This is a genomic window from Scytonema millei VB511283 (assembly GCF_000817735.3).
Taxonomy (GTDB): domain Bacteria; phylum Cyanobacteriota; class Cyanobacteriia; order Cyanobacteriales; family Chroococcidiopsidaceae; genus Chroococcidiopsis; species Chroococcidiopsis millei_B.
On the sequence record NZ_JTJC03000001.1, the window covers coordinates 319710 to 376733 of the forward strand.

The window sequence follows — 57024 nt, forward strand, 5'->3', positions numbered from 1 at the left end:
CAAACCTCCGAGACTTTTATCTACCTTGCCATGATCCGTATCATGGTTAGGCGGCTGGCATAAAATCTCACCCTTCAAAACTTTTCAAACATCCTCTTACAGGTGTAACGCTCATTAGCGGTAGTTGGTTGTTACTAAAAACTTGGTGGCTGACGATTCTCGTTGCCATACCCGTACTCACCTGGATGACTTTTTTTCTCTTCATTTACCCTAGATTAGTCATACAAAATGGTATTTTGGACGCATTGCCACCTAACGACGAATAGATCTGCGATCGCGGTGGCAAGCGATCGAACAAAAACACTGACGCTGCGTCAAGTTAGCATGGGAGCAATCTTGCCATCCCTGGCAAACTGTATATGGAACAAACGCATCTGGATTGGTTAATCGAGCTGATCGAGCGGGAATTACTGCCTGGATTACAGATTGACAGCATCGAACCCCACAACCCTGTAGTCGTTGGCAAAGTTCCTTCCCCTTGGCAATTACTGGGAGCGGGGAATTATGCCGCAGTATTCTATCACCCCAACCAGCCAGATCGAGTCGTGAAAGTCTATGCGCCCAATCGTCCAGGTTGGACGGAGGAAGTCGAAGTTTACCAGCGTTTGGGTTCCCATCCTGCTTTTTCTGAATGTTTATATGCTGAGGAAGGCTGGCTAATCATGAAGCGGTTGTATGGTATGACTCTATACGACTGTATGCACCAGGGAATACCAATTCCAAAACAAGTCATTAGAGACATTGACGCAGCTTTAGATTACGCCCGCAAGCGCGAACTGCATCCTCACGATGTCCACGGTCGGAATATTATGATGTGGGAAGGCAGGGGATTTGTGGTAGATGTTTCTGATTTCTTGCACGAAGAGGCTTGCTCGGCATGGCAAGATTTGAAAAAAGCTTACTACTGGTTGTATCTCCCGATTCTTTACCCACTGCGGCTGCGAATGCCTTATTTTGTTTTAAATATTGTGCGCAAGTTCTATCGTTTTTATCGACGCTTGTGATTGGTTAATGGTTAATAGTCAATAGTCATAAACCACGCACTACTAACTGCTCGCTATCGTTAGTCATATAGTTTTGAATTATGTCAAATCCCCTCCGTCGTTTAAAATTCTTACCGTGGCGATCGCTATTCCTGCTTTCTTGCCTTGTAACTCTGATTGTTGTCGTTATAGATTTCTTTTTTATCGCTGGCTCTAACTTCTCGCCAGCGCTGGCACGGGCGATCGACCTTATGTATGGTGGTAGCCTGGGTGTATTGGTACAATTTGCTGGCGTTGTCGGGGTGGGAGCTTTAGCAGTTTACTTACTAGAAAAATTTTTCGCCAATATTACCGTTAATACTGGCGTGCTGTGGGCTTTGGTATTTTGTTTGACTCTGTGTTTGCTAGTGAGATCGTTCCTACCCATTCCCGAAAGACTAGTCAGCATATACAACAATGAAATGCAGCTCATCGCTATTGTCATTGGGGTATTTTGGAAAGGTCGTCCTTATTGGCGATAGAAATTCGCGACTGTAGGAGGGAAAGCAGTGAAGGTAGGATTTCTCGGGACTGGGTTGATGGGACTGCCGATGGCACAAAGGTTGTTAGCTGCCAACATAGAGCTAGTTGCCTACAATCGTACCCCAGAAAAATTAGCTCCGCTCAAATCGGCTGGCGTGGCGATCGCAACTCGTCCAGATGAGGTTTTAGTTACCTGCGAGTGTATCATTTTGATGCTGACTGACGCTAGTGCGATTCGAGATGTCCTGCTATCTCCAACAGCACAGCAACACTTGGCGGGACGCACCATCATTCAAATGGGAACTATTACCCCCACCGATAGCAAAGAAATTCAGCAACAAGTCACTGCTGCTGGAGGCGATTATCTCGAAGCACCTGTACTAGGAAGCATTCCCGAAGCACAAGCTGGAAAATTGATCGTGATGGTGGGGAGTTCGCCAGCACAGTTTCAGCAGTGGTTGAGTTTGCTACAAAACTTTGGTTTGGAACCGTTGCATATCGGTGATGTCGGGAGTGCGGCGGCTGTGAAACTAGCACTCAATCAACTCATAGCTTCTCTCACGAGTGCCTTTGCCTTAAGCTTAAGTTTAATTCAGCGTCAGGGGATCGAGCCGGAAGCTTTCATGCAAATCCTCCGCCAAAGCGCTCTTTACGCCCCGACATTTGATAAAAAACTACAGCGAATGCTCGATCGCAATTACGACAATCCCAATTTTCCCACCAAACATTTACTCAAAGATACCAATTTATTTCTTTCCGAAGCGCGATCGCAGGGACTCAATACAAATCATTTAGAAGGAGTCCGCCAAATTTTAGAAATTGCCATCGATCGAGGCTTAGCCGATACAGATTATTCCGCTTTATATGAGGCGATCGCATCATCAGATAATTCTTAATTAATCGCTCCATTAACGTGTTGTTGGGTACGGCGGCTACAGTTTTTCCAGAGCTTTTAGTAGAAGATCTGCTGGTGCATTTGCTAGCTCTCTTGGTTCTAGTTTATGCAGTCCATCTCCGTAAACCCGACCTTCATGGATTAAGTTTTGTATGGGAATTGAATTCAAGGCTTTCCAAACAGAATTTCTCAATTCAAAATTAGTTGATATTAAAGTTTCTAATTGCATTTTTGGATACATCATAAGATAAACATTAGGCGCAATTGCTTTAGAATGATTCAAAATAAATCGAAAAGGTCTGCTATTTCTAGATTTATGCCGTCCCATATACGGACACAAAAACATTGTAGGATGCCTGATTTCTTGCAAGTACCATAACGATCGATGCTTACATAAATAACGAGCTGATATTCCGATTTTTTCACCTTGTTGGAGATAATTCCAAACCAAAGGATATTTAACTTGAAAATATTCCATTGGCTGTTTACAATTTAGCACAAAAAGTTTGCGTTCAAGTCTCGGATTTCCTTGCTCATCTGAAAGTATTTCATCATCTAGCAAGTATCGAGGGCTAGGAAGAATAGGAGTTAAAAACTCAAATGGAATGCTAAGTTCGTTAACTCGATCGGGCGTGAGAATAAAGAAGTTATTAGCTCCAGTAGCGATTCCTCGCTTAATTTCAAACAACTCAGATAACTTAGCTCCAGAGTGAATGTTGTTCTTTTGAGTTGGTGAAATTGAAGTACGATTCCATTTCGATATTTCTTTCAGTACTCTCGATGAGATGGTTTCTGAACAACTTGGGCGACTGATACTTTCTCCATAAGTAAACTCCACAAAATAGTCATGATTTGGCTTTGTATTTCTAAACCAAATCACTGATGTAGAAACTAGAACATCAGTAAATTGTAAGTTCTCAGGAGCAAATCGATGCACTCGCAGCAGAGTCACGCGCTCTAGTAGATATTGCTTGAGCTTTTCTCCATAGTTTACGTCCATAAATTCAGAAGGAATTATCCAGCAGGCTAGACCATTCCGTGCCATCCACCCATGTGCTGCTAGTATGAAATAACAGTAAAGACCTGCTAAACCACTCAATTCAATACCAGTAGTTTTTATTCCTAGCCTTTTAAGAGAAATCTTCTTATCACTTGATAAATGGTGGTGGCGTACATAGGGCGGATTGCAGATCAGTAAGTTAGATCTAAACTTTTCATTTTGGGGTGGAACACTTTCTGTAAAATCTGCAATATTAAGCGTAAGAGAAGTCTTATCCCATAATTTGAGTGCTACCTCAGCATAGCCTCGATCGATTTCATAGCCAACGGTACTTTTGATTTGTTCAGATGGAAATGATTGTAGCAATGCCGAATAAAATGAACCATTACCGATTGCCGGATCTAAAAAATGAATTTCTTCACTAGCTGGAAGTAAAGTCTTAGAGTATTTGAGTACCTCAATCGCAAGCGAGTTTGGTGTAGCAAATTGCCCTAACCGATTACGTTCTACAGAATTTTTAGAAGCATCTAGTTGAATTTGCTCGACAACCCTTTTAGCTTCTGTTAAATCAATACTGTTAGATTGCTCACAATCCAAATTCTGCAAAGTCATCTATACGGTGCTCCCAAACCCAATCTATACCTTCGGCAGCTTCATAACCTAAGTATCCAATGTCAAAGTAGCCACATAAGAATAAGATAAACTCAATTGTATTGCCATACGTTGCATTTAGCTGCTGAACTTTTCGGGCTTCTTCTTTCCTACGTTTGTTGACATTTGTAAAGTCACCCGCTGATTTTGCTTCTACCAATAGAGGGAGATCGCCTAGTTGAGCAGTTTTACGCATAATAACCGCATCAATCGGGATATTAACCGTCTTTCTACCCTCTTCTACCAAATTGACAGGGATGTTTAGCCGAAAACTGTATGTTCCTGGCAACATTTCATTAAACTTTACCCGTTGAGCAGTGGGCAATAAACGATACCCACGTTCATCAAGCCATACTGCGATCTCCCTTAACTGCCTTGCTTCTTGAGCATTGCGAACAATAGGATCTGCTGACGAACCACATAAACGATCTGCAACAATGGTTGCTGCACGGTAGATTTCCCTTTGCATAGGTGTTTGATTGGTATCTAGCCAAGGGAAAATATCTCGATCCGCAAGTCTTGTAATAATATCTGTAATTTTTCTTAGTTATTCATTAAGACGATTCCCTGTCAGCCGAACAGGTAATTTTTCCGCGACTTCCATACGATCCACAACGCCTTTAGCTACGCTTGCTAATCCAATCAGTCGATCTCTAGCAATTGGTGGACAGGTGCACATTCTGAGAGTCGGTAGTATACCTAGATTCTGCCGAAGAATCTCTGGCTGCAACGATTTGAGATTGTTGGTAGCCTTCAAGGTCGATGCTACAACTTCAGTAACTTTAATACGGGTATCACGAAACGCCTGTGGTGCGAAATCTAAAAACCAAGAATTATACATATCCACAGACTGTTCTATGTCTGCTTTCCAACGATCTGGTTTGTCACGATTTACAGCCATTCGAGGTTTGGGAAATTGTGCGTTTCTACTTTACTTCCTAATTACCCCACAAATGAAAATGTTGTTTACGTCATTACCGAAAACTGAATACCTAACTTGTGATTCAGTTGCAAATTGCAAACTGGAGCTGACACATCCACGTCATATTTGTTGGTCATACTAGACCCTAATACGATCGCAAAATTATCCGCCAGTACCTTACGCTTGTCGGAAGCTAAAAAAATGCTGAGAACGAAAATGATGCGGATGATAGTCACGGCTTGTTGTGTAGCAATCGTCATGGTTACTTGGACAAGCACGGCAATGGCACACCACGGATGGAGCGAATACGACAACAGCAAAACACTCAATCTATCAGGCAAAATTCAAGCCATTGGCTACGATAACCCGCACGTTATCTTACAACTGCAAACCAAAGAGCAGCTATGGGAAGCCGTCCTTGCGCCACCCTCGCGGCTGCAAAACCGAGGACTATTACCAAAGCAATTGCAAGTTGGAGAAACGGTTAACGTTGTAGGTTATCCTCACCGTAGCGAAAAGAACGAGATGCGGGCAGAGCAGATTATAGTCGGCGAAAAAACTATACCGCTGCGCTAAGCGGTATGTTTGAGCTTCAAAGCTGGTTGACTTGGCTGCAAGAGAGTGCTTTGTCTGCGGCAATGCGGCAGTGGGCGTGGCTCTATCCAGCGATCGAAACTTGGCACATTATCAGTTTTGCCATTCTAGTTGGATCGATCGCCATGTTTGACCTGCGGTTGCTCGGCTTCTCCCGCCATCTGCTAGTAACTGACATCGCAGGGCATCTTTTACCCTGGACTTATATTAGTTTTGCGTTTGCCCTCTTGACAGGTTTCCTCTTATTTGCTTCTGATGCTGAAGCGATCGCGGCTAATCCTGCCTTTCGTCTAAAGTTAGGAGCGATCGCCCTTGCTGGGATGAATGCAGCTGCGTTTCACCTTTATTATTCCAAGTCAATTCAACGGTGGAATCGACGTGTTCGAGCGCCAGTTGGAGTGAGAGCGATCGCGATCTTCTCCCTCTTGCTCTGGGCTGTGGCGATCGTTTGCGGTCGCCTGATTGCTTATATTTAATTTGTCGATGGTCGATGGTCAATGGTTAATGGTCATTTGTTGTTGGTTGACAGTTGACCGTTGACAGTAATTATTCTTCCTTGTCCCCTTGTCCCCTTGTCCCCCTTCTTTCCCTTTGCTCCCCTGCCCCTCTGCTCCCCTGCTTCCTCTGCTCTCTTATCCCAACTCTCGACTTCCGACTCCCGACTCCCGACTATTAGGCAACCAAACGGTAAAAATAGAACCCGTACCTAAAGTCGATTCGACTTCAATCCGACCTTGGTGGAGATCGACGAGTTGCTTAGTCAAGGCTAAACCCAATCCCGTCCCATCATAATGACGCTGGTAAGGAGAATCGAGTTGTTGGAATTTTTCAAAAATCAGAGGTAAATGTTCTTCAGCAATGCCAATTCCCGTATCTTCTACCTGAATTACGGCAAAGTCATTCTCGCTCCAAACTCTTAAAATCACCTCTCCGCCTTCGGGAGTGAATTTAATCGCGTTACTGAGTAGATTCCATAAGATTTGACTGACTCGTTGGGGATCGGCAAACAGCCGATAGTCAAGCGGGATTTTGAGATCGAGCATGACATTAACTGCTTGGCGCGTTGCTCGATCGCTCAGCGATCGCAAGCTAGCTTCTGCTAGTTGTGCTAGAGCAAATTCGTTTAAATTTAAAACTGCCTTGCCTGACTCGAACTGCGTCAATTCTAAAATGTCGTTGATGAGTGCTAGAAGATGTTCGCCACTATCGTGAATTGTTTGTAAGTACTGACGTTGACGCTGACTCAATTCTCCTAAAGGCCAGCGTAGTAAGGTAGATGACATCCCAATGACGCTAGTGAGGGGAGTGCGTAATTCGTGGCTCATCGTCGCGAGAAATTCACTTTTAGCGCGGCTAGCTGCTTGAGCTGCAAGTAGAGCATCATGTAATGCTTGAGTCCGCTCGATCACTCTTTGTTCTAGGGTTTGTTTTTCCAACTTCAGCGATCGCATTAACTCTTCTTGATAGATTGCGAGCGCCAGTTGTTCCGCTATTCGCCGCAGTAAATTTTTCTCATTTTCCTGCCAAGAGCGCGGTTCGTAGCATTGGTGGGCGATGAGTAAACCCCAAAGTTGTTGCTGAAATACAATTGGAGCGATTAGTTTGGCTCGTACCTGAATTTTCTGCAAAAAAGCTAGCAAGCAAGACGATAAAACATAAGCTTTGTTAACATCTGCGATCGCTAGCGTAAAACCTTGGCGATATTTCTCCCAACACCCAGAAGAAGGAATAAAGCAGTTCTCTTCTCGATAATTGAGTACGGAATCAATTGACTTGCTAGCACGGGCTTCGTAGATGACACAGCCTTGAGTGGAGAGTCGAGAGTCGGGAGTCGGGAGTTGGGAGTCGGGAGTTGGGAGTCGGGAGTTGGTGGTAACTGATAACTGGTCACTGATAACTGGTAACTGCTCCCTGCTCCCTGATTCTTGTTGCTCGAATTGATAGACTACTAGGCGATCGACTTGCAAAAACTCTCGGACTCGTTCTACGACATTGGAGATGATGATGGGTAATTCCAAGCTTTGACGAATTTGAGTCGTCACTTGGTTGAGCAAACGCTCGTGGGCAATTTGTTGGTGCAAAGCTTGTTCTACAGGTTGGCAGACCGAAACAAAAGGGTAAATCGTTTCTGGCTCGTCATTTTGGTACGAGCTTGGGGCTAGCACGGACAGCAACATTAACGTAAACTTCCCTTGTAGAGTGGCGTTGTTGGGTTGAATGACTTGGCTGTATCGAGCTAAAGTAGCGCGGGCAAGAGAATTGTCTTCTAAGCAGCCGTTTAGGTGTTGCAAAAATTGGGCGATCGCTTCTGGCTCAAATGTTAATTTGGCGTTGAGTAATTCCGAGTTTCGCTCGTGCAGTGTAACGTAAGCTTCTGTATCAAATTCTGAATTGACTGAGTTTAAAACTATTGACTCTTTTAGTGTAAGTTCTTCTCTCTGTCGCCTGGCTCCTGTCTCCTGTCTTCTTTCTGCTACTAGCAAAGCGCTAAATTGTTTTGACACGACTAATGTAAACTTATCTGTCGCTTCAGGTGGTGTCGGAATTGAAACCAGTGCTTCTTCCGTAACTATCAAAGCTTCATTTCCCAATTCTTGAGCCATCTGTTGAAGAAGTTGCCCTAATTGCTGAAAAATTGTCAGGGGCAAAAGTTGATGGAAGCTCAAGTCCTGAGAACTAGACATTTTCGCAGATTGAGATAGATAAGATTTGGATGATAGGCTAAGAAAGTTTTCCCATGCAGCTTAACCACTAGTCTAAGCCGAACAGAGAGTTATATGCATCGTATCAGTACCACTCCTGGAGATTGGAATCCTCAAGCTAATGGTGTCGCTTTATTTGCACAAACTCCAGCTCCTTTGGTGTTTCTTACTGCTACCGATACCGATATTCAAACTTTGGCAGCAGCAGTGACTCAGTTACCGATAGACTTTCCCACTTTTCGAGTTGCTAATTTGCTGCAATTACAGCAACAGATAGTTATAGATACTTATGCAGAAGACGTTTTAGAAAAAGCTCAAGTTATTATACTACGGCTTTTGGGGGGACGATCGTATTGGTCTTATGGTTTAGAAGTGGTGCGGGAAACAGCACGGCGGACTGGTGCAGCACTGATAGTTATCCCAGGAGATGACGCGATCGACCCCGATTTAATCGCACATTCGACTGTTCCGTTAGCAGTGGGAAATCGACTGTGGCGATATTTTCTAGAAGGTGGAGTAGAAAATGCCGTCAATGCTCTGCTATTCGCTGCCGATTGCTGCCTTCATACTTCATACAATCCTCAACCTCCACAGGTGGTTCCGCGCGTGGGGTTATATGGGTGGAAGGGAGTCGGAGAGAAGAGAGCTGAGGAAGCTGAGGAAGCTGAGGAAGCTGAGGGAGAAAAACAACCGTCAACCAACTACCAATTACCAACTACCAACTACCAACTACCCAAAATTGGCATTCTGTTCTACCGCGCTCACTATTTGGCAGGTAATACGGGTGTAATTGACGATTTGTGTCAAGCATTGGTAGCCAGAAATCTATTACCAGTACCAGTTTTCGTTTCTTCGCTACGCGATCCAGAAGTGCAAGCAGAAATTCTATCTTACTTCCAGCCTCAAGACGAGGCAGAAATTCAAGTCTTATTAAATACAACCAGTTTTTCTCTGACACGCATTTTTCCGACTCCCGACTCCCTAGTACGGGCGCACTGTTGTGCGCCCGTACCGGCTCCCGCTAACTTATGGCAACAACTAGATATACCAATACTGCAAGTTATTTTTAGTAGCAGTTCAATTTCAACCTGGGAGACAAGTTCTCAAGGACTATCGCCACGGGATATTGGCATGAATGTGGCTCTACCAGAAGTGGATGGGCGCATTATTAGCCGTGCTGTGTCGTTTAAAGCAGTACAGAGCTGGAATGCAGCTCTAGAGACGAATGTAGTCGTTTACGAGTCGGTGCGCGATCGCCTGGAATGTGTTGCTGAACTAACTCAGCGTTGGGTGCAGCTGCGTTCTCGTCCGCCAGCAGCACGCAAAATCGCTCTGATTTTGGCAAACTATCCCAATCGTGACGGACGTTTGGCAAATGGAGTTGGATTAGATACTCCTGCTAGTTGTATAGAAATTCTCAAATCGCTCCAGCAAGCAGGATATCAAGTAGAAAATCTACCGCGAACTGGAGACGAACTGATCCAACGCCTGACATCTGGAGTGACAAACGATCCTGATAGTCAGTGGCGATCGCTCCCACAGCAATTAAGCTGGCAAGAGTATCAACAATATTTTGCCACCCTTCCTGAAGCAGTGCAGCAGGGGATTGTTAGTCGGTGGGAGCAGAAGAGAGCTGAGGGAGCTGAAGGAGCTGAGGGAGCTGAGGGAGCTGAGGGAGTGAATAGACTTACTACTCACTACTCACCGCTCACCACTTATTCCCGACTCCCGACTCCCGACTCCCGACTCCCCATTCCTGGTATTCAACTCGGTAATGTTTTCGTAGGGATTCAACCAGCACGGGGGTACGATCGCGATCCGGCGTTAAATTACCACGCGCCTGACTTGGAACCACCGCATACTTATTTGGCTTTTTATTATTGGCTGCGAGAGCATTTTGGTGCTGATGCGATCGTCCACATAGGCAAGCACGGTAATTTGGAATGGCTTCCAGGTAAAAGCGTGGCACTCTCAAGTCAGTGTTATCCCGAAATTGCTTTAGGTGCTATGCCCCATTTCTATCCGTTTATCGTCAACGATCCTGGGGAAGGTTCGCAAGCAAAACGCCGCGCCCAAGCAGTGATTATCGACCATTTAACGCCTCCCATGACGCGGGCAGAACTCTATGGAGCGCTACACCAATTAGAAAGTTTAGTTGACGAGTATTACGAAGCTCAAAGTCTAGATCCGACTCGATTGCCAGCCATTAGCGATCGCATTTGGCAATTAATTAAACAAGAAAATTTACACTTAGACTTGGGGATGGAGCGGGAGTCGGGAGTCGTAGGGGCGGGTTTTTTTGCAGAGCCTTATGAAAAACAAACAGTTCTGCAATTAAACCCGCCCGTACAGGAGTTGGAGAACAGAGCTAGGGGAGCTGAGGAAGAAAAAATCCAATTACCAATTACCCATTACCAACTACCAACTACCAACTACCAACTACCAATTAACCAACTCGACGGTTATTTATGCGAACTCAAAGAAGCTCAAATTCGCGATGGTTTGCATATATTTGGGCAATGCCCGCAAGGAGAACAATTACGAGATTTAATTGTAGCGATCGCTCGTCAACCTAATTCCTACCAACCAGGAATCACCCGCGCAATTGCTCAAGCCTGGGAATTAGATTTCGATCCCCTCACGGCAGATTTCAGCACTCAACTTTCAGAGACAAGCGCTCGAATTTTATCAGCAAAAACTCAAACACCCTGTCATACAATCGGCGATGCGATCGAGGTGTTAGAACAATATGCGGCTGAGTTGGTGGAAGTATTGATTGGGGAATCGGGAGTCGGGAGTCGGGAGTCGGGAGTTGGAGATAAACGAGCAGAGGGGCAGAGGGGCAGAGGGGCAGAGGAAGCAGAGCTAAGGAAGCAGAGGAGCAGAGCTGAGGAGCAACTACCAACTACCAACTACCAATTTTCTACACCCCCTTCCCGGCTCCCAAGTACGGACGCACAGCAGTGCGCCCCTACCGACTCCCGACTCACTTCATTAAATTGGATTCGCGATCGCCTCTTACCCGCTTTAGCACAAACTCAACAGGAAATTACCAATTTACTACATGGTTTGGATGGGTGCTACGTTCCTAGTGGGGCATCGGGTGCGCCGACGAGAGGTCGTCCAGAAGTATTACCAACAGGAAAAAATTTCTACTCGGTGGATATCCGTGCCATTCCGACAGAAACGGCTTGGGATATCGGACGTAAAGCAGCTGAAGCTTTAATCGAACGCTACACGCAAGAAAATGGGGAATATCCCAAAACTCTGGGTTTGTCGATTTGGGGAACTTCTACCATGCGGACTGGGGGAGATGACATTGCTGAGGCGTTGGCTTTGTTGGGAGTGCGTCCGGTATGGGATGGGGTTTCTCGGCGGGTGGTGGATTTTGAAATTTTGCCTCTATCGGTGTTGGCGCGTCCCCGCGTGGATGTAACTTTAAGAATTTCTGGTTTTTTCCGCGATGCTTTTCCTAATTTAATCGATCTGTTTGACAGTGCCGTTGTTGCCGTGTCGCAGTTGGACGAACCGCTAGCCCAAAATCCCCTAGCTGCCAAGGTGAAACAAGAAACTCAGTTTTGGCACTCGGCAGGATTGACACCAGAAGAGGCAAAAGAGCGATCGCTTTACCGTGTTTTTGGTTCTAAACCAGGGGCTTATGGAGCTGGGTTACAAGGATTAATTGAAGCGCAAAATTGGACGGGCGATCGCGATTTAGCCCGTGCTTATATTAATTGGAGTTGCTACGCTTATTCCCGCAACTCAGAAGGACGAGCCGCCCCAGAAGCGTTCGAGCAACGTTTAGGCGAAATGCAAATTGTCTTGCACAACCAAGACAATCGCGAACACGATCTGCTCGATTCTGACGATTACTATCAATTTCAAGGTGGTTTAACTGTTGCCGTGCGTGCCGTTCGCGGTAAAAATCCTCAAACATATTTTGGTGACAATTCTATTCCGGCAAACCCTCGCGTTCGTCATTTAAAGGAAGAAATTGCCAAGGTATATCGTTCTCGCGTCGTTAATCCGAAATGGATTGCGGGGGTGATGCGTCACGGTTATAAAGGGGCTTTTGAAATGGCAGCGACAGTAGATTATTTATTTGCCTACGATGCTACAGCTGATTGCGTGGAAGATTATATGTATCAAGGCATTGCCGAAGCTTATTTATTCGATCCAGCCGTCCAAGACTTCGTGCAACAAAAAAATCCTTGGGCATTACGAGATATGGCAGAAAGGTTAATTGAAGCCAAGCAGCGAGGATTGTGGCAAGTGACACCAGAGATTATAGATAAGTTACGAGCGATCGCCCACCAAGCAGAAGGAGCGATCGAAGAAAAATAGCGAGATTTCATGTCTAGCTTGGGGCGACTGCAAGTCGCGACTACACAGACAAAACTTGCCTGCGCAGGTTAAACTCTCAGTCCGTGCAGGCGGAAAGAGTTTGTCTAGTTTCGCAAATTCTATTCCCCCCGACTCGATAAGCTGTCACACATTTAATACCATTTTACTAAAACTATGCTACAGAAGATCCCCCCAACCCCCCTTATCAAGGGGGGCTAGGGGGGATCTCTTTTGTCGTAGTCAAAGAGTAAATTGGTATAACTTGCATTATCAGTGCCATCAAATCGCTTGCCACGAGCTGGAAATATTTTGACTTTTAACTTTTAACTTTTGACTTACTTATCAACTTTTTTATCGTCTTTTTCATCGTCCGTAATGGATCGATCTGTATTGCCCAAACAACACTGGATAAGGCTTGAGACTTTTGCCCCATCCGATAGGACATGAGGGCGTGATCGTAAACAAAATTCGCAAACATCTGCGGGTGGGCGCGAAAAATTGCCTGATGCTTGTCAATCAAACGTTGAAAACTTTCCTGACGCAAATTCGTATTGCGCGACACTCGCGCCCCTGGATGCTCGTAAAGTTGATAAGTGACGATCGGTAAACCCAAGATCGAACAGACAGGATTCAGCCGCAGAAAAAGTTCGGTATGGACGCGGGAACGAAACGCCTCATCCCAGCCTCCTATCTGTAAAATTACTTCCCGTTCCACCACTAAAGTTTGTTTGGTATTGTACGACTTACCTGGTTCCAAAACTTCTAATGCAAAATGACAGCCACGGGGACGACTGGGAGGCGGAATACGTGTTTCTAAAATTTTACCTGCATCATCTACCACGTCGATCCCAGAAATAACGCCGACAGGTGGAGGTAAAGTTGCTTTAGCGATCGCCTCTAAGGATACAGCTGCCATTTGGGGTAAAAGACAGTCATCGTCATCTAAATAGGCAATCCAGCGCCCTTGCGCCGCTTTCGTACCTACATTCCGCGCCCCTGCACCCCCGTGAGAGGTAGAGAGACGAATTATTCGCAAACGCGGATCTGCTGGTAAATCTATAGGTTGAGTTGAAGCATCGTCAACGACAATAACTTCGAGATCTGTCATGGTTTGCGATAAAGCACTTTGAACCGCACGCGCTAATAGTTGCGGGCGATCGCGCGTCGGTATGATGATACTGAGTTTTGGCATCATAACTAGGGGCGAGGAGTGAGGGATGAGGAGTAAGGGAAAGAAAGAGGGGACAAGGGAAGAATAACTACAAATGACAAATGACTAAGAAGAAAAAATCAATGCTTCCATCCATTCCCAAGAAATAAAAACTCGTTCTCCCTCTTTGTAAGGGCTAGTTCCGCGTCGCCGCAGTTCCGTGACGTGGAAATTGAGTCCGATCGCCTGAACTAAATAACTCGTAGCATAACCGAGGTATTGACTTTGAATAATGGTGGCTGCATAACCAATGTCGGCACGATTTAAGCAAATATTTTCTGGACGCACGACTAATCGTACTGCATTACCAGGAGAAATTGTAGCGATCGCTCCTTCAACAACTGTTCCTTCAACAATTGCTGTCTCGCCAATTTGCACTCTGCCTCGCTGCCCATCTACACTTAACAACACGCCATCGAGAAAATTTGCCCGTCCGATAAATTCAGCGACGTATAAATCGGCGGGCTGTTCGTAGACTTCTAGAGGCGTGCCGACTTGTAATAGCTTGCCCGATTTAAGAATCGCAATGCGATCGCTCAACGCTAAGGCTTCTTCTTGGTCGTGAGTAATATAAACAAAGCTAATTCCCGTCTGACGTTGGAGTTGTTTCAATTCCTGCCGCAGTTCCATCCGAATTTTGGCATCCAAAGCTGAAAGCGGTTCGTCTAAAAGTAACACGTCAGGGCGATCGACAATTGCCCGTGCTAAAGCTACCCGTTGTTTTTGTCCGCCGGAAAGTTGAGAAGGTAGCCTCTGCGCCATTTCTGCGAGTTGGACGAGTTTCAAAGCTTCCGTAACTCGTTGGCTAATTTCTGCTACGGGCGATCGCTTTGCTTGTAAAGCATATGCTACGTTGTCAAATACCGATAGGTGGGGAAACAAGGCGTAGTCCTGAAACACTGTATGGACGTTGCGCTTATAGGCAGGCAACCGACTGACATCTTTGCCCCCAATATAAATACAGCCAGTATCGGGCGTTTCAAATCCGCCAATCAGCCGCAATAAAGTTGTTTTGCCCGAACCAGAAGCCCCCAGCAGCGTGAAAAATTCTCCTTGCTGCACGTCGAGACTGACAGACTGCACGGCTTGGACTTTGCCGTAAATCTTACTGACGTTTTCTAAAGCAACCTGGATCGCGATCGCGTGAGTCAAAAGTTAAAAGTTAAAAGTCAAAATTGTGAATCTTATTCAATTTGAACATGGAAGTCGAGAGTTGGGAATTGTAGGGACGGGTTTTAGAGAGATCTATGAAACAACAAATAATTCTTCGGTTAAACCCGCCCGTGCAGGAGTCGGGAGAAGAAATTTTCCTGATTGGTTGTGAATTTCATTCATTATGTCTCCTGCAAAAGTCAAGAACCATCTGCGTTCCAGAAGTATCACTCCATGCCCGATGAAGTAGTAGCAGGAATAGCAATAACAGAGATAATTTTCTCATTATCCTTAATTTCGCGGAGGCGATCGCCCGTGCCTTCTTTGCCCCACTTGCCTATTTTATCGACAGGTAGGCGCACGATCCGTTGATTGCTGGTGAGCAAAGCGACCTCACTTATTGTTGCCGATACAATTCCTGCCAGCCGATCCGATTTGCTGGCAAAAGCTAAAGCCTGAGTTGGAATATCGCCGCGATTGCCTTGACGCAATACATGGGCGGGTATTCGCTTCGCATAGCCTTCTTGGGTGACGAGCAACAAATTAGTTTTGAGATCGTCTATTGCCACTCCGCCAACCATTTCTTCTTGTTTTCGCAGCCGCAAGCCTTGCATTCCCATTGCCGTGCGTCCTAGAATTGGTAATTGCTCGTCATCTATACCAAACCTTAACAGCCTACCTCCTGCTGAAGCGAGGATCAAAAATTGCCCCGGCTCGATCGGTTGCACGCCTAACAAGCGGTCTTCATCCTTGAACTTCACCACCGTCAAACCGCGATTGGTCAGATTTTGTAACTCCGATGCAGCTAAGCGCTTCACTCGTCCTAATTGAGTCATGAATAGCGCTTGGATGTTTTCTGTTTCTGGGGGTAATAGCATTTGAGTCACTATACTTTCCGTACCGTTAGCAGCCGATCCAGGCAGTAAGCTAATCAACGGCGTACCCCGCAGCGATCGCCCGCTACTAGGAGGAATATCGCCCACCTGCAACGGGTAAACCTTTCCACCACTGGTAAATACAACTAAATTCTCATCCGTCTTCGTGGCTGCGGTTTGAATCACAAAGTCATTTTCCATCAAACCGTTGTCTGACTTCGGCTTCCTACCTGGCTTATTACCGTTAACAGCTAACCTTCTGACATACCCTTTTTGGGTAAATTCTAAAGCAACCTCTTCAGAATTCGGAATTCGGAATTCGGAATTCGGAATTGACGAGCTTTTCTTGCTCTGTTCTTCTGCTTCTTGAGTGCCAATGCGAGTCCGGCGAGAGTCGGCAAATTTACGTCTGAGCGATCGCAAATCTTTTTTCAGTGCCTTTAATAACTCGTGGCGATCGCTTAACAACCGTCGCAAAGTTTGAATTTGTTCGCTAAGAGATTCAAATTCAGTTTGTAGGTTCTGTTGTTCCAAACCCGTCAGGCGACGCATGGGCATTGCTAAGATTGCATCGGCTTGGGCTTCGCTCAATTGCAACTCATTTTGCAGGGTGATTTTAGCCGTACTACCATCGCTTGCCTGTCGCAAAATTGCAATGACTTCATCCAAGTGGGATAAAGCTGTTAGCAACCCTTCTACCAAATGCACGCGACTTTCGGCTCGATTCAAGTCGTGAGTGTAACGCCGAATCAGAGTTTGTTCGCGGAAACTTAAAAATTCCTGTAATAGCTGTCTTAAAGAAAGTTGGCGCGGTTGTCCGTCTACTAAAGCAAGAAAAATTGCCCCAAAATTTGTTTGCAGGGAAGTGTGATGGTACAACTGGCGCAGAACAACCTGCGGATCGGCATCTCGTTTGAGTTCTATTACCACCCGCATTCCTTGGCGATCGCTTTCATCTCGCAAATCGCCAATGCCCTCAATCCTACCCTGATTAACTAATTCCGCGACTTTTTCGATCCAACCTGCTTTGTTAACTTGGTAGGGTAATTCCGTGACGACAATTGCCGTAGTACGGCGCGATCGCTTGACTCCAGTTTGAATTTCTTCAATTTGAGCGATTCCTCTGATGGTAATACTACCCCGTCCAGTGGTGTAAGCTTCGCGAATTCCCGTACTGCCAATAATTTCGCCCCCAGTGGGAAAGTCGGGTCCAGGGATTAACTCAAATAGCTTGTCGTCCGATAATTCTGGTTGGTCGATCAGGGTAACTAAACCATCGATGATTTCTCCCAAATTGTGGGGAGGAATATTTGTCGCCATCCCCACAGCAATTCCCGACGCACCGTTGAGCAATAAAAATGGTAGTTGGGCTGGTAATACGACTGGCTCTTGTTGGGAATTGTCAAAGTTGCCGATAAAATCAACCGTTTCTTCGCCAATTTCAGTCAGCATCGCCTCATTACCAATAGGCGCGAGGCGAGTCTCGGTATAACGCATTGCTGCTGGCGGGTCGTTATCTACCGAACCGAAGTTCCCGTGTCCCGCCAGCATTGGATAGCGGCTGGAAAAGTCTTGTACCAACCGGACTAAAGCATCGTATACTGCTTGGTCGCCGTGAGGATGGTACTTACCGAGTACGTCACCTACTACCCTGGCGCATTTACGATAAGGGCGATCGGGAGTTAAACCCAATTCATGCATGGCATATAAAATGCGCCTGTGAACTGGTTTTAAGCCATCACGTACGTCTGGTAATGCCCGCCCTACAATTACGCTCATGGCATATTCCAGATAAGACCGTTGCATTTCTGTATGCAGGGCTGTGGGAATCACCTGTCCCGCTGGGAGAAGGTTTAATTGTTTTGCCATGAGTGATGTTTCCTAGTTGATAACGACAAACGCCAAAAATTTAATAGTATCTTTACAAAGCTTACCCTCAGCATCCTAATTTATTTGCTTACAAAAAGATACTAATAGTAGCCGATGAGTAATTCCCAGTATTATTCTGGATGAGCGACGATCGCGCTCAAATTTCTATTTACCCGCTCCTGATTTTTCGCTTTAAGTATGCAATTCTACTAAAGGAAAATTTTATTCCTACCTTAACAACAGCCAGAGAATGCTGTCATAGCTTACGTCCGCTGTCAATTTAATATGCAATCTCCTGTAACAAAGTTATGATGAAAACCGTTTTGATTGTAGAGGATGACCCTATAAATGCTCGCGTTTTTGCCAAAATTTTGACAAAACGTGGTGGCTTGGAGACAAAGCATACAGAAAATGTAGAAGAGGTCATGGAGATTGCGACATCTGGACAAGTCGATATTATTTTGATGGATGTTTCTCTTTCGCGCAGCGTTTACCAGGGTAAAGCAGTGGATGGGATCAAGATTACCCAAATGCTGAAGGCAAATCCGCAAACTGCTAAGTTACCAATTATCCTCGTCACAGCTCACGTCATGGAAGGCGATCGCGAAAACTTTCTGCGCCAAAGCGGTGCAGACGGTTACATTTCAAAACCAGTCGTGGATCACCAGCAGTTTGTCGAACAAATTTGGGCGATGCTGCCGAAGGAATAGGGAGCAGGGAGCAGGGAGCAGGGAGCAGGGAGTAGGGAGTAGGGAGTGAGTTGCAGTCCTTGAACTCTCTGCTTTTTATCTTAATACAGATGTACTAAATAAAAGTACAAAAAGAAACCGCGAAGGCACTCTTGGCGCGATCGCGGCGGAGAAAAAAGGACAAGGGAGACAAGGGAGAGGGGGGAGACAAGGGGGACAAGGGAGAAAATCCTTCGAGTGTCCTCCCACACTTCCCACACCCCACACCCCACACCCCACACCCTATTTACTAGTCACTAGCCACTAGCCACTACAATCCACTCAACACTTCCCTAGCAGCGGCTAAAGTCTGCTCTACATCTGCTTCGGTGTGAGCTAGAGAGGTAAAGCCAGCTTCAAATTGAGAAGGCGCGAGATAAACTCCCCGCTCTAACATCCCGCGATAGAAACGGCTGAATTTGATTAAATCTGCCTTTTTAGCGTCTTCGTAGTTGTGTACTGGTCCTTCGGTAAAGAAAAAGCCAAACATCCCGCTAATTTGCCCGCCACAAGCAGCGTGTCCTGTTTCTTTGGCGACTTGCAGCATTCCATCGGCTAACTTTTTCGTGATGCGATCGAGCGCTTCGTACGTCCCAGGCTTTTGCAACAATTCCAAAGTCTTAATCCCTGCTGTCATTGCTAAGGGATTACCAGAAAGCGTTCCAGCTTGATAGACGGGACCTGCTGGGGCAATCATGGACATAATATCTTTGCGTCCGCCGTAAGCACCTACAGGTAAACCGCCACCGATAATTTTACCCAGGGTGGTTAGGTCGGGGGTGATGCCAAATCTCTCTTGAGCGCCACCGTAGGCAATCCGAAAACCAGTCATAACTTCATCAAATACGAGCAAAGCACCGCGATCGCGGGTAATTTCTCGCAATCCTTCCAAAAAGCCCGCGTCGGGAGGAATAAAGCCTGCATTACCGACAACTGGTTCTAAAATGACCCCGGCAATTTCGTCAGGGTTTTCTTCAAATAAAGCTTTGACCGTTTCTAGATCGTTGTAAGGCGCAGTGAGAGTGTTGCTTGTCGCAGATTTAGGCACTCCAGGGGAATCTGGTAAGCCAAGGGTAGCAACCCCAGAACCAGCTTTGACCAGAAACATATCGGCATGACCGTGATAGCAGCCTTCAAACTTGATAATCTTATCTCGTCCTGTAAAAGCTCGCATTAAGCGCAGGACTGCCATACAAGCTTCCGTACCGGAGTTGACGAAGCGTACCATTTCAATGCTAGGGACGGCATCAACGACCATTTCCGCTAGCACGTTTTCCAAAACAGAAGGCGCGCCGAAGCTCGTACCTTTTTCTAAGGCGGTGTGTAAAGCGGCGATCACATCTGGATGAGCGTGTCCGCAAATGGCTGGTCCCCAAGTCCCGACATAATCGATGTATTTATTGCCATCGACATCCCAAATGTACGCTCCCTCAACGCGATCGAATACGATCGGCTGTCCGCCTACAGATTTAAAAGCTCGGACTGGAGAACTAACGCCCCCAGGCATGAGTTTCTGAGCAGCGGCAAAAATTTCTTCTGATTTAGTGGTTTTGATGCTGGTATTAACCAAGGTTCTCTCCTAAGTTGGATACTAAAACTCTGTCTTTTGGGGTTTGTACGTTCGATTCAAAACACCTAAGGTAATAAATTACACGATAAAAAAAGAATAAAATTATGTTATACCGAACCAATCAAGATTTACCTGCGGAAATCCGCGATCGCTTACCTGAAGCAGCACAAGATTTGTATCGAGCTGCTTATAATTCAACCATCCAATGGTATGGAGAAACAACACAAGCTCATAAAGCAGCTCTAACTGCCGTAAAGATCTATTCTGCCAGAAATTTAGTCACAAGTGTTTAGAAGTGAGTGGTGAGTGTGGAAGGGGTGAGGAGTGAGGAGTGAGGAGCGAGAGGTGAGAGGTGAGAGGTCACGGGTAAGAGATAATTTTAATTAGTCTCGCGACGTGCAACTTACATCTATTGCCCCCTTTTTAGGGGGGTTGAGGGATCGCAAGACTCTACTACTCACTACTGACCTCTGTTTATGTCCTCCAATCCAGAATTAAATTCTTTTGCTCAAGCTATTCCACTGGATAAAATTCGCTATGACGAGCGCGGATTAGTACCAGCTATCGTCCAAGATTATCTAGACGGGACAGTGTTAATGCTGGCTTGGATGAATCGCGAGTCGTTGCAAAAAACTTTAGAAACCGGGGAGACTTGGTTTTGGAGTCGTTCCCGTACAGAACTATGGCATAAAGGAGCAACATCAGGACACATCCAAAAAGTGCGATCGCTCCGTTATGATTGCGATAGCGATGCAATTCTCATCAGTGCCGAACAAATTGGTGATGTCGCTTGCCATACGGGAGAACAGAGTTGTTTTCACCGCGAAGACGGACACATTGTTCCACCACCCGCAGACACCTTATCTCAAGTATTTGCCACAATTAGCGATCGCCGTGACAATCCTCAAGAAGGTTCTTACACTTGCAAGCTTTTGGCAGGGGGAGACAACAAAATTTTAAAGAAAATTGGCGAGGAGTCGGCTGAAGTTGTCATGGCATTTAAAGACGACGAGCCAGATGCGATCGCGGGGGAAGTAGCCGATTTGTTGTACCATACTTTAGTCGCCCTAGCACATCACCACGTCGATTTGAAAGACGTTTACCGCAAACTCCAACAGCGTCGCCGTTAATCTGTTAACTGTTAACTGTTAACTGTTACCAGTTAATCCTGACTTGCGACTTGTGAATGCGCGACTTGCGACCAGTGACCACGCACCACCCTTTCCTATCAACTGATAACTGCAACTGATAACTGACAACTGATTCAAGCCGTTCTCCACATTCCCATTCTCGTTCTTGCCGCAGTGACAAAAGCGTGAAATATGCGATGTTGAGCGGTATCTTGAATAGACATTTCAGGATGCCATTGTAACGCGATCGCCCAAGGATGATTTTCGTGTTCTAAGGCTTCGATGACTCCATCGGGTGCTTTTGCCGCAATCCGCCACTCAGAGGGAATAGTACCAACTGCTTGATGATGCCAAGAAACGACAGGTACTTCTAACGTACCGACAATTTGAGATAGGTGAGTATCTGGAGCAATTTTTACAGTATGCTCGGTTGAAAGCGCTTGGTCAGCTCGATGAGCTATAATCTCGCCAAATTTGTCGGGTAAGTGAGGAATCAGGCTACCACCAGTAGCTACCACTAGTATTTCTAAGCCGCGACAAATACCCAAAATTGGTATTTCAGTAGCCAAAGCCAATTGCGCCAGAGAAATTTCCGAGCGATCGCGTTCTGGGTCGATATTGTAAATTGTAGGGTGAGACACCCCGTTATACATGTCGGGATCGATATCACCTCCCCCAGAGAAAACCAAACCATCTAACTGAGCAAACACGGCAGCTAGGTTAGGTTCTCCTGCTGGAATTAGTATTGGCACGCCTCCTGCTGAGCGTACTGCTTCTACATAGAATTTAGATAGAGAGAAATTGCCTGTAAGCATCTGTCCCGATGTGGTGATGCCAATGAGAGGTGGCTGAAACTGCATCGTGCGTTTTACTTACTGTTTTTCTAATTTGAGGTGCGATCGCGACATTCTGCTATTCTGCCATCCCTGTTGCTATTTTGCCCGATCGCAGTGAGTCAGTTGGTAACGCTGCTTACTTCCATATAGCTGTAAGGTGGGCAATGCCCACCTTAGTTTAAAACTCGGCACTCAACGGCGCACGGGGGAAGGGAATGACATCGCGAATATTACCCATACCCGTCATAAACTGAACTAATCTTTCAAACCCCAAACCGAAGCCAGCATGAGGCACAGTACCGTAACGGCGCAAGTCTAAATACCACCACAGATCGTCAGGATTGATATCTTGAGCTTGCATCCGTTTTTCCAAAACTTCTAATCGTTCCTCCCGTTGAGAACCGCCGATAATTTCGCCGATTTTGGGTGCAAGAACGTCCATAGCGCGCACGGTTTTATCGTCGTCATTCACCCGCATATAAAAGGCTTTAATCTGCTTTGGATAATCGGTCACGATAACTGGTTTTTTAAATAACTCTTCTGCTAGGTAACGTTCGTGTTCCGACTGTAAATCTAATCCCCACTCCACCGGATAATCAAAAGTTTTTGTCGCCTTTTCTAACTGGGCGATCGCCTCTGTATAAGTAATTCGTTCAAATTGATTGTTGATAATATTATCAGCCGTTGCTAACACAGAATTATCAATTCGCTGATTGAAAAAATCCATATCTTCTGGACAAGTTTCTAAAACATATTTGAAAATATGCTTCAAAAACGCTTCTGCTAAATCCATATTTCCCACTAAATCGCAGAAAGCCATTTCTGGCTCTACCATCCAAAATTCTGCTAAATGTCGAGAAGTATTAGAATTTTCTGCCCGAAATGTGGGACCAAACGTATAGACATTGCTAAACGCCATCGCCATGACTTCAGCTTCTAATTGTCCGCTGACAGTTAAAAAAGCTTGTCCGCCGAAAAAATCTTGGCTGTAATCGATTTTGCCGTTGTCAGTCTGCGGAATCTTTTTCAGATCCAAACTCGTGACTGTAAATAGCTCCCCCGCACCTTCGCAATCGTTACGGGTAATCACAGGGGTGTGAACCCACAAGAAACCCCGTTCTTGAAAGAATTGATGGATTGCTGTCGCACAGGCATTACGGACGCGAAAAACTGCCCCTAATGAGTTGGTACGCGATCGCAAATGTCCGATTGTCCGCAAAAATTCAAATGAGTGGCGTTTTTTCTGCAATGGATATGTTTCGGGATCGGCATCACCAAACACTTTTACGGTTTCGGCTTGCAATTCAATTCTTTGCCCTTTACCTTGAGAAGGTACGAGTACACCGCTAATTTCTACCGAAGCACCTGTATTAATCTGCTTCAGAGTCGCTTCGTAGTCTGGCATTTCCGCCTTCAGTACCGCTTGCAAACTTGCCAAAGACGATCCATCGTTCACTTCCACAAACGCAAACCCTTTTAAATCGCGTTTGGTGCGTACCCAACCCTGAACCGTCACAGACTCATCTGGCTGTCCGTTGCGTAAAATTTCAATAATGCGTCGCTTCATAAAAGGGAGTAGGGAGTATTGAGTTGATAGTTGACAGTTGACGGTTGACGGTTAACTGTTAACTGTCAGCCATTACCAGTAAGAGACTTTAATATCCAGCCTACAATAACTCCTAACCCACCGAAGCGGACAGCTTGCCAGAAATGGGCTTTCAGGCTTCCCCAAGAAAACAGTTGGCTTTCGAGGTTGACTTCTATGGTTTCTAGCTGTGCTTGAATTTGTTTTAATTCTGCCTTTAACTGTACTTTCGAGTGTGGCGATCGCGCTCGCTCGATGTCTCGCTTAACCTGTGTTAATTGCTGCTGGAGTTCTGCTTGCTGCTGTCGATCGTGTTTGACTTGAGTGTAGCGTTGTTTCAGGGCGACAAGCGATCGCTCAACTTCGGCGATCGAGTTTTCCAACTCATCCTCTGATGGCGCAGGTGATTCTGGTGGCTGTGGCGGTTGCATCGATATTTGTTAGATTAGCGATCGAAACTAATATGCCCACCAGTATGCTTCAACCTACCAAGTTGGATCGAAAATCATCGTTAAGCGAATTTAGCACGCAGGAACTAGCCCAAGCTTTGATGGAAAGATTGTCGATCTCGCCTGATGAGTGGCACAAGCTTAAGTCTAATCGTAAAGCCAGAGCTAACGAGCAAGCAGCGGCGGCGATCGTCTTTTTACTGAAAGACCAACCAGAAGAAGCATTACCAAGGTTACAACAGGCAGTTGGTTGGTTAGACCGCTCGATCTCTGCCCCGCCTTGTCCCACTCATCAAAAAGGGGTGAGGAGCGAGGAGTGAGGGAGAAAGGATCGGGAGACAGGGAGGCAAGGGGGACAAGGGAGCTTCAGGCGCAGGGGAGCGGAGGAAGCAGAGGAAAAATTTCTGAGGTTTTCCGACTTCCAAATTCTGAATTTTGAATTCCCCTCGCTCCTCGCTCCTCACTCCTCGCCCCTAATTCAGCAGAGGTAAACGGAAACGGCTACCCATCTGCTTACCAAGTCTCAGTTCTGTTCCGGCTGCATTCCAAATTACGCGATCGAATATTTTGTATAAAATACAAGTACCGCGACCGTTCTCTGATTCTACTGAGGGCAAATATGCTTCAGGGTCTGGGTTGCAATCGCACGGACGGTCAAAACCACAGCCTTGATCGGAAATGATCCACCAATAATGGTCGTCTGTGTAAGAAAAGCGGACGATGACAATCTTACCAGGATCTAGCTTGTTCCCGTGTTTAGCTGCATTGACTAGTGCTTCCTGCAAACCCAGGCGTAGTTCTGCTTGCAACCGACATGGCACTTCTGCTAGGAGTAAATCGAGAATAGAACACAAATAGAGCGTAGAGGCAAAGCTAATCGTACTCCAGTTACGCCCAACTGGACGCGATGAGATAGTAATCACTACAAAAAACTCCGTAGCTTCCGGCTATTAATGACACGAACTTGCTGAGCGACAAACATAACGAATTAACAAACGCTAGGTACGATTTACTTCGTTTGTATGCATTCAAAGCAAACGTTGCTGACGTGCAATAGCTGAAAGAACTACTGCGAAGCTATAAAAAACTTGCGCGTACGATCTGCGATCGCCACTCCATATAGACAACCAATCGAGCGAATCCAGTCTTTCTTCCTCAACAGCATATAGCCCCTTGGATATCTGCCAACCTTCAAAAACAACAGCCAACCTTATATATGCGTTGACTGTATTTTCACTTGAATTGTATTTACCGAGATTGAAATTGGCAGCTGCCTCTTAATCAATATTAGCATCTTTGTTATCTTCTATCCTACATATTTATGCGGATCTATCGTAATTATACCTAAAACGAGGGATAAGGGAGCAGGGAGCAGGGAGCAGAGGGGCAGGGGAGCAGAGGAGAATTAATGACTCACACACCACTCATTCCCGACTCCCGACTCCCGTTTTCTAAAAACGCTGCACACTCCACATGGGCGGTTTGGGGGAAAAAGTCGGCTGGTTGGACTCTGGTAAGCTGGTATTTGCCATCTTGACAGAGCAATTTTAAATCGCGGGCAAGGGTAGCAGCTTTACAGCTGACGTAGACGATACGTTGTGGCTGGGTTTGCAGCAGGGTTTCGATGACGGCGCGATCGCATCCTTGGCGCGGTGGATCGAGCAGTACAATATCTGGGGTAGTTTCTAACTGGGGAAGCAGTTTTTCGACTTCTCCGACTTGAAATGTAGTGTTGGTAATCTGGTTGAGTCGGGCGTTGTTTTGGGCTTGTTCGACGGCGGCGGATTGAACTTCTAAACCGATTGCTTGTTGCACTTTTTGGGCTAGCGGTAAGGTTAACGTGCCGATGCCACAATATGCATCTACTAAGATTTCGCAGCCTTGTAAATTCAGGTGTTGGGTAATTTCCTGCAAGAGTGCCTCAGCCGCCTCCGTATAAACTTGAAAGAATGTATCGGGTAGCACATGAAACTTTAAACCTGCAAAAATTTCTAGTAGATACGGGTGTCCGGCAATACATCGGGTTTCACTGCCAAAAATAACGTTGGTGCGATCGCTTTGGCAATTTAACGAGACTCCGACTAGCTGCGGATAGCGGTCTAACCATTCCTGCGCCTGGGTTTCAATTCCAGGCAAGTCCCAGTTTTTTACTACCAGAGTTAGCAGCATTTCTCCCGTACGGCGACCGATTCGTAAGGCTAAATGGCGTACTTGTCCTCTGTGGTGTTTTTCGTCATATACCCGCCATCCCTGCTGTTGAATGTCTTGTTTGACTTCTGCTAGCAGGGGATTGAGGCGAGGATCTTGGACGGGACATTGATTGAGGTTAATTAACTGATGGCTGCCTTTTTGGTAGTAGCCTGCTTGGATTTGACCTGTAGCTGATTTTCCTAAAGGATATGTAGCTTTGTTACGATAACCGAGATCGGCATTCCCTGTTAAAACAGCATCGACAGGAGGATCGGCAAAGCCACCAATGCGTTGTAATGTCTGAATAACTTGATGGCGCTTGGCTTCCAGTTGTTGTTCGTAGGCGATATGCTGCCACTGACAGCCGCCACATTTATCGGCTACGATGCAGCGAGGACGAATGCGATCGCCAGAAGATTCGAGGAGTTGTTGAAGTTTACCGTAGGCGTATTGCGGCTTGACGCGCACCAAACGGACTAAAGCGCGATCGCCTGGGGTAGTATCGGGAATGAAGACAACCCTACTGTTGACACGCCCCACCCCATCACCACTATCATTTAGATCGGTAATGGATACTTCTACTAAGTCGCCCTGTTGCCAGCGGTCGGACGTGCGATCGTTCATGTTTTGTAAATTTTGTCCCCTTGTAACAGACATAACTGAAAAGATCCCTTTATTTGGGGGACATGAAATCGCTAAACTACAAATGATATTCTGACTCATTACCTATAATCATGAGTGTAGTAAGCCAAGTTATTCTCAAAGCCGATGATGAGCTGCGCTACCCCAGCGCTGGCGAACTCGAAAACATTAAAAACTTTTTGCAAACAGGCATACAGCGGATGCGCATTGCCGCAACCCTAGCCGAAAACGAAAAGAAAATCGTTCAGGAAGCAAGTAAAAAACTGTGGCAAAAACGTCCTGATTTTATTGCCCCTGGGGGAAATGCCTATGGCGAACGTCAGCGGGCGCTATGTTTGCGGGACTACGGCTGGTATCTGCGCCTAATTACCTATGGCGTGCTAGCTGGAGACAAAGAGCCAATTGAAAAGATCGGTTTGGTCGGTGTCAGAGAAATGTATAATTCTCTGGGCGTTCCCGTACCTGGAATGGTTGAGTCAATTCGCTGTTTGAAGAATGCTTCTCTATCTCTGTTGAGTGCGGAAGAAGCAGCAGAAGCAGCACCTTACTTTGACTATATTATTCAGGCAATGTCATAGTTTTTGGGTCTACTCAAGTAGCTCAAATTTATTTTGGGTTAATAGATCGATGAATGTCTCCCCATTGTTGGTAGTGACTGTGGCAGTTTTATTGTCAGGTTGCTAGCAAGCAGTGGGGAAACTTTTTTTAACGCATGTCGTAACCAAACAAATTCGGATCGACGTCTCCTAATTGCAAATCTGCCAAACCATACTCACTCCAACGTCTTTCTACCATCGCCGCTATATCGGGATCTGATTCTAAAGGTGCGCCCCATTCGTGTTCAGTTTCGGGTGGAATTTTGGTAGTTGCATCAATTCCCATGCGTCCGCCTAAACCAATTTTCTCGCTGGCAAAGTCGAGGGTATCGAAAGGTGTATTGGGTAAAATAAACACATCTCTGGTAGGGTCAACTTTGGAACTAATCGCCCAGACAACCTGACGCGGATCGCGAATGTTAATATCCTTATCTACCACAATCACGAACTTAGTATAGGTGAATTGGGGTAGGGCACTCCAAAAAGCTAGGGCTGCCCGTCGCGCTTGCCCAGGGTAAGCTTTATCAATCGAGATAATCGCGGCTTTGTAGCTTAAAGCTTCCATTGGCAGGAAAAAATCGACAATTTCGGAAACTTGCTGCCGCAGAATAGGAGTATAGATCCGGTTGAGAGCGATCGCCATCATTGCCTCTTCTTTTGGCGGACGACCGCTAAATGTGGTCAAATAAATTGGGTCTTGGCGATGCGTCATGCAGTGGAAGCGAATTAGGGGCGAATCTTCCAAACCACCGTAATAACCCATATGATCGCCAAAAGGACCATCGGGTAAAACCTCGCCTGGGGTAATGGTTCCTTCTAAAACAAACTCGGAGTCGGCGGGTACTTCTAAATCTACCGTCTTGCATTTGGCTAAATTTACGCCAGAACCGCTATAAAGTCCGGCAAACAACCATTCCGATAAATCGACAGGAATCGGCGTAGCCGCTGCCATGATAATTAAAGGATCGACACCAAGGGCGATCGCAACTTCTAATTTCTTACCCCGTTCTGCGGCTTTACGCAAATGTCTCGCCCCACCTCGTACCGATAACCAGTGTACTGTCATGCTGTTTTGCGATTGCAGCTGTAGGCGATACACGCCGACGTTAGGCGTACCTGTCTCGCAATCTTTAGTAATGACTAAGCCCAGCGTGATAATTTTACCTGCATCGCCTGGATAAGGACGGATCAGGGGAAGTTTGTTTAAATCGAGTTCGTCACCTTGAACTACCACTTGCTGACAAGCGGGAAAAAAATCTCTTCCTGGTTTTGCTTTGACGACATCAAATAACACCTTGCCAAATTCTACCGCTTGAGAAATCTTCTTCGGCGGTTTTGGCTGTTGCAGCATACTCAGCTTTTTCCCCAATTCTTCTAGTTCTTGGGGTGTCTGCATATTCATCGCCCAGCAGATTCTTTCTACCGTCCCCATCAAGTTAATTGCTATAGGATGGGGCGAACCTTTGACATTCTCGAACAATAACCCAGGACCACCTTGTTGTAACATCCGGTTAGAAATCTCAGCAATTTCCAAATCGGGATCGACTAATGCGGTAATTCGCCGCAGTTGTCCTCTTTGTTCTAGAAGCTTGATGAATCCCCGCAGATCTCTCATAATAGTCACTTGTCATTGGTCGTTGGTCATTTGCGATCGCAGACAAACATGCGATCGCATCTCCCAATATTTATAATTATGAGGAAATATTATAAATTTATAAATAAATATCTGGCGATCGCTTACTGTGGCTGTATGTGTTGTTCCAATAGTAAGCTAAGTTCTTCCTTACTCATTTCCCCTTGAGCTACTTGCAGTACTACTTGGTAGGCTCGATCGTCAGAACAATTCAAATTGTAACCATTTAAGCGCAAAAATGCCTCCATCGCACCAAAAGCAGTGCGCTTATTACCATCTAAAAATGGATGATTCTTAGCAAGATGATAAAGATAAGCGGCGGCTTGTGCTTGAATCGTAGAATGCAGTAACTCACCAAAGAAAGATGCTTGTGGTTGAGAGACAGCAGATTCAAGTAATCCTTCATCTCTGATCCCAGGCATCCCACCAAACTGTTCGAGTAAAATTTGGTGAATGGTGAGAATATCATTTATTTCTAAAAATTCAGGAGTTGGCAAGACGGCGATAAACCTCCTGACGTTCTTCAAGAGAAACTAAGAAAGCTTGTACTGCCTTGCTATGAGTTGTTTCCGACTTTGGCTTCAGCGAGTAGATGAATTCTAAGATTGTCTGCAACTGAGGTTCGCTGAGGGAATCAATTTCTTGTAGAATTTGCTCTTTAGTATTCATCTGGCAATTTTTGATTTTTGGTTGTTTCTATTGACTTCTGACTTCCGACTTCTGGCTTCTGACTTCTCCAATGTATCCCTTCTAATCTTTCGTTCTTGGATAGTGCCGATCGCTTTGACAAATAAAGTCTCTATTCGATTATATAATTTTTGCGGTAGTAACAGAAGTAGGTAGGCAGCAATTAGAGTCGAGCAAGTCCGATAGAGTTCTTCAAATACCATCTGCCAGTGAGTAGCCAAGGCTAGATGAATCAAATTAACGGCGATTTTTCCTTCCCGAAACCGGACGGCGCTGCGGGCTAAATACCGAATATAGTAAGCTTTAATTGCCCCGCGCCAACGCAAGTTTAATTCTGGTGCGTACGAACGAGTTTTCTCAACTTCTTGACTGGCAGATTCTAACCGTTTTAATAAGTTTGCTGTCATGCCTCCAGTATTGACTCTGTATAGCGTCAAAGCTGCGGGAATTCCTTCAATTTCCCATTTGGTTTGAATTAGAATCCGCAGTAAAAAATCAGTTTCTCCCCCCGAGACTCTGAATTGTTCGTCAAAATAGCAATCCTCAAAATTTCCATCACGCTGATGCGTAAATTTGATATCTTCTAAAACTTTGCGACGGATGACTCCCGCTGACCCATTTCCAATTGGATTGCAACGAAGTAAATACGATAAGTTAATTCTTTTCAGCTTAGGCATTTGGTAAGTTCCTAAATGCTTACCATTTACATCGATAAAACTAGAACGACAAAAACTCATGCCAATAAAGGGAGATGATTCTAGATGCGTAACTTGTTTTTCTAATTTTGGTGGCAACCACAAATCGTCTCCATCTAAAAAGGCGATATATTCTCCTCGTGCGTGACGAATTCCCGTGTTTCTCGCCGCTGGTACGCCGCGATTTTCTTGACGAATAATTCTAATTCTCGGATCGTTAAATTGGCGACAAATTTCTACACTGCGATCGGGCGAACCGTCATCAATGACTAGAATTTCAAAGTTTTTGTAAGTTTGGGCTAACACTGAATGAATTGTCGCTGCAATATATGGTTCACTCTTGTAAACCAGAACAATAACAGAAACTTTTGCCATCTTTAAGATTTGCGCCCATTTCAGGGATAGTAATATTTATCATACGGTAATGTTGCGTAAGAAAACCTTTCTTACAGTAATATTTTTTACTAAAATGGCTTGTAGCTCAGCTCCGAGTCGAGCTAGAGCCGTAAAAATCCGTGCAAAAATCTATAGTTCAAAAATCTATAATGGGTGAATGTAAAGCTAAACCCGAACTTGTCTGCACCTAATGACCACTGCTAACCGCCGCTATCACATCACCACTTTTGGCTGCCAGATGAACAAGGCTGACTCCGAACGCATGGCTGGCATCCTTGAGGATATGGGCTTCGAGTGGTCAGAAGACCCAAATGAAGCAAGTTTACTCCTCTACAATACTTGCACGATTCGGGACAACGCCGAGCAAAAAGTTTATTCCTACTTAGGCAGACAGGCGAAGCGCAAGCAGGAACAAGCAGACTTAACAATAGTCGTCGCTGGTTGCGTGGCACAGCAGGAAGGAGAAACACTGCTGCGACGAGTACCGGAAATCGATCTCGTCATGGGACCCCAACACGCCAACCGTTTAGGAGAATTGCTAGAACAGGTATTCGACGGTAATCAAGTTGTAGCAACAGAACCCATTCAAATTGTCGAAGATATTACGAAACCGCGCCGCGACAGCACTGTAACAGCTTGGGTAAATGTAATTTACGGTTGCAACGAACGCTGTACTTATTGCGTGGTTCCCAACGTGCGCGGTGTAGAACAGTCTCGCACGCCGGAGGCGATTAAAGCCGAGATGGTAGAGTTAGGCAAGCAAGGATATAAGGAAATTACCTTACTCGGTCAAAATATCGATGCCTACGGACGCGACTTACCAGGAACTACCCCAGAAGGCAGACACTTACACACGCTGACAGATTTACTCTACTACGTCCACGACGTACCAGGAGTCGATCGCCTCCGTTTTGCTACCAGCCACCCGCGCTATTTCACCGAACGATTAATTCGCGCCTGTGCGGAATTACCCAAGGTATGCGAACATTTTCACATTCCCTTCCAATCGGGTGACAACGAAGTCCTCAAACGCATGTCACGGGGTTACACTCACGAAAAATATCGGCGGATTATCGATAAAATTCGGCAACTCATGCCCGATGCTTCAATTAGTGCTGATGCCATTGTCGGCTTTCCTGGGGAAACTGAAGCACAGTTTGAAAATACGCTCAAATTAGTTGCTGATATTGGTTTCGACCATTTGAATACAGCGGCTTATTCCCCTCGTCCTGGGACTCCCGCTGCTTTATGGGATGCACAATTAAGCGAAGAAGTCAAGAGCGATCGCCTGCAAAGATTAAATCATTTAGTCGCCACCACAGCTCAAGCGCGATCGCAACGTTATTTAGGTAGGCTTGAAGAAGTTTTAGTCGAAGACCAAAATCCTAAAAATCCCCAACAAGTGATGGGAAGAACGAGGGGAAATCGTTTGACGTTCTTTGATGGCGATATTGTCCAGCTCAAGGGGAAATTAGTTACAGTCAAAATTACCGAAGTACGGGCTTTCAGTTTGACAGGAGAACCGATAGAGGCGCGACAATTGGTAGTGAGTTGACAGTTGACAGTTGACAGTTGACAGTTATCAGTTATCGGTGTAGAACCAAAATTTGCTTCCGTGCGGGAATATTGGCAAGGTTTATCAGAAAACGAATTTCACCTATATGAAGTTGTTTTTACCGAGCCTGCTGAAAAGTAAATTTGAATTTGGAGATTAACTAGATGAATGCAAATGTCAATCTCTTTTCACCTGTAAAGCTTGGTTGCTACACTCTGCCAAATCGAATGATAATGGCTCCTATGACTCGGTTGCGGGCGATCGACAGCATTCCCAATGCTCTCATGGCAACCTACTACGCTCAAAGGGCTTCTGCGGGACTTATAGTAACTGAATGCACGATGGTTTCACCAATGAGTCTGGGTTACATGAATTGTCCTGGGATTTATTCGTCAGAACAGGTGGAAGGATGGCGGTTAGTGACTGATGCCGTACACGATCGCGGCGGACGAATATTTTTGCAGTTGTGGCATTGCGGTCGCATCTCGCACCCAGCTTTACTAGGAGGCAAATTACCAGTTGCACCCAGCGCGATCGCGGCTGTCGGCGAACTGCACACCCCAGTGGGTAAAGTTGCGATGGAAGCACCCCGCGCTTTAGAAACCGCTGAAATTGCCGAGATCGTCGCACAGTTTCGTCAAGGTGCAGGGAATGCTTTAGCAGCTGGATTTGATGGCGTAGAACTGCATGGTGCATTTGGATATCTCATCGATCAATTTCTCCAAGACGGTTCGAACCAGCGATCGGATGAATACGGTGGTTCTGTAGAAAACCGCGCTCGATTTATGTTGGAAGTTGTAGCTGCTGTTGCTAGCGTCTGTGGTGCAGATCGATTGGGAATTAAACTTTCTCCCAGTAACACCTTCTACGGAATGCACGATTCCAATCCGACAGAAACTTTTGGCTATGCGATCGATGCACTCAATCGCTTTCGTCTTGCCTACCTTCATTTAATGGAGCCAAACGAAACCGATCTATCGACTCGCAATGTTCTCAACCCAGTCACGCCTTACTTTCGTCCCATCTATCGAGGAACTTTGATAACAAATGGTGGTTACGACCATCCAAAGGGCGATAGTATTTTAGCTAGTGGCGATGCCGATTTAGTTTCCTTCGGCAAGCTATTTCTGGCTAATCCTGACTTACCAAAACGCTTTGAACTGAATGCAGGCTTGAACGATCCAAACTCCAAAACCTTCTACAGTCCCGGCGAAAATGGTTACATCGATTATCCCTTCTTAGAAGATGGATCGATGGCAACAGTCAAAAGTTAAAAGTCAAAAGTCAAAACCTTTTTACACCCCATACTCTCTAGAGCGATCGCTGATAACTGACAACCGACAACTTTGTACAAACGTTACATGTAACGTCTCTACACTGATAACTGACAACTGATAACTGATAACTGAATCATGCAAGTTCGTAATTCTTACACTAGGCTTTTAGTAACTGACTTAAAAGCTTGTTTTGCTTTTTATCGGGATATTTTGGAATTTAAGGTAATAGTAGATGCTACTCAGGAAGGGTATGCTGAATTTGCCGCTGGAGATATGAAACTAGCAGTATCGCAACGGCAAGAAATGGCAGAAATAATTGGTAGCGATCGCCTCCCACTTCATGCAGAATGTCAAGATCGCGCCGTATTAGTTTTTATAGTTGCTGATGTAGAAACAGTTTGTCACGAATTAAAACAAAAGGGAATTAAATTTACTAGAGAGCCAATGAGTAATCCTAGCTACGATCTCAAAACTGCTTATATACGCGATCCTGATGGAAACTTAATTGGGATTTATCAATATATGATTTAATCGAGTTGACGATCGATCGGGGTGCAATTGAGTTGACAATATAGCTTTCCTTGTTTTACCTTGAAATATACATGAGAAACTAGCGATCGGGCAGCTAGCAATTGAAAAATAAAGTAGAAATTAAAGAAGTGGCAGATTAAGAAATTAGGGTTATTTTCTGGATTTTAGCTAGTTGTATCGAAACAAATTGAGTGGATTTAGACTTTGCAAACCAAAACGTACAACTGATAATTCGATCGCGCCATAGAGTAAACCAATTCAGCAATTGGAGAGTTTTATGATATCTGGGCAAAATTCTCGCGTGTGGTTGATTACAGGTAGTTCCAGTGGTTTCGGGAGAGCGATCGCCCAAGCAGTATTAGATCGGGGCGAGAAAGTCGTGGTAACGGCGCGAAATCCCCAGCAGGTTGAAGATATTCAGACAAAATATCCCGATGGCGCCCTAGCAGTACAGCTAGACGTGACTCAGCCAGCACAAGTCCAAGCAGCAGTAGAAAAAGCGATCGCTAAATTCGGACGCATTGACGTACTGGTAAATAATGCTGGCTACGGTGCGATGGGGGCGTTGGAAGAACTCAGCGATGAAGCAACCCGCCGCCAGTTTGAAACGAATGTTTTTGGGGCGCTGAACATGATGCGGGCGGTGCTACCCTCGATGCGGCAGCACCGCAGTGGATACATTCTCAACCTTTCTTCGGTAGGTGGTTTTGTGTCCTTTCCTGGTGCTGGAATTTACTGTGCGACTAAGTTTGCTCTAGAAGCCTTGTCTGAAGCACTTGTCAAGGAAGTAGAGGCGTTAGGGATTAAAATTATCATCGTCGAACCAGGGGCGTTCAGGACAGATTTCAACGGGCGATCGCTCGTCCTAGCTGATACTCAAATTGCCGACTACGAACCCGTAATTAGCGGTTTCCGTCAGTGGTTGCAAGATATGGATGGCAAGCAACCGGGCGATCCCGTTAAAGCAGCCGAGGCAATGATTCAAGCCGTAAATAGCGACAACCCACCTTTACGACTCGCTTTAGGTGCAGATGCCGTGAGTGCAATTGAAACAAAACTAGAATCAGTCAAGGCAGAGATGGGGGCTTGGAAAGACGTAGCCGTGAATACGGCTTATGAAGGGGCGACTGTCGGCGCGATCGGCGGGTAAGCGATCCGTTAAATTTCCCCCACTTCTTCCATACCCACCCCATCCCTCATACAACTCATGAAAGCAATTCGGATGCACGCTTATGGTGGTGCAGATGTCCTAAAGTACGAAGACGTGCCGCTACCTCAACCCGCAGCAGATGAAGTTTTAATTCGGATTTATGCGGCAGGAGTTAATCCTGTAGATTGGAAGATTCGCGAGGGATATGTGGGTAAAACCTTCAAATTGCCTCATATTCTCGGTGCTGATGTTGCGGGAGTTGTGGAGTCTGTTGGTGATGCGGTACAGCGACTGAAGCCAGGAGATGAAGTATACGGCTACGCTAGCTTGCGGCGGGAAGGTACGTATGCTGAATACATCGCTGCTAAAGAATCGGAAGTCACGCTAAAACCCAAAAGCATCGATTTTATTCAAGCAGCAGCTTTACCAGTGGCAGCGCTGACATCTTGGCAGGCAATCTTTGATACGGCGCACTTAGAGGCAGGACAAAAAATTCTCATTCATGCCGCATCTGGTGGAGTCGGATCGATCGCCGTGCAATTGGCAAAAGCCAAGGGTGCGCATGTTATCGGTACAACTTCTACTCGGAATACTGAATTTATCCGCAAATTGGGAGTAGACGAAGCAATAGATTACCAAGCAACACCATTTGAAGATGTCGTGCGCGATCTCGATGTGGTATTAGATACAATTGGTGGTGAAACGCGATCGCGATCGCTCAAAGTCCTCAAACCAGATGGAATACTCGTTTCAATTGTCGGTTCACCATCAGAAAGTGCCAGCGTGAGAGTTGCTGTGACTCACGTACAACCAAATGCGGCGCAATTAGCTGAAATTACCACTCTCATCGACTCAGGGCAAGTTAAACCTCATGTAGAAACGATACTACCCTTGAGCGAAGCCGCACAAGCACACCAGTTAAGCCAGAGCGGACGGACGCGGGGTAAAATCGTGCTGCGGGTTGACTAAAGGCGAAAAGCGGGAAATTTTTCTCCGATCGCCAAGTCGCTGCATACTAGTCCCTATACTTGAAGAAGTTGGTGTATTCGATCGATCCAACTTACAATCGAGCATGGAAAATCCTCGCCAACTAGCTTTTATCGCTCTCAAGGCAGTACATCGCGATGCCTATGCAGATGTCGCTTTAGATTGGGTACTCAGTCAATCGAATTTAAATGCTAACGATCGCCGTTTGGTAACAGAATTAGTTTATGGCAGCGTTAGGAGAATGCGATCGCTCGATGCTCTGATCGATCGCTTAGCTAAAAAAAAATCTCACCAACAACCCCCCGACTTACGCACTATTCTCCATCTCGGCTTATACCAGCTATGCTACCTGACTCAAATTCCCTCCTCTGCTGCTGTCAATACGACAGTGGAATTGGCAAAAACTAATGGTTTGGCTGGATTGAAGGGATTTGTCAATGGGATTTTGCGTCAATTGATTCGGGAGATGGAAGGGAGCAGGGAGCAGGGAGCAGGGAGCAGGGGAAGAGAACAGAGGAGCAGAGGAGCAGAGGAGCAGAGGGGCAGAGGAAGTATCTCTAGCCACCAGCCACTAGCCACTAGTCACTCATGTCAACTGTCTTCAAGTAGTGTAGCGCCAGCGTCTACTGTCATCCCATTACCAGAAGATCCAGTTGAAAGACTAGGAATTCTACACAGTTACCCTAATTGGATGATTGAATTGTGGCTGGAACAGTTGGGTTTGGTAGAGACAGAACAACTGTGTGAATGGTTTAATCAATCGCCAGCGATCGATCTACGAGTTAATACTTTACAAACTTCTATCGAAGAAGTAGAGAGGCAGTTACAAGCAACAGGAGTGTCTGTAACGCGGCTTCCCCATCTACCCCAAGCTTTGAGGTTGACTGGCAGTATTGGTGCAATTCAAAACTTGCCTGGATATAGTGCGGGATGGTGGACTGTACAAGATAGTAGCGCTCAACTTGTGAGTCATGTACTCGATCCGCAAGCGGGGGAAGTTGCGATCGATGCTTGTGCTGCACCTGGAGGTAAGACAACTCACATCGCCGAATTAATGCAAGATAAAGGGACAATTTGGGCTTGCGATCGCACGACATCTCGTTTGAATAAACTTAAAACAAATGCCGAACGCTTACAACTGCGATCGATAAAAATTTGTCCTGGGGATAGTCGTTCTCTGCCTCAATTTACGAATATAGCCGATCGCGTGTTGCTTGATGCTCCCTGTTCTGGATTAGGAACTTTGCACCGCCACGCCGATGCTCGTTGGCGACAAACGCCCGCATCAGTACAAGAACTTGCTAACCTACAAAGAGAACTACTCGATCGCACGGCTACCTGGGTGAAACCTGGTGGTATTCTTGTCTACGCCACTTGCACTCTTCATCCTTTAGAAAATGAAAGAGCAGTGGAATGGTTTTTATCAAGCCATCCCCAATGGCAAATCGATCCTCTTCCACCCGATTCTCCTGCAACTCCATTTTCCACCGCCGCAGGCTGGCTGAAGTTATATCCCCATCAGCATCAAATGGATGGCTTTTTTATGGTTCGATTGAAGAAGAGGGAGCAGTGACCAGTTATCAGTTATCAGTCATCAGTTAACTGTCAGTTGTCAACCAATTACCAATTACCAATTACCAAAAATGACTAATAATTCTAATACCAAAACTTTAATGAAAATCTTGATTGGTGCTGCTTGGTTGGACGGTAAAATTCAACCAGCGGAAAGAAAATATCTTCAGCAAGTCGCTCAAGCAAAAAATTTGGCTGACGATCCAGAGATTCGACCTTTACTCAACGAACTCCGAACAGTACAGCCTACAGAATGTTATGAATGGATTCAAGCATATTTGGGCGATCGCCCTAGTGAAACAGCTTATCAAAGTTTGATTGAAGCTATTAGCGGCTTAATTTATAGTGATGGCGATGTTGCCGTAGAAGAGGCTAAATTGCTCAACAAAATAGAGTCTTCTCATTCAGAGGAAATAGAGCATCATTCCATTCACAATTCCACAATTCACGCAATTCAAAAGCTCTACCGCCGTTGGGTAGAGACTCAAAATTAGTCATTGGTCATTTGTTATGAGTGGCTAGTGGCTAGCGAACGGGGGTTAGCAGCTGAATTCTTCATCTGTTCACTTTTCACCAGTCACCAATCGCTGATAACTAATAACTCTGTACAGACGTTACATGTAACGTCTCTACACTGACTTTTGACCTTTGACTTTTGACTTTTGACTTTTATTTTGGTTCGCCAACTCCAGGAGTTTCTTCTTTTTTCACTTCTGGTACTACGCCGGGACGTTCTTTATCTTCCCAACCTACAGGACGCTTGGAATTGTACCAAGCAACTGAACCAATTGTCGCAGCAGCAATAAAACCAACTACATATACTAGAGTTGCAGAGATTGGAAAGTGGGGCTGATTTACTGCCGCATCTGCTGCTGCTTGCATTAATATGTGCATAGTCATATTTCCTCAAATTGCTAATACTACTGTTTAGACCCTATACAAACAGAGTACCATTTCCATCCTCCCCAGGAAAGAAGCTAAGTGACACTTATCAGTTGTCAGTTATCAGTTATCAGTTATCAGCTATCAGTTATCAGCTATCAGTTGTCAGTTATCAGTTATCAGTTATCAGTTGTCAGTTGTCAGTTGTCAGTGAAGAAAGGGAGTAGGAAGCAGCATACAAATGACCAGTGACTCTTGACCAATGACAAATTAACCCAGCAAACAAGCTACCGGAAACAAAATATATTCTAAAAAGAAGAGTTTCCAAATGAATTGATAACAACTCGCGATCGCGCTTTTATCTTGTAAGTTTACTTGACGGCTGCGCCACCATAGCAAAGCTAAGAGTAATAAGTGGGTACTGATGAGAAAAGTTGAGTTAACTGAGGGAAGTCCTAGAATTCCTGCAATTATTATACCTATATAACATGTAGTTATTACCCAAAGTGCTAGGTTAAAAACTTTTTCTTTCCCTAAAGCAATGGTGAAAGTTGTAATGTGATATTGGCGATCGCCTTCTAAATCGGGAATGTCCTTAAAGATTGCGATCGCAAAGGTAAATACTAAAATAAATAAAGTTAGCGTCCAAACCGAGCTAGGAATTCCTGAAAATCCTTGCCATAACCAGTTGAAATGTAGAAATAATCCTAAGTTGACTATTGCTCCTCTAACCGAAAAAATGCATAAAGCTGCCCAAAAAGGAAATCTTTTCAACCGGATTGGTGGTAAGGAATAAGCTGTTCCAATAGCTAAACTGATTGCTACCATGCCAAATAAATACCATCCAGCAACCCCAGCTAATACTAGCGCTAAAAGCCCCGTTATGGCTATTAAAATTTGACCTGTACGCCGGGAAAACTCACCAGATGCTATTGGTAAATGAGGTTTATTAATTTTGTCGATTTCAACATCTTCCAGTTGATTCAAGCCAACAATATAAATATTGCCACACAGACAAGCAACCCACGCCAAAAATAGGGGCTGTAGGGGCGGGTTTAGCCAATGAATTATGCGTTCGATGAGAGAACTATCTACAAAACCCGCCCGTACGGAAGTCGAGAGTTGAATTATGCGTTCGATGAGAGAACTATCTACAAAACCCGCCCGTACGGAAGTCGAGAGTTGAATTATGCGTTCGACAAGAGAGCTATCTGCAAAACCCGCCCGTGTGGGAGTTGGAAGTTGGGAAAGATCGATTTGTGCATCAAAGGCAATTAAATACATTCCTAAGACGCTTAAACTCGTACCGATAATTGTGTGGGGACGCGAGAACTTCCAAAAAGCATAAAGCCACTCAACTAAATTTAATCGCCTGACTTTCGGCGTTCTCTGCGTCTTGACGGTACGTTTCATTACTTAATCCCACACAACAAGCCAAATCGAATTAAACCACGCTGGTAGCCCCGCTGCATCAGCCCCAGAGACAATGCTGCTTGAATTGTTTCCCAGCCAGATAAAATTAAACCTAATATTGCCGTGGGATTAAGAGCGGAATCGATGACTACATCCCAAAATGGCGCTACAGCAGTTGACCAATCTGCGGTACGGATGCCGTTTAAATTAAGATTGCGGGCGATCGCTTCATATTCCGGTAAGGCGATCGTGTAAGGTAAGTGATACACCTCGTAAATCTCGTTTAGATGCTTTTGCTCGTCTGCTGTCAGAATACCTCCTGACTGAGCATCCGTAGGGCGATGACACCAAGTCACCATAATTAGCTTTCCCCCAGGTTGCAGCACGCGGTAGCACTCTTGCATGAACTGAACCTTATCGGGCATATGTTCACCGCTTTCTAATGCCCAAACAAAGTCAAAACTGTTATCCGCAAAAGGCATATTCTGAGCATCTGCAACTAAAAATTCGGTTTTTTGACTCAACCCGATAGCTTGAGCGCGTTGAGCCGCTCGATTTGCTTGAAACGGGCTGAGAGTAATTCCCGTGGCTTGGGCATTGTATTTTTGGGCGAGATATAGCGAACTACCACCTATACCGCAGCCAACATCAAGGATATGCTTTGCTTGCTCGACATCTGCCCATTGCAGCAGTTCTTCAATTAAATCAATTTGTGCCTGTCGCCGCTCTTTTCTCTGTTTTCCATCTGTGCCATAGTAGCCATGATGCATGTGTTCCCCCCACACCTGTTCCCACACACTAGAGGAGGAATCGTAGAATTGCCCAATCCGCTCGTAAAGTGTTGCACTCATCACAACTCAGTATTAACGTAACCCGCAATTAGCCTACCACAAGAGACAAGTCGTAAGTCGTAAGTCGTAAGTCGTAAGTCGTAAGTCAAAATTTACCTCTCTCACCTCTTACCCCTCACCTCTTATCTCTCCCCTCTCACCCCTTACCTCTCACCCCTCACCCCTCCAAATGACTGTTCCTCGAACTATTTCTTTAGGATTTTTAGCGGTAATCGCTGTTGGAACGTTGCTGTTGATGTTGCCTTTTTCTTCTAGTAGCGGTGATTGGACTAACCCAATTGTGGCGCTGTTTACGTCTACTTCTGCTGTTTGTGTTACTGGGTTATCTGTAGTAGATGTGGGGACTTATTTCTCATTTTTTGGACAGGTAATTTTGGTTGCTTTGGTGCAAATTGGTGGTTTGGGTTACATGACAGCTACCACTTTTTTATTAGTTTTAATTGGAGTGAAATTTGGATTGCGCGATAAAGTGGCAATTCAACAAGCGCTCGACCGAACAGGTTTATCTAATAGTGCCGATTTAATCCGTTCGATCATTGGCGTAACTCTAATTTTTGAAATTACGGGAATCTTTCTACTTCTACCAGTTTTTACACCTCAATATGGAATCGATCGCGCCTTGTGGCTAGCTATATTTCATAGTGTCAATGCTTGGAACAATGCGGGTTTCGGTTTATTTAAAGATAGTTTTATAGGCTATCAATCTTCGGTCTTATTAAATTTAGTCGTAACTGGATTAATTATCTTTGGTGGAATCGGATATGGAGTTCTTTTTCAAATTTATATCTATTTGCGCGATCGCATCCAACGCAAGCCAGAAAGAGTCGTGTTTTCTCTAGATTTGAAAGTAGCAATTAGCACGAGTTTAATTTTATTGATTGCTGGTACAGTTGCTTTCTTTTTAATCGAGTCGAGAAATCCCAATACTTTCGGTAATCTTAGTTGGCAAAATAAAATACTAGCTGCTTGGTTTCAGTCTGTGACTCCTAGAACAGCTGGATTTAACACGATTGATATTGGTAAAATGACCAATGCTGGCTTATTTCTGACTATTGCCTTTATGTTTATTGGTGCAAGTCCAGGTGGTACGGGGGGAGGTATCAAAACTACAACTTTGCGCGTGTTAACTAGCTGCACCAAGGCAATTTTACAAGGCAAAGAGGAGGTACTACTTTACGAGCGCCAAATTCCACTCAACCTGATTTTAAAAGCTGTTGGCGTACTAGTTGGTTCCATCGCCACGGTCATACTAGCAACAATTTTGATATCCTTGACTGACCCGAACATAGATTTTATTCAAATCTTGTTTGAAGTCGTGTCTGCTTTTGCTACTGTAGGACTTTCGACCGGAATCACTGCCAATGTCTCTGCTGCGGCTAAGTTAGTCTTAATCGCCACCATGTTTATCGGACGGGTAGGTATTTTGTTACTCATAGGAGCCGTACTAGGAGATCCTCGCCCTACTGCTATCCACTATCCCGAAGAAAATTTACTTGTGGGATAAATCGCTAGAAACAAGTGATATCGGGAGATCTAGGCAAACCTGCTGTTTTTGAGTTGTAAAGGTATATATTTGAGTTGGAACGATTTAGTAACTTTACTTCACATAAGAAGTAAAGCCGATTGAAGCAAAGGTATAAGCGTGTGAATCTGTCGTCTTTAGGTTTTTTTCGCAGTCTCCGCAAAGATAACCACCAGTTTGCAGTCATTGGCTTAGGGCGGTTTGGGCGTGCTGTCTGCTCTACTTTACATCGATTGGGTTATGAGGTACTAGCGACGGACATTGATGAGAAAAACGTCAATCAGGTTATGAGCGAACATATTGCAGCTCACGCTGTACAACTTGATTCTACTGACTCTGTAGCGTTAAAAGAAGCGGGAATTTACGAGTTTGATACGGTCATTGTTGCGATTGGTAACTATATACAAGAAAGTATTATTACGACGCTGAACTTGAAAGAAGGTGGCGTACCGCATATTGTGGCAAAAGCATCTTCAGGGGTTCATTGCAAATTGTTACATCGCGTTGGCGCGGATCACGTTGTCTTTCCTGAGTATGAAGCAGGATGCGAGTTAGCGCGATCGCTCACCAAACCAGCTATTCTCGATCGCTTCGACCTCGATCCAGATAATAGCATCGTTGAAGTTATCGTACCTGACGAATTTCATGGCAAAACAATCGGCGATCTACAAATTCGCAACCGCTATGGTTTAAACTTGCTAGCAGTGAGTCAAGATGGCAAATTTGAAATCAACCCCGATCCTAGAAAACGCTTAGAGAAGGGTTCTGCTATGGTTGTAATTGGTTGTAATAAGGATATTAATCGCTTACCAATTTAACTTGGCTTGCATCTATAGATGTCATAATTTTTTTTCATGCGATCGCTATCTACCTGTCACTTTTTTGTCACATTCACTCATTAGTATGTTTGTAAGTAGACTCTATGTCTGCTCCTCACACCACACTTCAAGGCAACCCTTCCGCACCACAACGGAAGGGTTTTTTATTAGCGAGGATAACGCTGCATCAACTCCCGCACTTGTTCGGCGTGATAGGAACTCCGGGTCAGGGGTGAAGAAACCACTTGCAGGAAACCCAAAGATTCACCATACTCCCGCCAAGCATCAAATTGTTCTGGAGCAATAAAACTATCTATTTTTAAATGCTTTTGGCTGGGTTGAAGATATTGTCCTAGTGTGAGAATATCGCAATTTACAGCCCGTAGATCTTGCATCACCTGGCAAATTTCAGCATCAGTTTCTCCCAGTCCTACCATCAAACCAGATTTAGTGTAGACAGAAGGAGCTAAAGTACGCGCTCGCCTTAACAATTCTAAGGAGCGATCGTAGTCTCCTTGGGGACGTACTCGCCGATACAGTCGGGGAACGGTTTCTGTATTGTGATTTAAGACTTCTGGTTGCGCCTGTAAAATCGTCGCCAAAGCATCCCAATTCGCACATAAATCGGGAATTAAGACCTCAATCGTAGTTTGCGGGGATAGTTCGCGAATAGCTTGAATACAGCCGACAAACTGAGATGCACCCCCATCCGATAAATCGTCTCTATTTACGGAAGTGATCACGACATGATTGAGCCGCAGCCGCCGAACTGCTTCAGCTAGGCGTTGTGGTTCTGTGGGATCTAGGGGTTTAGGTTTTTTTTCAAAATCAATATCGCAGTAGGGACAAGCACGGGTACAAGCTGGACCCATAATCAAAAACGTTGCCGTACCTGCATTAAAACACTCGCCAATATTAGGACATGAGGCTTCTTCGCAGACAGTATTGAGGGCTAAATCTCGCAAAATGTCTTTAACTTTACCGACGCGCTGCCACTGCGGCGCTTTTACCCGTAACCACTCTGGCTTAACAGTCACAATTGGCTCTAACTACTGTAGTTTCTTAGTGTCGATCTTATCAGGCAAAGGAATGGTCGATCGCTGTTAGTTAGCGTTTTTACTTCTTCGCTTGCGCCAGCGGGACGTTGGTTCTAATGGACTGGTTTGTTGTTCTTGGATTCGTCTTTGACAAATTATCTCGGCTGAATCGCACAACTGAGGATCGCGATAGGGTATTGCCGCACGGGTCTGTAAATGCTCTCGTTCTTCCTGGGAAAGTGGGGGTAAGGCAAGATCGTTCCAACTAGCTACAGTACCAGGCGATCGCCTACCTACGGGTGATGTGGAGCCGATTTTCAATCCTGCTGTTTGTAAAGCCGCTCGTACAGATGCAGCACAGGAATAAGTTGCCAAAATTCCACTACTATGCATACATCGAGCTACGTATCCTAAAAACTCTACCGTCCATAGCTGAGGACAGGTAGGTGGGGAAAATGGATCGAGAAAAACCGCATCTGCTTGAAATCCAGATGCTTGTAATGTTTGAATAGACTGTCTAGCATCACCTAGCAATAATTTTGCTTGCAGGCGATCTGTTGTAAGTTGATGAGTTGTGGCTAACTGAGTTAATTGGGGTACGAGTGGCGACCAATCATTGAGAAGATTGTGGGCGATCGCCGCTTGGGGTACTGTTGGATCTAACTCTAAGCCCACGACTTCTACATCACAATTGGGGTTAACGTCCCAAATTGCAGTTAAAGCAGCGGCAGTGTTGTAGCCCAAGCCGTAACATACATCTAGTAATCGTAAAGATTTTTGTTGCCGAGCCTTTTGCCGTAGTTGTGTCGGTTCCACAAACTTAAACTCAGCTTCCTGACGCGCCCCAAATTGACTGTGATACGCTTCGCCAAATTCAGTTGAGAAAAACGTGTAAGAGCCATCGGCTGTGAGTTTAGGGAGCAGGGAGCAGGGAGAGGGCAAGTCGTAAGTCGTAAGTCGTAAGTCGTAAGTGCTATTTTGACTTTTGACTTTTGACTTTTGACTTTTGAATTGCTCTCCTTGTCCCTGCATCATTAAATATCCAACTCTACCAAGTTGAGACGAGAACCGTAGGTTTCGATGAATTCGCGTCGAGGCGCAACGCGATCGCCCATTAATACGGTAAAGATCCGGTCGGCTTCGGCTGCGTCTTCGATCTCGACTCGTTTGAGGGTGCGGGTTTCGTTGTTCATTGTGGTATCCCACAACTGTTGTGGCATCATTTCACCCAAACCCTTGAACCGCTGGATCGTATAGTTGGCATTGGCAGGGAATTCAGCGATTTTTTGTTGCAGTTCGCGATCGCTATAACAGTAGTAGTGATTGCGTCCGCGTTCTAGTTTATATAGTGGCGGACAAGCAATATAGATGAAACCTTGCTCGATCAGTTGCCGCTGATAACGATAGAAGAATGTTAGCAACAAAGTTCTGATGTGCGCTCCATCCACGTCAGCGTCCGTCATAATCACGATTTTGTGATAGCGCAGTTGCGACGCATCAAATTCTTCTCCCTTTACGCCCAAGCCTAAAGCGGTAATCAACGCCTGGATCTCGGTATTTTTGTAGATTTTGGCATCGTCAGTTTTCTCAATATTGAGAATTTTACCGCGTAAAGGCAAGATTGCTTGGTTGCGGCGATCGCGTCCTTGCTTTGCACTCCCGCCGGCTGAATCGCCTTCGACGATGAAGATTTCCGACTCGCCAGGATCTCTAGAACTGCAATCTGCTAGCTTTCCTGGTAGGGGCGAAGATTCTAATACTGATTTGCGTCGGACTAATTCCCGTGCATGGCGTGCGGCTTCAGCAGCTTTAAAAGCTTGAATTGCTTTATCTAGAATCGAGTCAGCAATGCTGGGGCGAAATTCTAGATATTCCGTTAGCACTTCTCCCACTAACGAGTCTACAATCCCCCGCACTTCCGTGTTACCGAGTTTTGTCTTGGTTTGCCCTTCAAACTCTGGATCTGGAACCTTGACAGAAATTACTGCTGTTAATCCTTCACGGACGTGTTCGCCGCTGAGGTTGGGTTCGTTATCCTTGATTTTATTTCGCTTGCGGGCGATCGCATTGAGCGTCCGGGTCAAAACTGTTTTCAGCCCTTCTAAATGCGTCCCGCCGTCCACCGTGCGGATGTTGTTGGCAAAGCCTAACAAGTTATCGGTATAGGCATCCGTACACCACTGCAAAGCGACTTCAACTTGGACGTTGTTGCGTTCCCCTTGCACGAAGATAATTTCTTCATGTAAGGCTTGCTTGTCGTTGTTAATGTAGCTGACGTACTCGCGAATCCCACCCTTGTACTCGTAAGTCTCAACTTTCGGTTCTTGGCTTTTGAGTAGTTCTAAACGGTGGTCGGTAAAAGTAATTTTTACCCCTGCATTTAGATACGCTAGCTCTCGCAGGCGACCAGCTAGCGTGATAAAGTCGAATTCCGTGCCAGTGGTAAAAATTTCTGCGTCAGGTTTGAATCTAACTCCAGTTCCAGTCTTCGCTTCTTTAAAAGACTTGGTTTGCAGTTCTCCCATCGGTACACCCCGTTCGTAGCGTTGGGTATGTACCTTTTTATCCCGCCAAACTGTAACTTCTACCCATTCCGATAGCGCGTTAACGACAGAAATCCCAACTCCGTGCAAACCGCCAGAAACTTTGTAACCGCCACCACCAAATTTACCTCCAGCATGTAATACTGTCATCACGGTTTCCAGTGCCGATTTCCCCGTCTGCGGATGGGTATCGGTGGGAATACCTCGACCGTCATCGACCACTTGTACTGAGCCGTCAGCGTTTAAGTCGATTTCTATGTGAGTACAATATCCTGCTAGAGCCTCATCAATGGAGTTGTCTACCACCTCGTATACTAAATGGTGGAGTCCCCTCGGTCCGGTGGTTCCGATATACATCCCTGGTCGTTTGCGGACGGGTTCCAGACCTTCCAAAACTTGAATTTGCTCGGCGCTGTAGCTGCTCGTCATGCAAGGGAGTCTCCGATAATGAGGTTAAATTAACCAATGATATCTAAAATAAGAAATCGTACCAAAATTCTAACACAATAGGCTTAAAGACGGCTCTAGGGCATTCTAAAGAGCAATTTATCTAGGGGATGTACCAAACTGATATTTCGCATGGATTTGGCTTGATTACCATCTGTGGAGCAACCGCCACGGGTAAATCAGGGTTGGCAATAACTATCGCTCAAAGACTCAATTCTGTCATTATCAGTGCCGATTCGCGTCAAGTTTATCGCGAATTTAATCTTGGCACGGCTAAACCTACGGCAGCTCAACAACAACTCGTACCTCACTATTTAATTGACATTTGCGATCCCACCGAGACTTTTACCGTGGCTGAGTATCAGGAACAAGCACGGGAGTTGATTGAGAATTCGGAATTCGGAATTTGGAATTCGGAATTAAATGCTCCCTCAGCTTCCCTAGCTTCCTCAGCTCCCCCAGCTCTCTTGGTAGGGGGGACTGGGTTGTACATCCGTTCTATCGTGCGGGGAATGAAGATTCCTAGAGTAGCATCACAGCCAGAATTGCGATCGCAACTCCTATCTTTGGGTCAAAAGCAGCTTTACGCCATGCTACAACAAGTCGATCCGCTAGCAGCAACTAAAATTCATCCCAACGATCCCACTCGAACTGTCAGAGCTTTGGAGGTATTTTACGTTACTGGTCGTCCAATCTCGACACAACAGGGAGAAGATCCCCCCCTTTATCCAATTTTACAAATTGGTTTGGACTGTGAATCGAATGCTTTGACTCAGCGAATTTCTCAGCGCACAGAACAAATGGTAGCTGATGGTTTGGTGGCTGAAGTCGAGTCTTTGTGTCAAAAATACCGCATGGATTTACATTTACTCAATACGTTAGGATATCAAGAGTTCAAGCAATATTTAGCTGGCGATCTCTCCTTAGAAGAAGCAAAAAAATTAACTGTATTGCATACGCGACAATTTGCTAAACGACAGCGAACTTGGTTTCGAGCATATCCTCAAATTGAATGGTTTGATGCTGACAGTTCCGACTTAGTAGAACGAGTGTGGCAGCGAATTCAGAATTTCATGGCTCAACTAAATCTGAAAGAAAATGAGAAATTATAGAATGTGAAACTACGCCGTTTTATCATTTTATTCTTAGCGATTGCTAGTATTTTTCTCGTAGGATGGATATGTTCTCCTGCTACTATTGTACCTCCTGGCAATCCCATTAATCCAGTTAATATTTATCTCATTGACTACGGGTTTCATGCTAGATTAATTCTACCCAGCGACCGAGATAACTGTCTGGAATATGCCTATGGTGATTGGAAATATTTCGCTTTAAATCAACAAGATTGGTTGACTGGAGCAGCAGCATTATTTTTACCAACTCAAGGAGCTTTAGGACGCAAGTTAAAAAACTGCGATCGCTTCGATTTATTAGCCACTCAAAAGGATAATTTTTTACTCAGCATTACTGTAGATAAAACAAAAGTCGATCGCTTGCTAAAGGTCTTAAATTCATATTTCGATCGCCCTACTACTATCCAAATAGAAAATTCTTACACGGGAATGACCCTAGTTCCCTACGATCGCACTTATACCGTGCTACACAATAGCAATCATGAATTAGTGCGGTGGTTGGAAAATTTAGGCTGTCGCGTTGAAGGTTTTGTCTTATGGGCAAACTTTAAATCAGTTAACAGTTAACAGTTGTCAGTTGTCAGTTAACAGTTATCAGCGGGTATTCACAAATGACAAATGACAAATTCACATTTGTTGCAAAAAATTAACGAAATAGCTAAATCTGTTGCAGTTTGTAACTAAATTTGTATAGCGAAACACTGTTCCTTTAGACTGATGGGAATTGAAAGTTTTGGATATACATATATGCAGATACAAAATTTAAACTTTTCAGACGCGATCGCTTTTATATCTGCCATTGCCTGTATTGCTGGTCTGCTATTGCTTTCAGGAGCTAATTCAGCAGAGGTAAACGAGCTAGAAGAAGCGGAGCAAAATCTATTGCAGATGAGCTTTACTTACTGGCTGCTTTACTGTATTTGTTTGGGATTACAAAAAATTACCTTACCAGATTGGGAAGTTTTGTTAATGAGTTTAAAACTCACTGCGGCTTTGTCTTACTTTCTTACCTTTGCTTGTATTCTTTGTCTACCCCTACATCGATTTGCCGTGCGACAAGTAGAAGAGTAAATCAGTTATCAGTTGTCAGTTATCAGTTAACCGTCAACCGTCAACCGTTAACCGTTAACCGTCAACTAACAATACTATTTCAAAACATTTGTCACTGCTGTTACTAGTTCATCCTGGCTAAGAGTCGTCAGGATGAATACTTCTTGTACGGTCTTGCCTTGGCGTGCTATGAGTTTAAATCCACCCCGAATCGGCACGGAAACACGTATTTGCATTTTGGGAGAGTGACCTTTTACCCGTCCAATGACTCCAGGGGTAATTGTTTGAATCCCATCAACGCGAGTCAGGCGTTCTAGCACTGGAATTAAACCTGGAATGTGGGTTGAGTGATTCCAGACCAGCCTACCGTTGACATTAGCCATAATAAGGTTAATAAGTTTTAATATTTCATTTTAATATTTAATCATTTATTGTCCTAAGCTGTCTCTAGGGGAGCCATAGTTAAGCCAGCACGTCGGAGTTGCTGATGATAGAGTTCTGCCTGTTCTTGCGGTCCTACCCAAACGATCGCCTGACCTTCGTAGTGAACTTGATTGGTTAATTGCCAAGCGCGATCGCCCGTCATACCAGGTATATACTTCATCAAACACTCAGCTACATGCTGAAACGTGTTGAAATCGTCATCCAACACGATTACCTTGTAATTAGGATATAGCTTACTGACGACTTGAGACGATTTCTCAGGGGCGATCGTCGGTGCTGTCGCCATCCCGTAAACTGTTGTAGAAACTACCCTGTTCATAGCACGACAGACAGAACTTCACAAAAATACATTCTTTCAAGATAACAAGGAATGGTTGGTTGTTGGTAATGGGTAATGGTAAGTCGTAAGTCGAAATTAGCTGATAACTGGTCACTGATAACTGACAACTGATAACTGTTTATCGCCAATCATCCCAATCGAGATTGAAAATCGATGTATCTGGAAAAGCGGTAGGATTGTTATTTTCTTGGAGGCGATATTGCAGTTGTTCGAGTAGGGGTTCTCGTCTGGGTAAGTCGTCTACGAGTTGATAAGGCGCGATCGCTTTTTCTAAGCTAAAAGCAGCAGTGGTTCCGGCAGCTGCACCTACAGACCATTCAAAGGAATGCACCCGATAAGCAGCAGAGGCGATATGACTGGTAGCAATACTTTTTCCAGCTACGAGTAAATTATCGATCTTTTGAGGAATCATTGCCCGTAAGGGAATTTGGAAAGGATAGGCTTCACCCGCACCTTGGCGTTCCCCTTCTCGTTCGGTGTTTCCTGGAAGTTCGGGGGGACTTTTGGTCATGCAGGGATGAAAGTCGATCGCATAGTGACCGATCCCTACTGAGTCGGGAAAGATGGTGGAACGAGTCCGTCGCTCGATCTTTTCTGGTGGCTGAGTACTCGCGATCGCATTGATGGTTTCCAGTCCTGCCAAAGCGATTTTCAAACGGCGATACATTTGGGGGGGTAAAGTCTGACGGTAGTAATCGTCATTGTAGTTGCGGCGAGAAATATCGATTTCCCATACAGTAAAGCCTTCTGGCTGTCCCCAACTCGGTCTACCAATAATCCGCCGTCCTTCCCGCATATAAGGATACTTGGACAAGCCGTGTACCGTTCCCATCGGTGAATCTAGTCCAGATAAGTAGCGATTGTTCGGTTGGGGTTGTTTTACCCCGTCCCCCAGTTGTGAATCGGTTGTACCCGTCACCAACCAGTAAAAGTAACCGATCGCGTGTTCTTCTGCTTTACGCAAGCTTTCTGTTCTCAGTCCCCCTAACCAATTTCCGGGCAACAGTTGACCGCTTGCCTGTAACTGAGCGCGAGTATAGATTAAATTATCCGCAGCAGTACCAGGACGGTAATCGTTGCCCCACGTCCAATTCTGCATTGAAATATCATCTGGTACGGGAGCTTCAAAATTAATCCCTCCGAATGACATGGGTTCGCCGTCTTTCGGACTCCAAATGCGACGGTAGGTAAATACTAAAGGAAAGCTTGCTAAGCGCGGCAGTTCGTAGCTATAGTAAGCAGAATACTGAGAGTAAAATGGGGGTATGTCATGACTTATAGGGTCTTTAGTTGCCTCCATCGCAAAAGTATAAGTAAAGCCTTGAGTGCAGTAGGGATCGTTAGTCCCGCTAGAGGCAGAAGGTTCTAAATAAGAACGGGCATCAATCCCAAGCCGATAGGGGACATCCGCTAAAGCAATTAACTCCCCCGTCTCCGTTGCATCCACCACATACCACTTAGATACTCCCTCACTCCTCACCCCTCGCTCCTCGCTCCTTTCCAAAGGTACAAACCGCAAAATTTCCTTATTCAACCGAGCTGAATTTTCGTAGCGATAGGAGTCTTCAATTGTTTGAGATAGAGGTAGGGTATTGAGAGGTAGCGCGCCAGCAGCAGGACGATGTTGAATTGCGATCGCGCCTTGAATAGTTTGTGCCGATCCAGCGCGATTCAATTCCAGTTCCTTCACCACAGTAGCGGGAAACCATTTCAGCTTGCCATCACCCTTTTTTGCCGCATCCTGCAACATATCGTAAAGAATTTCGTGACCGTCGTGAGGGAGAAAGCAAGAATCGCTCACCCAGCAATCACCAGGGTTTAAATTGCCATTATATTTATCGGCAATGCGTTTTCTTAGTTCTAAATAACCACGGGAGAAAAATAACTGCAACCGTTGGGTTCTGCGTTCGTCCAAGGCAGAAGTTCCTTGAGTCGAAATTTGCCCTCCCATCCAATCGGTAATTTCGGTCATGCAGACAGTCCGTCCTGCTAACAATCCCTCGTATGCAGTGGCGACACCAGCAAGTCCTGCACCTGTAACGAGAATTTCACACTCTACCGTTTGGTTAGGGGTTTTAGGTGGTGCGGAGAGGACGGAAAAAGGGATGAGGGGTGATGTAAAGGAGGCTAAAACAAGACCGATAAAAGCCGCTAAGCGTCTGCGCTGCATAAGTTTGGAGTTGGCTTGCTACCAAAAGCTAACTGGCTTATAGACGTTAGCACTGCACGACTGAGGTGACAAGTTTTTTGTAAGTGAAAGTAAAGTCGGTAGCGATCGCTCAGCTAACAATTAAATTACTACGATACATTACTAGCTACTGTGCCAGCTTGTTGCAACAGTTCGCACACTTGTGTATCGCTAGTTTGGGGGAATTCGGCGTACCAAGAACCAACACTGTAAAAAGGTGTGGGCGTTTCTACACAGACGATTTCATCAACTTGAGTGGCTAATTCTTGCTGGGTTTCAGGAGAAGCAACTGGCACGGCAACGACAATTGCCGCAGGTTGCTGTAATTGTATTGCTTTCACAGCTGCCCGCATGGTTGCGCCTGTTGCTAGACCATCATCTACTAAAATGACCGTGCGATCGCGTAATTGGGGAAAAGGACGGTTTTGCCGATAGAGCCGTTCGCGTCGCTCTAATTCCTGTTGCTGTCTGGCTGTAACGCGATCGATTTCTGCTTCAGACAAGTGTAGCGTTTCAATAATATCGTAGTTCAGCACTTTTATACTACCAGAGGCGATCGCCCCCATTGCTAATTCTTCTTGCCCGGGGACACCCAACTTACGTACCAGAAACACATCTAAGGGTGCGTGTAATGCTTGTGCTACCTCAAAGGCGACTGGTACACCACCTCTAGGCAATCCTAGTACTAAGACATCGCTACGGTTAGCATAGGCTAATAACCGATCGGCTAGCGCTTGACCTGCTGTAGTTCGATTTTGGAATAACATAACATTCTCCTCTCCCGAAGCTGCATACTTATTAGCTTAGGAGTTATTTATTTCTGCGCGCAGCCGCAAGATGCATCATTTTCTTTGCGTTATGTATTTGCTGTCCACTCTAGCGCTAGGTCGAGCGCGATGAATCTTCTGCGATCGCATTTTCACTCTAAAAGGCTGAAAGTGGTTTTGTCTTTAACCGAAAGTATGAATTTCTTGCCTTCAAGCAAAAACTAACTCGTTCTATTTTAAGGCGATCTCTCAGAAAAAAATTCAGCGCGACCCATAAGCGAGGGAAGAAATCTAGCTCTAATTTTACAATACTCCCTGAATATCTGCTTCGTCTAATAAGACTGTCGTTTCAAAACCTATTCTGCCCATTTCTGGCGGGGTTCCCATCTCCATTTCAACAGTATAAGACCAGCTTCCAGCAGTATGTTTATATTGCTTGATTTTGCCACTACCACCGATAAATCGAACTACGCGATCGCGGCTAAATTTTGGTAGCGCTTGGCGCTTTTCTACCCAATGTTTGCCGTTCATGTTATAAATATCTCCTCAGTTAGTTCTTAATTATTCAATCGGACAGCGATCGGACTTCATATCAGAGTTTATCGGATTGCTAAACTTGTCCTCTGAGCTTGAGCTGTAGGAATTAATTGCCAACCCGCTTTATGTAATTTCTGATAAGTTGCCCATCCTTTTGAGCCACCATCTATTTTGTAGTCGGGAACCGAATATTCAGGACAACTCGTATAAGGTTTCCAAGGTTTATCTGGCGATCGCCGTAGATATAAAACCTTTTCGCTATCAGCACCTAAACTAGAAAACCAACACATTTGACCAGCCATTCCTATATCCTCCTGACTGATAAAAATTCCTGTTCTGTAACCCTTGTAACTAAAACTTTGGCAAATTTATAAAATATTTGGCAAAAAAGTTAGGAGTTACTCTTACAAAACTTATATTGTTAGTTCTAATTCAAATGAAAGCCAATCTCACTCTATCTCTAGTTCAAAAATATCAACACAAGAACGTAGCCGAAAGGATGAGTTTTATGCTTTAGTAACACGTTAATTCGATAACACTTCTTATTATTTGGCAACCTTACTCAACAATTAAACTCTAGACAAACTGTATGAAAATAGTTAACTAGATCGGCGATCGAATAATTTGATTTTAGAGTTACGATGCCCTGTCTAAAAAGTTTGGTGTATTTATATCTCTCTTTTAACCCGCAAATTTAATCCTTCCGAAAGAGTGCATTCAGAGTGAAATACTGTAAAATGCAGTACGGTTAGTTACAAACAACTAATAGCAGCAAGAGTTGATAGAAGCAATAGAGAATGGATTTATTATTAAAATTAACTGGTGCGGGAATAATCTTTTTAACTCTTTTAGATATTTACCTAACTGTACTTTTCCATCGCCTTGGTAGCAGTATCATTAGTATGCCTTTGAACAGAGGTATATGGTGTTTGTTTCGCCTATTAACGCAGATAATCCCTAGTAAAAGCGATCGCCTACTTGCTCATAGTGGCTCTATGATGATAGTTGCTATTTTAGCTGTATGGGCGGCTGCGCTTATAAGTGGTTTTGCTTTAATTATTTTGCCAGAATTAGGTTCTGCGATTCAGGCTAGCGAAGGGCAAACGCCTACTGATTTCATTACCGCACTCTACTATAGTGGGTTCTCTCTCACTACACTAGGCACAGGCGATCTAGTTCCAAAAACAGCTACTTATCGATTACTAACTTTATTAGAAGCAGCGCTGGGATTTTCTAGTTTTACAATTACAATTACCTACTTACTCTCAGTTTATAATGCTTTGATTACCCGCAATACATTTGCTCTCAGCTTATACCATCGCACTGATGGCAAGGGGGATGCAGCGGAGTTATTAGCAAGACTGGGAGCTAGCGGCGAACTCAGTGGGATTCAGCAGGATCTTTCTAATATGGCGAGAGATTTGATTGAGTTACTAGAGCTACAACATTCCTATCCAGTACTAATTTATTTCCGGTTTCGTGAAACGTATTACACCCTACCGCGAGTCATACTCTTAGCAATAGACACGGCAACCCTGATTAAAAGCGCATTGAATGCTGAAAAATATCGTTCTCTATTACACTCTACAGCAGTAGCAGAATTGTGGGGTGGCAGTACACATATTCTCTCCGAACTATCTCAATCGATTCTACCCAAACACCGGATAAAATGCGATCGCCAAATGGAGTTAGTCTGGCGAAAAAGATATTATGATGCACTAGAAAGATTGAGTGCTGAGGGTATAGAAACAACAACAGATCGAGAAGCAGGTGCAGATTTATACGTTGCTTTGCGGCGCAAATGGCAACCCCTGTTAACAACCCTCAGCAATTATTTAGTAGTAGACTTATAACCCAATACGGTTCAGTTAAGCGATCGATCCGCGAAGATCCCCCCTAGCCCCCCTTAAAAAGGGGGGAACAATGCCCCCCTTTTTAAGGGGGGTTGGGGGGATCGTCTTATCTGAATTGTATTAACTTATAACCTACTATCTAAAATATTCCGATTAGTACAGGAATAGTAAATACAACCACCAGCACTACCAGAATGAAAGGCATTAAGTTAACATTATGCGGTTTGTGTGGCTCTACAATTAGATTTTCATCCTCTTCAAATCGAGCTAGGCGAATCGCATCAGAAATTTCTTGAGCATCTTTGACGTGATGCAATGCTTTTTTTTCGCCATTTGGATATTCAAAAATAAAATAAGTTGGAACCTGAATCCAGTCACCTGTAATATCAGGTGCATCTACAGCCATTTGTTGAGCTTTTTCTACTAATGTCTGCGGCTCTTTAGCGATGCGATCGCCTGGATTAACAGTTAAAATTTCGCTCTCGAATGGCTGGTATATTTTAGCTGTCTTTGTCGAAGATTTTTTAAATGTTTTTTGACCGGATTTTTTCAAGTTGAAGCCAACCATAAAATTCTCCTTTTAAGTGAGGAATTATTTCAGTTGTTCGTCAAGCTTGAGGAGTATTCAAATAAGTTATCCGTACTTCGTACCGCTTTGCTAGCAAATGTTTTTCCAAACTAGGATGATACCTTACCAACTTATAGTCAAACTAAAATTATAGCCAAACTAAATTGTTACCCCACAAACTTGAGTGTTTACTAAAGCGAGGCGTTTGAATGAAAAGATTGTTTCAAATTTATTACTAACATTATAAAAAATTGCTGGCGAAACTATATGTTTTCAAACAAAGAATTTATGAATATTGAAAAAACTTTAGATTCACCACCTGCTGCTAACTCTTACGCAGGCAGCCAAGCACAGAAAAGCGATTGCACCACCAATGGCTCCTACATAAGGGATAACGCTTTGTTCTGAGGGAAGGAGCAATCCCGACAGACTTTCTGCCCCAGCTATGCCACCAAAATACATCCCTACGCCAATTCCGGCTTGATGCGGTGGTACTAACATTAGCACAAAAGGAATTGCACCATTCAGCACGAGATTAAAAGCAACTAGTAACCCGAGAATGGCAAGAATCAAAGTCAACCAACTGGGAATAAATACTGCAATTTGTAGCAAGATAGTAGTTGCGATCGCACCTACGCACATAGCACGTCGATTATCTATCCGTAGCGTCCAGTCGGCAGTTGGCGGAGCTGCAAGTGCCAGC

57 protein-coding genes and 2 pseudogenes (1 of these 59 cut by a window edge) are annotated in these 57024 nt (G+C 45.0%); 27 read left to right on the forward strand and 32 right to left on the reverse strand.

Annotation, left to right across the window (positions count from 1 at the left end; translation table 11 throughout):
- Positions 1-67 precede the first annotated feature (67 nt).
- The gene (locus tag QH73_RS29295; protein ID WP_165587597.1) at positions 68-205 is read right to left on the reverse strand and encodes a hypothetical protein; all 138 of its coding nucleotides are present in this window, start codon (positions 203-205) and stop codon (positions 68-70) included.
- Here QH73_RS29295 and QH73_RS29070 point away from each other — a divergent pair.
- The 5 genes from QH73_RS29070 (at position 150) to QH73_RS01455 (ending at position 2401) form a co-directional block, all read left to right on the forward strand.
- Positions 150-266, forward strand: a complete 117-nt coding sequence (locus tag QH73_RS29070) for a hypothetical protein (protein WP_374189011.1) — start codon at positions 150-152, stop codon at positions 264-266. The genes QH73_RS29295 and QH73_RS29070 overlap by 56 nt on opposite strands.
- Entirely contained in the window at positions 229-387 is a 159-nt protein-coding gene (locus tag QH73_RS01440; RefSeq protein ID WP_165587598.1) for a hypothetical protein, read from the forward strand. The genes QH73_RS29070 and QH73_RS01440 overlap by 38 nt, the downstream gene beginning before the upstream one ends.
- A complete protein-coding gene (locus QH73_RS01445) occupies positions 360-1004 on the forward strand; it encodes a protein kinase family protein (protein WP_039714951.1) in 645 nt (214 codons plus the stop codon). Before QH73_RS01440 ends, QH73_RS01445 begins: the two co-directional genes overlap by 28 nt.
- 80 nt (positions 1005-1084) lie before the next feature.
- Complete coding sequence (locus QH73_RS01450; protein ID WP_039714952.1) at positions 1085-1504, forward strand: hypothetical protein; 420 nt, start codon at positions 1085-1087, stop codon at positions 1502-1504.
- A 27-nt stretch (positions 1505-1531) separates the two neighbouring features.
- Positions 1532-2401, forward strand: a complete 870-nt coding sequence (locus QH73_RS01455; protein ID WP_039714953.1) for an NAD(P)-dependent oxidoreductase — start codon at positions 1532-1534, stop codon at positions 2399-2401.
- A 36-nt stretch (positions 2402-2437) separates the two neighbouring features.
- Here the strand turns inward: QH73_RS01455 and QH73_RS01460 are convergent, their stop codons facing one another.
- The 3 genes and pseudogenes from QH73_RS01460 to QH73_RS01470 all read right to left on the reverse strand — a co-directional run bounded on the left by QH73_RS01460 (position 2438) and on the right by QH73_RS01470 (position 5233).
- Positions 2438-4012, reverse strand: a complete 1575-nt coding sequence (locus tag QH73_RS01460; RefSeq protein ID WP_052289951.1) for an Eco57I restriction-modification methylase domain-containing protein — start codon at positions 4010-4012, stop codon at positions 2438-2440.
- Positions 3987-4952 (reverse strand): annotated as a pseudogene (locus QH73_RS01465) (XamI family restriction endonuclease). The gene QH73_RS01460 and the pseudogene QH73_RS01465 overlap by 26 nt, the downstream one beginning before the upstream one ends.
- 65 nt (positions 4953-5017) lie before the next feature.
- Positions 5018-5233 (reverse strand): hypothetical protein, encoded by a 216-nt coding sequence (locus QH73_RS01470; RefSeq protein WP_165587584.1) that lies wholly within the window; start codon positions 5231-5233, stop codon positions 5018-5020.
- Here QH73_RS01470 and QH73_RS01475 point away from each other — a divergent pair.
- Together QH73_RS01475 and QH73_RS01480 are read left to right on the forward strand one after the other, a co-directional pair.
- Complete coding sequence (locus QH73_RS01475; RefSeq protein WP_236146866.1) at positions 5232-5549, forward strand: DUF6152 family protein; 318 nt, start codon at positions 5232-5234, stop codon at positions 5547-5549. The genes QH73_RS01470 and QH73_RS01475 overlap by 2 nt on opposite strands.
- Positions 5550-5554: 5 nt before the next feature.
- The gene (locus QH73_RS01480) at positions 5555-6043 is read left to right on the forward strand and encodes a hypothetical protein (protein ID WP_039714954.1); all 489 of its coding nucleotides are present in this window, start codon (positions 5555-5557) and stop codon (positions 6041-6043) included.
- A gap of 156 nt (positions 6044-6199) precedes the next feature.
- Here the strand turns inward: QH73_RS01480 and QH73_RS01485 are convergent, their stop codons facing one another.
- The gene (locus tag QH73_RS01485) at positions 6200-8251 is read right to left on the reverse strand and encodes a GAF domain-containing sensor histidine kinase (RefSeq protein ID WP_039714955.1); all 2052 of its coding nucleotides are present in this window, start codon (positions 8249-8251) and stop codon (positions 6200-6202) included.
- A 93-nt stretch (positions 8252-8344) separates the two neighbouring features.
- Between QH73_RS01485 and cobN the strand changes: the two genes are divergently transcribed.
- Positions 8345-12613: a cobaltochelatase subunit CobN gene (cobN, locus tag QH73_RS01490; RefSeq protein WP_039714956.1), complete on the forward strand. Its 4269-nt coding sequence runs from the start codon at positions 8345-8347 to the stop codon at positions 12611-12613.
- A gap of 316 nt (positions 12614-12929) precedes the next feature.
- Here cobN and QH73_RS01495 read toward each other — a convergent pair whose 3' ends face one another.
- Complete coding sequence (locus QH73_RS01495) at positions 12930-13808, reverse strand: glycosyltransferase family 2 protein (RefSeq protein ID WP_236146867.1); 879 nt, start codon at positions 13806-13808, stop codon at positions 12930-12932.
- An 81-nt stretch (positions 13809-13889) separates the two neighbouring features.
- Positions 13890-14975 (reverse strand): ABC transporter ATP-binding protein, encoded by a 1086-nt coding sequence (locus tag QH73_RS01500; protein ID WP_201277920.1) that lies wholly within the window; start codon positions 14973-14975, stop codon positions 13890-13892.
- Positions 14976-15000: 25 nt separating this feature from the next.
- Here QH73_RS01500 and QH73_RS01505 point away from each other — a divergent pair, with 25 nt between their 5' ends.
- On the forward strand, positions 15001-15147 hold the full coding sequence (locus QH73_RS01505; RefSeq protein WP_165587599.1) for a hypothetical protein: 147 nt from the start codon (positions 15001-15003) through the stop codon (positions 15145-15147).
- A 55-nt stretch (positions 15148-15202) separates the two neighbouring features.
- Here the strand turns inward: QH73_RS01505 and gyrA are convergent, their stop codons facing one another.
- A complete protein-coding gene (gene gyrA / locus QH73_RS01510) occupies positions 15203-17719 on the reverse strand; it encodes a DNA gyrase subunit A (RefSeq protein WP_039714957.1) in 2517 nt (838 codons plus the stop codon).
- Between the two features lie 311 nt (positions 17720-18030).
- Between gyrA and QH73_RS01515 the strand changes: the two genes are divergently transcribed.
- The gene (locus QH73_RS01515) at positions 18031-18429 is read left to right on the forward strand and encodes a response regulator (RefSeq protein ID WP_039717305.1); all 399 of its coding nucleotides are present in this window, start codon (positions 18031-18033) and stop codon (positions 18427-18429) included.
- 289 nt (positions 18430-18718) lie between these two features.
- Here the strand turns inward: QH73_RS01515 and hemL are convergent, their stop codons facing one another.
- The gene (gene hemL / locus QH73_RS01520; protein ID WP_039714958.1) at positions 18719-20017 is read right to left on the reverse strand and encodes a glutamate-1-semialdehyde 2,1-aminomutase; all 1299 of its coding nucleotides are present in this window, start codon (positions 20015-20017) and stop codon (positions 18719-18721) included.
- Between the two features lie 104 nt (positions 20018-20121).
- On the opposite strand from hemL, the gene QH73_RS01525 reads away from it, so the two are divergent.
- Together QH73_RS01525 and hisIE are read left to right on the forward strand one after the other, a co-directional pair.
- The gene (locus tag QH73_RS01525; RefSeq protein ID WP_039714959.1) at positions 20122-20310 is read left to right on the forward strand and encodes a ChaB family protein; all 189 of its coding nucleotides are present in this window, start codon (positions 20122-20124) and stop codon (positions 20308-20310) included.
- Positions 20311-20493: 183 nt separating this feature from the next.
- Positions 20494-21147: a bifunctional phosphoribosyl-AMP cyclohydrolase/phosphoribosyl-ATP diphosphatase HisIE gene (hisIE, locus tag QH73_RS01530; RefSeq protein WP_039714960.1), complete on the forward strand. Its 654-nt coding sequence runs from the start codon at positions 20494-20496 to the stop codon at positions 21145-21147.
- A gap of 134 nt (positions 21148-21281) precedes the next feature.
- Here the strand turns inward: hisIE and QH73_RS01535 are convergent, their stop codons facing one another.
- From QH73_RS01535 to QH73_RS01545, 3 genes are all read right to left on the reverse strand, one after another.
- Positions 21282-22007: a gamma-glutamyl-gamma-aminobutyrate hydrolase family protein gene (locus tag QH73_RS01535; RefSeq protein WP_039714961.1), complete on the reverse strand. Its 726-nt coding sequence runs from the start codon at positions 22005-22007 to the stop codon at positions 21282-21284.
- 154 nt (positions 22008-22161) lie between these two features.
- Positions 22162-23550, reverse strand: a complete 1389-nt coding sequence (gene asnS, locus QH73_RS01540; RefSeq protein ID WP_039714962.1) for an asparagine--tRNA ligase — start codon at positions 23548-23550, stop codon at positions 22162-22164.
- A gap of 65 nt (positions 23551-23615) precedes the next feature.
- Positions 23616-23999: a sll0565 family protein gene (locus tag QH73_RS01545; protein ID WP_039714963.1), complete on the reverse strand. Its 384-nt coding sequence runs from the start codon at positions 23997-23999 to the stop codon at positions 23616-23618.
- 44 nt (positions 24000-24043) lie between these two features.
- Here QH73_RS01545 and QH73_RS01550 point away from each other — a divergent pair, with 44 nt between their 5' ends.
- Complete coding sequence (locus QH73_RS01550) at positions 24044-24337, forward strand: DUF6439 family protein (RefSeq protein ID WP_039717306.1); 294 nt, start codon at positions 24044-24046, stop codon at positions 24335-24337.
- A gap of 153 nt (positions 24338-24490) precedes the next feature.
- On the opposite strand, the gene QH73_RS01555 is transcribed toward QH73_RS01550, so the two are convergent.
- Positions 24491-24940 carry an ATP-binding protein gene (locus tag QH73_RS01555; protein ID WP_039714964.1) on the reverse strand — a complete coding sequence of 150 codons (450 nt, stop codon included), beginning with the start codon at positions 24938-24940 and terminating at the stop codon, positions 24491-24493.
- A 490-nt stretch (positions 24941-25430) separates the two neighbouring features.
- Positions 25431-26831: a 23S rRNA (uracil(1939)-C(5))-methyltransferase RlmD gene (gene rlmD / locus QH73_RS01560; RefSeq protein WP_052289952.1), complete on the reverse strand. Its 1401-nt coding sequence runs from the start codon at positions 26829-26831 to the stop codon at positions 25431-25433.
- Between the two features lie 110 nt (positions 26832-26941).
- Between rlmD and QH73_RS01565 the strand changes: the two genes are divergently transcribed.
- A complete protein-coding gene (locus QH73_RS01565) occupies positions 26942-27427 on the forward strand; it encodes an allophycocyanin subunit alpha-B (protein WP_015152396.1) in 486 nt (161 codons plus the stop codon).
- Between the two features lie 127 nt (positions 27428-27554).
- On the opposite strand, the gene QH73_RS01570 is transcribed toward QH73_RS01565, so the two are convergent.
- The 4 genes from QH73_RS01570 to QH73_RS01585 all read right to left on the reverse strand — a co-directional run bounded on the left by QH73_RS01570 (position 27555) and on the right by QH73_RS01585 (position 30835).
- Positions 27555-29063 (reverse strand): UbiD family decarboxylase, encoded by a 1509-nt coding sequence (locus QH73_RS01570; RefSeq protein ID WP_039717308.1) that lies wholly within the window; start codon positions 29061-29063, stop codon positions 27555-27557.
- A gap of 119 nt (positions 29064-29182) precedes the next feature.
- Entirely contained in the window at positions 29183-29575 is a 393-nt protein-coding gene (locus QH73_RS01575; RefSeq protein ID WP_039714965.1) for a type II toxin-antitoxin system death-on-curing family toxin, read from the reverse strand.
- A complete protein-coding gene (locus QH73_RS01580) occupies positions 29562-29747 on the reverse strand; it encodes a hypothetical protein (protein ID WP_039714966.1) in 186 nt (61 codons plus the stop codon). The genes QH73_RS01575 and QH73_RS01580 overlap by 14 nt, the downstream gene beginning before the upstream one ends.
- Entirely contained in the window at positions 29744-30835 is a 1092-nt protein-coding gene (locus QH73_RS01585; protein ID WP_052289953.1) for a glycosyltransferase family 2 protein, read from the reverse strand. Before QH73_RS01585 ends, QH73_RS01580 begins: the two co-directional genes overlap by 4 nt.
- A 211-nt stretch (positions 30836-31046) precedes the next feature.
- Here QH73_RS01585 and miaB point away from each other — a divergent pair, with 211 nt between their 5' ends.
- From miaB to QH73_RS01620, 7 genes are all read left to right on the forward strand, one after another.
- The gene (gene miaB / locus QH73_RS01590) at positions 31047-32411 is read left to right on the forward strand and encodes a tRNA (N6-isopentenyl adenosine(37)-C2)-methylthiotransferase MiaB (RefSeq protein ID WP_039714967.1); all 1365 of its coding nucleotides are present in this window, start codon (positions 31047-31049) and stop codon (positions 32409-32411) included.
- A gap of 164 nt (positions 32412-32575) precedes the next feature.
- On the forward strand, positions 32576-33685 hold the full coding sequence (locus QH73_RS01595; protein WP_039714968.1) for an alkene reductase: 1110 nt from the start codon (positions 32576-32578) through the stop codon (positions 33683-33685).
- A gap of 138 nt (positions 33686-33823) precedes the next feature.
- Positions 33824-34219: a VOC family protein gene (locus tag QH73_RS01600; protein ID WP_039714969.1), complete on the forward strand. Its 396-nt coding sequence runs from the start codon at positions 33824-33826 to the stop codon at positions 34217-34219.
- A gap of 277 nt (positions 34220-34496) precedes the next feature.
- On the forward strand, positions 34497-35369 hold the full coding sequence (locus QH73_RS01605; RefSeq protein WP_039714970.1) for an oxidoreductase: 873 nt from the start codon (positions 34497-34499) through the stop codon (positions 35367-35369).
- A gap of 57 nt (positions 35370-35426) precedes the next feature.
- Positions 35427-36338 carry an NADP-dependent oxidoreductase gene (locus tag QH73_RS01610; protein ID WP_039714971.1) on the forward strand — a complete coding sequence of 304 codons (912 nt, stop codon included), beginning with the start codon at positions 35427-35429 and terminating at the stop codon, positions 36336-36338.
- A 103-nt stretch (positions 36339-36441) separates the two neighbouring features.
- On the forward strand, positions 36442-37929 hold the full coding sequence (locus QH73_RS01615) for a 16S rRNA (cytosine(967)-C(5))-methyltransferase (protein ID WP_039714972.1): 1488 nt from the start codon (positions 36442-36444) through the stop codon (positions 37927-37929).
- Positions 37930-37999: 70 nt separating this feature from the next.
- On the forward strand, positions 38000-38422 hold the full coding sequence (locus QH73_RS01620; protein WP_039714973.1) for a tellurite resistance TerB family protein: 423 nt from the start codon (positions 38000-38002) through the stop codon (positions 38420-38422).
- Between the two features lie 175 nt (positions 38423-38597).
- Here the strand turns inward: QH73_RS01620 and psb35 are convergent, their stop codons facing one another.
- From psb35 to QH73_RS01640, 3 genes are all read right to left on the reverse strand, one after another.
- Positions 38598-38822, reverse strand: coding sequence for a photosystem II assembly protein Psb35 (gene psb35, locus QH73_RS01625; RefSeq protein ID WP_039714974.1), 225 nt, complete (start codon positions 38820-38822; stop codon positions 38598-38600).
- A gap of 258 nt (positions 38823-39080) precedes the next feature.
- The gene (locus tag QH73_RS01630) at positions 39081-40223 is read right to left on the reverse strand and encodes a homogentisate phytyltransferase (protein WP_236146868.1); all 1143 of its coding nucleotides are present in this window, start codon (positions 40221-40223) and stop codon (positions 39081-39083) included.
- Positions 40223-41074: a methyltransferase domain-containing protein gene (locus tag QH73_RS01640; protein ID WP_039714976.1), complete on the reverse strand. Its 852-nt coding sequence runs from the start codon at positions 41072-41074 to the stop codon at positions 40223-40225. Before QH73_RS01640 ends, QH73_RS01630 begins: the two co-directional genes overlap by 1 nt.
- A gap of 169 nt (positions 41075-41243) precedes the next feature.
- Between QH73_RS01640 and QH73_RS01645 the strand changes: the two genes are divergently transcribed.
- Together QH73_RS01645 and QH73_RS01650 are read left to right on the forward strand one after the other, a co-directional pair.
- On the forward strand, positions 41244-42578 hold the full coding sequence (locus QH73_RS01645) for a TrkH family potassium uptake protein (RefSeq protein WP_039714977.1): 1335 nt from the start codon (positions 41244-41246) through the stop codon (positions 42576-42578).
- Positions 42579-42718: 140 nt separating this feature from the next.
- Positions 42719-43414 (forward strand): potassium channel family protein, encoded by a 696-nt coding sequence (locus QH73_RS01650; protein ID WP_039714978.1) that lies wholly within the window; start codon positions 42719-42721, stop codon positions 43412-43414.
- Positions 43415-43581: 167 nt separating this feature from the next.
- Here QH73_RS01650 and lipA read toward each other — a convergent pair whose 3' ends face one another.
- From lipA to gyrB, 3 genes are all read right to left on the reverse strand, one after another.
- The gene (gene lipA, locus QH73_RS01655; protein ID WP_039714979.1) at positions 43582-44451 is read right to left on the reverse strand and encodes a lipoyl synthase; all 870 of its coding nucleotides are present in this window, start codon (positions 44449-44451) and stop codon (positions 43582-43584) included.
- A gap of 66 nt (positions 44452-44517) precedes the next feature.
- A complete protein-coding gene (locus QH73_RS01660; RefSeq protein ID WP_039717310.1) occupies positions 44518-45393 on the reverse strand; it encodes a tRNA (5-methylaminomethyl-2-thiouridine)(34)-methyltransferase MnmD in 876 nt (291 codons plus the stop codon).
- A gap of 92 nt (positions 45394-45485) precedes the next feature.
- Positions 45486-47423, reverse strand: a complete 1938-nt coding sequence (gene gyrB, locus QH73_RS01665) for a DNA topoisomerase (ATP-hydrolyzing) subunit B (RefSeq protein WP_039714980.1) — start codon at positions 47421-47423, stop codon at positions 45486-45488.
- Positions 47424-47551: 128 nt separating this feature from the next.
- Here gyrB and miaA point away from each other — a divergent pair, with 128 nt between their 5' ends.
- The 3 genes from miaA (at position 47552) to QH73_RS01680 (ending at position 49645) form a co-directional block, all read left to right on the forward strand.
- On the forward strand, positions 47552-48553 hold the full coding sequence (gene miaA / locus QH73_RS01670; RefSeq protein WP_039714981.1) for a tRNA (adenosine(37)-N6)-dimethylallyltransferase MiaA: 1002 nt from the start codon (positions 47552-47554) through the stop codon (positions 48551-48553).
- 3 nt (positions 48554-48556) lie between these two features.
- Complete coding sequence (locus QH73_RS27975; RefSeq protein ID WP_039714982.1) at positions 48557-49141, forward strand: DUF2459 domain-containing protein; 585 nt, start codon at positions 48557-48559, stop codon at positions 49139-49141.
- Between the two features lie 180 nt (positions 49142-49321).
- Positions 49322-49645, forward strand: a complete 324-nt coding sequence (locus QH73_RS01680; RefSeq protein ID WP_039717311.1) for a hypothetical protein — start codon at positions 49322-49324, stop codon at positions 49643-49645.
- A gap of 74 nt (positions 49646-49719) precedes the next feature.
- Here the strand turns inward: QH73_RS01680 and QH73_RS01685 are convergent, their stop codons facing one another.
- From QH73_RS01685 to QH73_RS01710, 6 genes are all read right to left on the reverse strand, one after another.
- The gene (locus tag QH73_RS01685; protein WP_039714983.1) at positions 49720-50007 is read right to left on the reverse strand and encodes a DUF2103 domain-containing protein; all 288 of its coding nucleotides are present in this window, start codon (positions 50005-50007) and stop codon (positions 49720-49722) included.
- Between the two features lie 53 nt (positions 50008-50060).
- Entirely contained in the window at positions 50061-50354 is a 294-nt protein-coding gene (gene clpS / locus QH73_RS01690; protein ID WP_236146908.1) for an ATP-dependent Clp protease adapter ClpS, read from the reverse strand.
- A 172-nt stretch (positions 50355-50526) separates the two neighbouring features.
- Positions 50527-52578 carry an FAD-dependent oxidoreductase gene (locus QH73_RS01695; protein ID WP_039714985.1) on the reverse strand — a complete coding sequence of 684 codons (2052 nt, stop codon included), beginning with the start codon at positions 52576-52578 and terminating at the stop codon, positions 50527-50529.
- 128 nt (positions 52579-52706) lie between these two features.
- Positions 52707-53363: a phosphoribosyltransferase gene (locus QH73_RS01700; RefSeq protein ID WP_039714986.1), complete on the reverse strand. Its 657-nt coding sequence runs from the start codon at positions 53361-53363 to the stop codon at positions 52707-52709.
- 303 nt (positions 53364-53666) lie between these two features.
- A complete protein-coding gene (locus tag QH73_RS01705; RefSeq protein ID WP_039714987.1) occupies positions 53667-53894 on the reverse strand; it encodes a hypothetical protein in 228 nt (75 codons plus the stop codon).
- 68 nt (positions 53895-53962) lie between these two features.
- A complete protein-coding gene (locus QH73_RS01710) occupies positions 53963-54202 on the reverse strand; it encodes a hypothetical protein (RefSeq protein WP_132866477.1) in 240 nt (79 codons plus the stop codon).
- Between the two features lie 495 nt (positions 54203-54697).
- On the opposite strand from QH73_RS01710, the gene QH73_RS01715 reads away from it, so the two are divergent.
- Positions 54698-55753, forward strand: coding sequence for a potassium channel family protein (locus tag QH73_RS01715; RefSeq protein WP_039714988.1), 1056 nt, complete (start codon positions 54698-54700; stop codon positions 55751-55753).
- Positions 55754-55991: 238 nt separating this feature from the next.
- Here the strand turns inward: QH73_RS01715 and QH73_RS01720 are convergent.
- Positions 55992-56250: pseudogene (locus tag QH73_RS01720) on the reverse strand (hypothetical protein); the annotation flags it as partial.
- A 383-nt stretch (positions 56251-56633) separates the two neighbouring features.
- Positions 56634-57024 carry the final stretch of an MFS transporter gene (locus QH73_RS01725; RefSeq protein WP_039714989.1) on the reverse strand. The gene runs 827 nt beyond the window's last position, so the window shows 391 of its 1218 coding nt (coding positions 828-1218); the start codon falls outside the window, past its right edge — the gene reads right to left on this strand; the stop codon is at positions 56634-56636.

What these genes read in the sequence shown, in the direction of transcription:
- psb35 (WP_039714974.1), bottom strand. Translation starts at nt 38,822, where the DNA reads ATGCACATATTAATGCAAGCAGCAGCAGATGCGGCAGTAAATCAGCCC.
- gyrB (WP_039714980.1), bottom strand. Translation starts at nt 47,423, where the DNA reads ATGACGAGCAGCTACAGCGCCGAGCAAATTCAAGTTTTGGAAGGTCTG.
- QH73_RS01580 (WP_039714966.1), bottom strand. Translation starts at nt 29,747, where the DNA reads ATGAATACTAAAGAGCAAATTCTACAAGAAATTGATTCCCTCAGCGAA.
- QH73_RS01565 (WP_015152396.1), top strand. Translation starts at nt 26,942, where the DNA reads ATGAGTGTAGTAAGCCAAGTTATTCTCAAAGCCGATGATGAGCTGCGC.
- QH73_RS01595 (WP_039714968.1), top strand. Translation starts at nt 32,576, where the DNA reads ATGAATGCAAATGTCAATCTCTTTTCACCTGTAAAGCTTGGTTGCTAC.
- QH73_RS01695 (WP_039714985.1), bottom strand. Translation starts at nt 52,578, where the DNA reads ATGCAGCGCAGACGCTTAGCGGCTTTTATCGGTCTTGTTTTAGCCTCC.
- QH73_RS01545 (WP_039714963.1), bottom strand. Translation starts at nt 23,999, where the DNA reads ATGCAACCGCCACAGCCACCAGAATCACCTGCGCCATCAGAGGATGAG.
- QH73_RS01470 (WP_165587584.1), bottom strand. Translation starts at nt 5,233, where the DNA reads ATGACGATTGCTACACAACAAGCCGTGACTATCATCCGCATCATTTTC.
- QH73_RS01645 (WP_039714977.1), top strand. Translation starts at nt 41,244, where the DNA reads ATGACTGTTCCTCGAACTATTTCTTTAGGATTTTTAGCGGTAATCGCT.
- QH73_RS01525 (WP_039714959.1), top strand. Translation starts at nt 20,122, where the DNA reads ATGTTATACCGAACCAATCAAGATTTACCTGCGGAAATCCGCGATCGC.
- QH73_RS01475 (WP_236146866.1), top strand. Translation starts at nt 5,232, where the DNA reads ATGGTTACTTGGACAAGCACGGCAATGGCACACCACGGATGGAGCGAA.
- QH73_RS01630 (WP_236146868.1), bottom strand. Translation starts at nt 40,223, where the DNA reads ATGAAACGTACCGTCAAGACGCAGAGAACGCCGAAAGTCAGGCGATTA.
- QH73_RS01700 (WP_039714986.1), bottom strand. Translation starts at nt 53,363, where the DNA reads ATGTTATTCCAAAATCGAACTACAGCAGGTCAAGCGCTAGCCGATCGG.
- clpS (WP_236146908.1), bottom strand. Translation starts at nt 50,354, where the DNA reads ATGGCGACAGCACCGACGATCGCCCCTGAGAAATCGTCTCAAGTCGTC.
- QH73_RS01640 (WP_039714976.1), bottom strand. Translation starts at nt 41,074, where the DNA reads ATGAGTGCAACACTTTACGAGCGGATTGGGCAATTCTACGATTCCTCC.
- gyrA (WP_039714957.1), bottom strand. Translation starts at nt 17,719, where the DNA reads ATGGCAAAACAATTAAACCTTCTCCCAGCGGGACAGGTGATTCCCACA.
- QH73_RS01495 (WP_236146867.1), bottom strand. Translation starts at nt 13,808, where the DNA reads ATGATGCCAAAACTCAGTATCATCATACCGACGCGCGATCGCCCGCAA.
- rlmD (WP_052289952.1), bottom strand. Translation starts at nt 26,831, where the DNA reads ATGAACGATCGCACGTCCGACCGCTGGCAACAGGGCGACTTAGTAGAA.
- QH73_RS01460 (WP_052289951.1), bottom strand. Translation starts at nt 4,012, where the DNA reads ATGACTTTGCAGAATTTGGATTGTGAGCAATCTAACAGTATTGATTTA.
- miaA (WP_039714981.1), top strand. Translation starts at nt 47,552, where the DNA reads ATGTACCAAACTGATATTTCGCATGGATTTGGCTTGATTACCATCTGT.
- QH73_RS01620 (WP_039714973.1), top strand. Translation starts at nt 38,000, where the DNA reads ATGACTAATAATTCTAATACCAAAACTTTAATGAAAATCTTGATTGGT.
- QH73_RS01680 (WP_039717311.1), top strand. Translation starts at nt 49,322, where the DNA reads ATGCAGATACAAAATTTAAACTTTTCAGACGCGATCGCTTTTATATCT.
- QH73_RS01585 (WP_052289953.1), bottom strand. Translation starts at nt 30,835, where the DNA reads ATGGCAAAAGTTTCTGTTATTGTTCTGGTTTACAAGAGTGAACCATAT.
- QH73_RS01705 (WP_039714987.1), bottom strand. Translation starts at nt 53,894, where the DNA reads ATGAACGGCAAACATTGGGTAGAAAAGCGCCAAGCGCTACCAAAATTT.
- miaB (WP_039714967.1), top strand. Translation starts at nt 31,047, where the DNA reads ATGACCACTGCTAACCGCCGCTATCACATCACCACTTTTGGCTGCCAG.
- QH73_RS01535 (WP_039714961.1), bottom strand. Translation starts at nt 22,007, where the DNA reads ATGCAGTTTCAGCCACCTCTCATTGGCATCACCACATCGGGACAGATG.
- QH73_RS01710 (WP_132866477.1), bottom strand. Translation starts at nt 54,202, where the DNA reads ATGGCTGGTCAAATGTGTTGGTTTTCTAGTTTAGGTGCTGATAGCGAA.
- asnS (WP_039714962.1), bottom strand. Translation starts at nt 23,550, where the DNA reads ATGAAGCGACGCATTATTGAAATTTTACGCAACGGACAGCCAGATGAG.
- QH73_RS01600 (WP_039714969.1), top strand. Translation starts at nt 33,824, where the DNA reads ATGCAAGTTCGTAATTCTTACACTAGGCTTTTAGTAACTGACTTAAAA.
- QH73_RS01440 (WP_165587598.1), top strand. Translation starts at nt 229, where the DNA reads ATGGTATTTTGGACGCATTGCCACCTAACGACGAATAGATCTGCGATC.
- QH73_RS01615 (WP_039714972.1), top strand. Translation starts at nt 36,442, where the DNA reads ATGGAAAATCCTCGCCAACTAGCTTTTATCGCTCTCAAGGCAGTACAT.
- QH73_RS01685 (WP_039714983.1), bottom strand. Translation starts at nt 50,007, where the DNA reads ATGGCTAATGTCAACGGTAGGCTGGTCTGGAATCACTCAACCCACATT.
- QH73_RS01550 (WP_039717306.1), top strand. Translation starts at nt 24,044, where the DNA reads ATGCTTCAACCTACCAAGTTGGATCGAAAATCATCGTTAAGCGAATTT.
- hisIE (WP_039714960.1), top strand. Translation starts at nt 20,494, where the DNA reads ATGTCCTCCAATCCAGAATTAAATTCTTTTGCTCAAGCTATTCCACTG.
- QH73_RS01485 (WP_039714955.1), bottom strand. Translation starts at nt 8,251, where the DNA reads ATGTCTAGTTCTCAGGACTTGAGCTTCCATCAACTTTTGCCCCTGACA.
- cobN (WP_039714956.1), top strand. Translation starts at nt 8,345, where the DNA reads ATGCATCGTATCAGTACCACTCCTGGAGATTGGAATCCTCAAGCTAAT.
- QH73_RS01605 (WP_039714970.1), top strand. Translation starts at nt 34,497, where the DNA reads ATGATATCTGGGCAAAATTCTCGCGTGTGGTTGATTACAGGTAGTTCC.
- QH73_RS01445 (WP_039714951.1), top strand. Translation starts at nt 360, where the DNA reads ATGGAACAAACGCATCTGGATTGGTTAATCGAGCTGATCGAGCGGGAA.
- QH73_RS01450 (WP_039714952.1), top strand. Translation starts at nt 1,085, where the DNA reads ATGTCAAATCCCCTCCGTCGTTTAAAATTCTTACCGTGGCGATCGCTA.
- QH73_RS01480 (WP_039714954.1), top strand. Translation starts at nt 5,555, where the DNA reads ATGTTTGAGCTTCAAAGCTGGTTGACTTGGCTGCAAGAGAGTGCTTTG.
- QH73_RS01715 (WP_039714988.1), top strand. Translation starts at nt 54,698, where the DNA reads ATGGATTTATTATTAAAATTAACTGGTGCGGGAATAATCTTTTTAACT.
- QH73_RS29295 (WP_165587597.1), bottom strand. Translation starts at nt 205, where the DNA reads ATGAAGAGAAAAAAAGTCATCCAGGTGAGTACGGGTATGGCAACGAGA.
- QH73_RS01610 (WP_039714971.1), top strand. Translation starts at nt 35,427, where the DNA reads ATGAAAGCAATTCGGATGCACGCTTATGGTGGTGCAGATGTCCTAAAG.
- QH73_RS01515 (WP_039717305.1), top strand. Translation starts at nt 18,031, where the DNA reads ATGAAAACCGTTTTGATTGTAGAGGATGACCCTATAAATGCTCGCGTT.